The sequence below is a fragment of the Collinsella sp. AF25-2LB genome, from assembly GCF_003458415.1.
Lineage (GTDB): Bacteria > Actinomycetota > Coriobacteriia > Coriobacteriales > Coriobacteriaceae > Collinsella.
The window spans coordinates 1-57,671 of the sequence record NZ_QRUF01000006.1 but is presented as its reverse complement, the minus strand read 5'-3'; the positions used below and the strand labels follow the sequence as shown (position 1 = coordinate 57,671).

The window sequence follows — 57,671 nt, the reverse complement described above, 5'->3', positions numbered from 1 at the left end:
ACTTTATGACGAGCGGTCCGGTCGTCAAGATGGTCGTTTCCGGTCTTTCCGCTGTCTCCAAGATGCGCACCCTTATGGGCGCTACCAACCCGCTTGATGCTGCCCCCGGCACCATCCGCGGCGACTTCGCTGTCGATGTCAACGCCAACGTGATTCACGGCTCCGACTGCCTGGAGAACGCCGAGATCGAGATTAAGCGTTTCTTTGGCTAAACCAGCTTTGACTCCTTAAAGCTGTTAGCGTGTGGCTTGGGCGCCGCGGAACTCCATCCGCGGCGCCTCTTTTATTCCAGTGGGTTTTTGGTAACCCTTAGAAATCTACTAAAGAGCCCCCGTCCGGATGTTTCTTCCGGGCGGGGGCTGGCGATAGCGTATGGCTTTGTAGGTCTTTAGGCCTCGTCAACGACCTTGAGGCCGCGCGTCTGGTCGATCTCGTTGAGGAGATTGACGCGACGCTCGTGGCGGCCGCCCTCAAACTCGGCGTCGAGCCACTCGTCGACAATCATCTTGGCGAGCTCGGAGCCCACGACACGGGCGCCAAAGGCCAGCACGTTGGTGTTGTTGTGCATGCGGGAGAGCTTGGCGCTGAAGGGCTCGGAGCACACGACGGCGCGTACGCCCTCGACCTTGTTGGCAGCCAGGCTGATGCCGACGCCGGTACCACAGATCAGGATACCCAGGTCGACGTCGCCGTTGGCAACTGCCTTGCCCACCTTGTAACCGGCGATGGGGTAGTCGAAGCTTTCGGAGGTGTCGGTGCCAAAGTTCACGACCTCGCAGCCGCGCTCCTTCAGGTGCTCGGAAATGATGTTCTTGAGCTCGACGGCGGCGTGGTCGTTACCGATACCGATCTTCATGAGTGGTTCCTCTCTGGTCCGTGCGGCGGAATTGCTAAAGGTTTTACCGCGTTCGACTGCATGATAGCGCGTCTTTTGCGTAAACGATCGAGCGTTTTTTGGTCAAACGCTTTATCAAGTAAGTACACCAGTTCATCACGAAATCTGCCGTCAGTTTGACGCTCGTAACCGTCTGCCGGAACCTGGGTTGCGGTTTTTGGGACCTTGGTATCAAATAAAGAAGTTGACTATGTATAAGAAATAAGTCGTTGTGTATACAGGAGGCACTAATGCCCACCGATTCCATTCGCGATGCTGCATTCTGTGACGTTTTGAACCGCGAGCTTGTCTGTGCGCTCGGCTGCACCGAGCCTATTGCCGTTGCCTATGCAGCGGCGCTGGCGAGCCAGACGCTCGGTTGCGAACCCGATCATATGGATGTCGCCTGCTCGGGCAACATCATCAAGAACGTTAAGAGCGTGACCGTGCCCAACTCGGGCGGTATGCACGGTATTGAAGCGGCGGCCGTGCTGGGTGCCGTGGGCGGCGACGCCAAGAGCGCGCTCGAGGTGCTCGAGAGCGTTAACGACGAGGACCGTGCTCGCGTGGCCGAGCTCCTCGCCGATGCCGGTTACTGCGATGTGTCGCTTGTCGAGGGTGTGCCCAACCTCTACATCAAGGTGACTGCCACAGCCGGGGGCCATACCGCAGTCGTCGAGATTACCGACCACCACACCAATGTCACGTGCCATACGCTCGACGGTATTCCGGTATGCGGCAAGTCGGCGGGGGAGTGTGCCGCCTGCGCCGAGCGCGTCGTGGCCGAGCGTGCGGCGGATAGTGCCGATACGCCCATGTCGATCGAGTCTATCGTTGACTTTATCGAGGACGGCGACATTGAGGGCGCCCGCGCTGCCGTTGAGCGTCAGATTGAGTTGAACGGCGCTATTAGCGCCGAGGGTTTGGCGCACGCTTGGGGCGCCGAGGTGGGCCGTACGCTGCTGGGCGCACGTGCCGATGACGTCGCCTGCCGCGCCCGTGCCCGTGCAGCCGCCGGGTCCGACGCCCGCATGAACGGCTGTGCGCTGCCGGTCGCCATTGTGTGCGGCTCGGGCAATCAGGGCATTACCTGCGCGCTGCCCGTTATGGAGTATGCCGAGTACCTGCGCTGCGACCACGAGCGCCTGGTGCGCGCCGTGATGCTATCCGATCTTATCGCCGTGCATATCAAGAGCTATATTGGTGCCCTCTCGGCGTTTTGCGGTGCTATTTGCGCTGCGTGCGGTGCTGGTGCTGCCATTACCTGGCTGTGCGGCGGCACGCGCGAGCAGATTGGCGCGACGGTCTCAAACACGCTTGGCAACGTGGGCGGCATCGTGTGCGATGGCGCCAAGGCGAGTTGCGCGGCTAAGATTTCGGCAGCCGTGGACGCTGCGATTCTGGGTCACGATATGGCTATGCAGGGCCGCGGCTTCCGCGCCGGCGAGGGCCTGATCCAAGATACCGTTGAGCAGACAATCGCCAGTATGGGCTACGTAGGCCGCGTGGGCATGAAGGACACCGACGTCGAGATCCTCAACATCATGATCGGCAAGACTCGAGTCTGTTAGGACAACTCTTCCGCTACTTGGTGTTCGTAGAAGGCTTCTACTACGGCGTTAAAGTCGCGGGCGAAGCCTTCCATGGTTCCGCGCCAGGTGACTCGGTTGGGCTTGCCCTGGCCTACATAGGCAGTCTGAATGCCGCAGGCGGGGCTAGGGAAGTCGCGTTTGGGATCGTTGCCCACCATAAGGACCTCGTGCGGTTCGAGCCCCATCACCTGAAGCTGCTCTAGATAGTAGGTGGCATCAGGCTTGCAGCGGGTGGCGTTTCCCATGTGCGTGACGAGCTCAAAGGGGGCGTCGGCCAGGTCGCCCCAACCCATGCGGCACTCGATGGCCCCCTGCGGAAAGCTGGGGTTGGTAAAGAGCGCGCAGCGCAGCCCTGCGTCCTGTACGGCCTGGAGCGCGGCGTGTGCGCCCGGCATGGCATGGGCGTTGATGAGTTCGTCATTCTTGTACGGCAGGACTTCGCGATCGTAGTAGGTAAACGCCTCGTAGATGAGTGGGTCCGAGAGGCAAATGCCGCACCGGCGCTCAACCTCTTCCTGGTAAAACTCAAGATTGGTGCGATTGTCCGTACTGTTGCGACGATTGGCGTTGAGGTCGACCAGGATGGTGCCGAGGCGTGCCATCGTGCCCCCGCGGCTGCGACGTCCGATATCCGCGAGCATCGATGAGACATCCTTAAAATAGCGAAGGATGAACGCGTTGAGGTTGATGCTAAGAAGCGTCTCGTCCATATCGAAAACGACTGCTTTGAGCACGCGGGCACCTTTCTCGAAAAATCGTTCCAGAATCGTTGGCTCCGAATACTTTACCCCAAAGCCGTATGCCTAACTGCCTATCGTCAACTTATGGAGACGGTCGTCAACAAGATTGCGAAAAAGTCTCCATACGAGTAAAAAATCGCAGTTCACGCTTGAAATCGAAATGATTTCCCCGTAACCTATACGAACGTGATTGCATAAGCGTCACATTAGTATCTGTCGGCTCCCGAGTGTTCCTAAACGTTGTGTGCTTGTCGCACCCTTCTGTAGGTCCTAGCAATCGGGGCCCCGTAGTTCGAAAGGGGTCCACCTTTGAGTGAGATTCAGAACTCGTCCATTTTCTCTCTTGACGATGTCAACGAGGAGGAGATGAACAACCTCATCGACGGTACGATTACCGACTTTGATGAGGGCGATCTCGTTAACGGCACTGTCGTTAAGATCGAGCATGACGAGGTGCTCGTTGACATCGGATTCAAGTCCGAGGGCGTTATCCCGGTCCGCGAGCTGTCCATCCGCAAGGACGCTAACCCTGCAGACATCGTTGCACTCGGTGATCCCATCGAGGCCCTGGTTCTCCAGAAGGAGGACAAGGACGGTCGTCTGGTCCTGTCCAAGAAGCGTGCCGAGTACGAGCGTGCTTGGAACCGCATCGAGGAGAAGTTCAACTCCGGCGAGAACGTCGAGGGCGAGGTTATCGAGGTTGTCAAGGGCGGTCTGATCCTCGACATCGGCCTGCGTGGCTTCCTGCCCGCTTCCCTCGTCGACCTCCGTCGCGTCAAGGACCTCACCTCCTACATGGGCACCCGCATCGAGGCCCGCGTCATCGAGATGGACCGCAACCGCAACAACGTCGTCCTCTCCCGTCGCGTCGTGCTCGAGGAGTCCCGTAAGGCCGAGCGCTCCGAGATCCTGTCCAAGCTCAAGTCTGGCATGCGTCTCCAGGGCACCGTTTCCTCCATCGTCGACTTCGGCGCCTTCGTCGACCTCGGCGGTATCGACGGCCTCATCCACATCTCCGAGCTCTCCTGGAACCACGTCAACCATCCTTCCGAGGTTGTCAAGGTCGGCCAGGAGGTCGAGGTCGAGGTTCTCGACGTCGATCTCAACCGCGAGCGCATTTCCCTGGGTCTCAAGCAGACCACCGAGGATCCGTGGCGCGCACTGGTCAAGAAGTACCCCGTCGGCGCTATCGTCGAGGGCACTGTGACCAAGCTTGTCCCGTTCGGCGCTTTCGTTGACCTGGGCGAGGGCATCGAGGGCCTGGTGCACATCTCCGAGATGGCCAACAAGCACGTCGACCAGCCTTCTCAGGTCACCCACGTGGGCGACAAGGTTCAGGTCAAGGTCATGGAGATTGACCTCGACCGTCGTCGTATCTCCCTGTCCATGAAGTCCGCTGCTGAGACTCTGGGCGTCGAGATCGAGGTTACCCCGCTGCCTTCCGAGAAGAAGGACGAGGAGACCGACGCCGAGTAAATCGGTTTGACGATCACTTGTTTGAAGGGATCCGTCCGTAATGGACGGGTCCCTTTTTGCATTTGGCGCAGAGACGCACGATGTTTCCTGTGCTGTCCGCACGTTATTTGGTTGTCGGTGCATGAAAAAATGCCGACATCCCGCCTCGGGGAGGAGGCGGGAACGCACCGAGTAGACGGAGGGGTGCGGAGCGCAGTCGCGTCTCGACTGGCGACGTTGCCCATCGACGGGACTATTGTAACGCATGGGTGGTTCTTGGTTTATCGTGTCGAACGCTTGCGTTGTGCCATTGCGTGTGCTGGCGGTGTGCTACACTCTTTCACTGCTGAGTGGGCCAGACGGTCGCGCGATGTGCTGCTTGCAGCACGCGTGAGGAAAGTCCGGGCTCCAGAGGGCGGGATGCCGGCTAACGGCCGGGCGGAGTGATCCGACGGAAAGCGCCGCAGAAAAGAAGACTCCCACCTGCGCCGCAAGGCGTAAAGGGAAAAGCTGAAACGGTGGTGTAAGAGACCACCAGCGTCGTGGTAACACGGCGGCTTGGCAAGCCCCATCCGGAGCAAGCGCGAATAGGAACGCTATGGGCCGGCCCGGTCCGCGTTCGGGTAGCGTGCGTGGAGCTGCACGGTAACGTGCAGACAAGATAAATGACCGTTCACGACAGAACCCGGCTTACAAGCCCACTCGGCACTTTGTTGACGCTGCGAACCCGTCAGCGCGGCAATCTGCCTTTCAAGCCTTCGGGCATGACCATAAGGTCAATGCCCTCGGCTTTCAAGGCACCTTGCTCGCGCTGACGGGTTCTCGCTTTCGTTGACGGATTCATCGGCGCCGTCATCCTTGACGTCTCGCTGTCTTTGCCTGGTCATTGGCGTTGCCGTTCTATTTACTGGGGTTATCGGTACGGCCTTTGCCGTATTATTGAAGCTGTTTGTTGCTGCGCTTTATTCTATTGAGGGGCTTTGTTGGACAGCTATTTTACTCTGCAATCGAATATTGAGGCTTCGGGCGAGTTTGTGGACCGCAAGAGCCGGTTTATTGCCCAGCTGGTCCATATTGAGTCCGAGAACGAGGCGAATGCCTTTATTGAGATGGTTCGCAAGCGCCATTACGACGCTCGACACAATGTTCCCGCGTGGATTTTGGTCGATGGGCGCGAGCGCCAGAGCGATGACGGTGAGCCGAGCCGCACGAGCGGCATGCCGACGCTCGAGGTGCTGCGCGGTGCGGGGCTCAAAAATGTTTGTTGCGTAGTAACGCGCTATTTTGGTGGCACGCTGTTGGGGCCTGGTGGCTTGGTGCGCGCCTATACCGCGGCGACGCAGGCGGCGGTGGCCGCGGCTCAGGAGGCCGGGCAGATCGTCGAGATGACGAGTGTCGTGCCGGTTGACGTGCATGTTGCCTATCCGCAGTATGAACAGGTGCTTCGTTTGGCGCAGGATTCGGGTGCCAAGGTTTCGGATACCGATTACGCGGATACCGTGACGATTCACTTGGTGTTTAAAGCGGGGGAGCAGGAGCCGTTTTGCGCTAAGATGCGCGAGCTTATGGCGGGGCGCGAGGAGATCGAGGTCGGCGCTCCCGAATTTGCGGAGTTCTAACGACGACGGCCGGCGTGCTTTTGGAAGAATCCCAAGAGCGCCGGCCGTCGTTTTTATGTTGCTGCCGTTTACTCGGCGAGCTGTTTTAGCACATCGCAGGCGATCTCGACGGCATCGTCGATGCAGCCGGGGCAGCTGCGGAGCGGACCCTTGTCCGATCCGATGCCCTTGAGCGTGCCGCAGACGGTCGTCGTGTTCTTCTTGCCAAAACGCTTGGCGATTTCGCGCGACAGCTTGTAGGTCTGGCCCTTGGTCTTGGGGTTTTCCATGCCGTCGCTCATCACGAAGCCCATGATGGCCACGGCGCCCGAGATGGCGCCGCAGGTTTCGGTCATGCCGCCCATGCCGGCACCAAAGCCCTCGGTGAGGGTAAAGGCGATCTGGGGGTCGAGTCCGACGGCAGGCGCGAGGGTGCAGGCGACGGCCTGGGCGCAGTTAAAGCCGCGGGCGTGGTATTCGGCAGCCTGAGCCTGACAGGCGTTGATGTCGAGCTGGGCCGTATCGATTTGCTTCATCGTTGTCTCCTTGGTTACGGTGTACTCGCCTATGGTACCCGTGACGGTGCATGTAATCATCGAGAGCTTCATGTATGCCTCATTTTTCTCTGTCGAGCAAATTCCCAAGGCTTGAGATAAATGCCCCGGATCAATTTGTCCCATAACCTACCTTGGGGATGGGTTGAGAGGGGTGCAGGGTAGCGGTATCGTGAACCGAATAAAACGTAACCCAGGCAAGGGAGCTAGATATGAACGAGCAGACCATCGGTACTACATGTGTTCAGGGCGGCTATCACCCGGGAGATGCCGAGCCGCGCCAGGTGCCCATCTACCAGTCCACCACGTGGAAGTACGACACGTCGGAGCACATGGGCAAGCTGTTTGACCTAGAGGAGTCGGGCTATTTCTACAGCCGTCTGCAGAACCCTACGTGCGATTTGGTTGCCGCCAAGATCTGCGAGATGGAGGGCGGCACTGCCGCGATGCTCACGAGCTCGGGCATGGCGGCGAATTTCCTCGCGATCTTTAACGTGGCCGGTGCCGGCGATCACGTGGTCGCGAGCTCTGCCATCTACGGCGGTACCTACAACCTGCTCGCCCATACTATGGAGCGCATGGGTCTGACCTGCACGTTTGTTGCTCCCGACTGCACCGACGAGGAGCTCGAGGCAGCCTTTGAACCCAATACTAAGCTCGTCTTTGGCGAGACGATCGCCAACCCCGCCCTTGCCGTGCTCGATATTGAGCGCTTTGCCAAGGCCGCGCACGACCACGGCGTACCGCTGATGGTCGACAACACCTTCCCGACGCCCGTGATGTGCCGTCCCTTTGAGTGGGGCGCCGACATCGTCACGCACTCCACCACTAAGTACATGGATGGCCATGCGGCCTACCTGGGTGGCGTGATCGTCGATCGTGGCCAGTTTGACTGGATGGCCCATGCGGACAAGTTCCCGGGTCTCACCACGCCCGACGAGAGCTATCACGGCGTGACCTATGCCGAGAAGTTCGGTCGCGAGGGCGCCTTTATTACCAAGGCCACCGCGCAGCTTATGCGTGACCTCGGCCCCATGCAGAACCCTCAGGCGGCCTTCTTCCTGAACAGCTCGCTCGAGAGCCTGCATGTGCGCATGCCGCGTCATTGCGAGAACGGCCTGGCCGTTGCCAAATTCCTGCAGAGCCATCCCAAGGTGCGCTTTGTGAGCTATCCGGGTTTGGAGGGCGACAAGTACTATGACATGGCTCAGAAGTACATGCCCAACGGTACCTGCGGCGTTGTGAGCTTTGGCTTTAACGGTGGTCGCGCGGCGGCCGAGACCTTTATGAAGAGCCTCAAGCTCGCCCAGATCGCCACGCACGTGGCCGACGCCCGCACTTGCTGCCTGCATCCCGCTAATGCCACGCATCGTCAGATGAACGATGAGGAGCTCATCGCCTGTGGCATCTCCGCCGACATGGTGCGCCTGTCGTGCGGTCTCGAGGACACGGCCGACCTGATTGCCGACCTTGAGCAGGCGCTCGAGCAGTGCTAGGCTAGCGTTCGTGCAAGGCGCCGATGCTGGCAGAAAGCTTCGGCGACCTTTCGTTCCGATTCCGTAGGCGGGACCCCAATCGCGGCTGTTTGCAGGCGATTGGGGCCCCGTTTTTTTGCGTTGGGCCACTCGAAAGGATGGATATGGAGAAAACCGCAGAGCAGCTGCGCCGCGAGCACATTGCCCTAGAGGGCGATACCCATGGCAAGAACAAGTGGGCGATTCTGTTTACCGTGCTCATCATGACGTTTATGGTGTGTCTGGATTCGACCGTCGTGACCGTGGCGCTGCCCGTGATGCAAAAGGAGCTGGGCGTGGGCCTCGATCGCATCCAGCTGGTGAGCTCGGTGTATCTGCTTGCGACTTGCGTGGCTATGTTGCCGTTTGGCCGTCTGGGCGACGTGCGCGGCAAGGTGAATGTGTTCCAGCTGGGCGTCATCGTTTTTTCGGTCGGTTCGCTGCTGTGCGGCCTTTCGGCCTCGCTCGAGGTTCTTATTCTGGCACGCATTGTTCAGGGTATCGGTTGCGCGGCGGCCATGGCTAACAACATGGGTATCATCACCGAGTCGTTTCCGGCGCGCGAACGAGGCCGTGCCATGGGTATTCTCGCGACTTTCGTGGCCCTCGGCATGATGTGTGGCCCCGTGCTCGGCGGTATGCTGGTGGCAAGCTTTCCTTGGGAGAGCATCTTCCTCATCAACCTGCCCATTGGCGTCATCTCGTTTATCGTGGGGCTTTACACACTGCCGCATGTTAAGCCGGAGGCCGGCGAGCGCCCCATGTCGTTGGCGGAGGCCGCGCGTCGCTGCTTTGCTAATTCGGCCTTCACCATCAACCTTGCCTGTATGCTCATCGTGTTCGTTGGCATTGGCGCATCCGAGTTTATTTTGCCGTTCTATTTTCAGGACGCCCACGGCTTTGGTTCTGACATTTCCGGACTGCTCTTTTTGGCGCTGCCGATGGTGAATGCCTTTATCGGCCCGCTTTCGGGAACGGTTTCGGACCGTGTTGGCTGCGAGGGTCCCACGGCGGTCGGCCTGGGCGTGTATGTGTGCGGTCTCTTTGCAGTAAGCACGCTCGACGAGCACTCTTCTATCCCTGTGATCGTGTGCTGCGTCGCGTTTATGTCGTGCGGTACGTCGATTTTCCAGAGCCCCAACAACTCGCTGTACATGGGCTCGGCTCCGCGCGAGGCACTTGGCTTTGCAGGTAGCTTGGGCAGCTTGGCGCGCTATGCGGGCATGGCGCTGGGTATTACGGCAGGTTCGCATACCCTCTATGGGCAGATGAGCGTGGCGATGGGCGAGGCCGTGACCAGTTTTGTTGCAGGCCGTCCGGATGTATTCCTATTCGGCTTTCGCTCGGTGTTCTATGTGTTGATGGCCGTGGCCGCTGTGGGCTTTGCGCTTGCCATGGTGCGTTTGGTGAAGATACGCGCCCGTCATTAGCGTGTTGGGAGGCTGTCTGCCACGAATCGCGCCGTCCCAAAAAGACTGGTTTGTGGTGCGATGCGGCTTGTGGGGCGGGCGGGGGTCGGTCCGTGGTAGACTATCGAACAACGTTTATTAATCGCGCGGTATCGTTGCCGCGAGAAGGGGTTGCGCCATGCAGGAGCTTGAGGATCGTATTCGCCATGACGGCATCGTAAAGGCCGGTAACGTCCTTAAGGTTGATGCCTTCCTCAACCACCAGTGCGACGTTGAGCTGTTCGACCACATGGGCGCCGAGTGGGCCCGTCTGTTCAAGGATGTCGAGATCAACAAGATCCTGACGATTGAGGCTTCGGGCATTGGTATGGCTTGCATTGCAGCCCAGCACTTTGGCGGCGTGCCAGTGGTCTTTGCCAAGAAGGCACAGTCCATCAACCTCGACGGCGAGCAGTATGCCACGACCATTTACTCCTTTACCAAACAGAAGGAGTACCCGGTCATCGTTGGCAAGCGCTTCCTGTCCGAGGGCGACAAGGTCCTGATTATCGACGACTTCCTGGCCAACGGCTGCGCACTCGAGGGTCTTATCAAGATCTGCGAGGCTGCGGGTGCCGAGGTTGCCGGCATTGGCATCGCGGTGGAGAAGGGCTTCCAAGGCGGTGGCGATAAGCTCCGCGAGCGCGGCTTCCGCGTTGAGAGCCTGGCCCGTATCGCCGATATGGACTGCGATACCGACGAGATTACCTTCGCCTAAGCGCGCAACACAAGCGATTGGTATGCGATGTGACAAAGGGACTGTCCCTTTGTCACATTTTTTTGTATGAGGGGAGGTATTGATATGGATGAGAACAAGATGGGATGGTGCGAGTATGCGCGCTATGCCGCGATGGCGGCCGAAGAGTTGGCGCGCGATTGCGAGGTACAGGTGTTTCGCGCGACGGGTCCGGGCGGACAAGGCGTGAACACGACGGACTCGGCGGTGCGCATGAAGCACGTGCCCACAGGGATTACCGTGACGGCGCGCGAGAGCCGCAGCCAGTTCCAAAATCGCGCGAGCTGCCTGCGCAAGCTGCACGCCGAGCTCGAGCGACGCGGACGTCCACCGCGTCGACGTGTAAAGACCAAGGTGCCCCAGCGCTCTCGTCAGCGCAGACTCAATGACAAGCACTTCAATGCCATTAAAAAGGCCAACCGACGCAAGCCGGGCAGCGACGAGTAGTCGTTTGTTCCACTGGCCTTGCTAGCGGGTGGGGTGCCAGACTTGGAGGGCGCCGGGTAGGATGTCGACTTCGATGCGCGAGGCGACGATGGGCTCGCCGTCGGCCTGAATGGGGTAGTCGGGCTCCTCAAAGGTGAACTCGGCATGGCGGCAGCGGCGCATGCGTACCGGCGGCAGCTTGGTGTGGTGACCGTCCTTGGCCGAAAGGAACATGGGTAGGGCGACCGCACGGGGGACGGGGCCGCAGGCGTAGCAGACGTCGAGTATGCCGTCGCAGGGGTCGGCATCGGGGCAGATGCGATAGCCCGAGCCATACGTGGGGCCCAGCTGTATCGCCATGATGATCGCCCTCACGCGCTCTGTGGGCGCGCCGTCAAAGCTGACTGTCATAGGATAGTTGCGATAGCGTAGGCCAAACTGCTCAAGTCCCGAGAGGGTGTAGAGCGGCGCGCCCGTCAAGCCGGTCTTTTTGCGCAGCTCGGTGGTGCTAAGGCCGATGGCAGCATCGATGCCGACCGAGAGCGTCTGGTCGTAGTACTCAACGGTAGCCTCGCCGCTGCCGCTCGCAGGGCTCCACGAGCGAATGCGCCCGATATCCTGACGCTGCAGCTCGCAGGTGAGCAGCGCGCCAAAATCCTTGCCGGAGAAATCGTCGATGCCGAGCGTCTGGGCAAAATCGTTGCCGGAGCCCACGGGCAGGACGGCAAGAGCGGGGCGGGCGTTCTCCTTTTGCGTCATAAGCCCGTTGACGACCTCGTGAATCACGCCGTCGCCGCCGAGTGCGATAACGGTGCGATAGCCCTGTGCCTGTGCGGCCAGCTCCTTGGCGTGTCCCATGCGCTCGGTCAACACCAGGTCAAACTGGGATGCGCGTGCAGTCATGTCCAAAAAGCGTTGCAGGCGCTCGGCAACTTCGCGTGCCGCACCCGACTGAGCGGCTGGGTTGGCGATGATGAGCGTGCGACCAAAATCAGTTGCGTGCATGGGGCGACTCCCGGCGTATGACGTGACGGTGCGGTCGCGCTCGGGTCGAATTGCTCCCGATTGTGGCTGCACGGCGAATACTAACGTCTACTCTATCAGGTCGTTGTGGCGCTCGATAGCCTCTGCCACCGTGCCGCCCTCGTCCACAATAAGCGAACGGCGTTTAGGCGAGACAATGCGCTGTGCGGGATATACGCCTCGGTGTCCGCCGGCGAGATAGCTGATAAACGCCACGATCACGAAGAAGCCGGCGGCCGTGCCGTGGAACAGGTCGATGGCCATCATGCAGGTGGTGATGGGCACGTTGAGGCCGGCGCAGAACACGCCGAGCATGCCCAGCGCCGCTAGAAAGCTGGGGTCGATTCCGACGAGGCAGCCGATCCAGCCGCCGAGCGCCGCACCGATGCCAAACAGAGGCGTGACCTCGCCGCCTTGGAAGCCGGCGCCCAGGGTAAGCGCTGTGACGACCAACTTGATGGCTGCGTCCGCCAGGGTGGTGTTGCCTGCAAACCCGGCGCCGGAAAGCCACGTGGAAAGGCCGGCGTAGTCCCAGGCGTCGAGGAGGGCGTAGGCGGCCAAAACCACGAGTGCGCCTATGAGTGCGCGAACGAGGTAATTGGTGATAAAGCGGCCGTACAGGCTCTTGACGGTACGAACCGACCAGGCAAAGAGACGTGCGGTGAGACCAAAGATGATGGCGCTGATGACTACGATGACAACCGTCCGTGGTGTCATGTTGGGAACGCTGGCGATGACATTCGCCTCGTACTCGGTTCCCAAGGCAAGCGACGTAAAGTAGCCGGTAAACGAGGCGACCAGGCAGTAGATGCCCGCGGTGTAGTCGATCTTGCCGATAAAGCACATCTCCATGCCAAAGAAAGCTCCAGCAAGGGGTGAACCGAATACGGCGCCAAAGGCCGACGAGATGCCGGCGAGCATGAGGTCGTGGTGGTCATGCTTTTTGAGGTGGGCGAGGCTCGAGATGTTGCTGGCGATGGTGCCGCCAATCTGCACCGCAGCTCCCTCGCGACCGGCCGACCCGCCCGTTAGGTGCGTGAGCGTGGAGCAGACGAAGGTGAGAACGGCCATGCGCATATGGATGAGGCGTGTGCCCAGAGCGGAGTCGATGACCAGGTTGTTACCGCGTTTGGCGGCAAGGCCGTGGTTTTTGTACACCCATGCGGTGGCAATGCCCACAACGGGAAGCAATGCGTAGACCCACGCGTGGTGCTCGCGATAGTCGGTCGCGATATTCAGCGAGGCCAAAAACGCCCAAGCGGCAACGCCCATGGCGAGCGAGACGATGACGACGAGCGCGAGCAACTTGGCGCTCGCGAGTAGGTTGCGGGCGTTGCGGCGCGTGTCGGCAGCCAAGAGATGCTCGGAGCGGGTGAGCTGTTGCCTGCCTGCCATGATGACGTCATTAAGGGAGAAAAAGCCGCCGTCGTCGAGCGACTGGGAATGATCCTGCGCCTCGTTTGCGCTTTCGGGTTTGTCGGTAAAAGCCATACGTTCCTCTTTTGGGTTGCAACACGAGCATTATAGAACGTGCCATACGTGACAAACCGGCAGGTTGGTTTTGGTATTGTTTCGCGGCTTGCGGCCGACAGATGTATTCGCGGCCGCGGGCCAGGTCTTGAGCAGGCGGCGAGGGATTATACTGAGATAAACATAAAGAATCGGCGCTTTTGTTGCGCGCCGCAGCATGCTAGAGGTGCATATGGCTGAGAAACTCATTCCGTTGGAGGACGCACAGGCGATCGTCTTGTCGCACGTGAATCGCACCGAAGTCGTCGAGATTCCCGTGTGGCAGGCCGTCGGTCTTCCCTTGGCCGAGGATGCGGTGGCCGATATCGACATCTCGCCGTTTGCCAACAGCGCTATGGACGGATATGCCGTGCGCTCGTCGGACTTGGCGCGGGCATCTGGCGAGGCGCCGGTGACGCTCGACGTTATCGGACACGAGGCCGCGGGCCGTGTGTTTGAGGGCGCAATCGGCGCGGGTGAGACGGTCCGCATCATGACGGGCGCGCCGGTACCCGAAGGTGCCGATGCCGTGGTGAAGTACGAGATCGTCGATGTGCTCGATGGCGACGGCAACGAGGGCTCGCGTGTGAGGTTCTCGGCGCCTGCCAAGGTGGGGGAGAACGTTCGCTCTGCCGCCGAGGAGGCGCATGCCGGCGATATTGTGATGCGTGTCGGCGAGGTTGTGGCACCGGCGGGCGCCGGCTTGCTGGCGAGCGCCGGGTATGCGAGCGTGAAGGTGCATGCCGCTCCGCGCGTGGGCATTATCTCGCTGGGGACGGAACTGGTCACACCGAGTAAGGTACCGGCGCGCGGTCAGATTCGCGATTCCAACTCGTCGGCGTTGATGGCCGAGGCGCTCGATGCAGGAGCCGAGCCCGTGTTCTACGGCATTGCGCCCGATGATGAGCAGGCGATTGCCGAGCTGGTGCATCGTGCCGTGCAGGAGTGCGATTTTGTCATTACGAGCGGTGGCGCCTCGGCGGGCGATTACGATTTCGTGACGGCGCTCGTCCGGCGCGAGGGCGAGGTGCTGTTTGACCGCATCTCGATGCGTCCGGGCAAGGCCATCACGTTTGGATTGCTCGGCGGCAAGCCGTATCTGGGGCTTTCGGGCAATCCCGCGGCGGCGTATGTGGGCTTTGAGATGCTCGCGCGCCCGGCGATTCGCAAGATGCGCGGTTTTGCCGAGGGGGCGCGTCCCGTGCAGCAGGCGACGCTCACGCACGGCGTGAAAAAGCGACAGCATCGCCGCTTCTTCGATCGCGCCACGGTTTTGCGCGACTCCGAGACCGGTGAGCTGTTGGTGACCGAGGCCAAGACGCAGAATTCGGCGTTGCTCGGCACGATGCAGCGGGCCAACTGCCTGTTGCGTATTGACGAAGGTCCGTGCGAGCTCAAGGCGGGCGACGTCGTGGATGTCGTGCGTGTCGACCTGCCTGAGGGCGCCGTGTTGTAGGAGGAATGCTATGGAGCTGAAGATATCGATCGTGACGTGTTCGGATACGCGGGGCCTTGCCCAGGACGAGGCCGGTGCCGCACTCGAGGAGCTTATCGAGGCGCAGGGATGGACGGTCGCCTCGCATGTGGTCGCGCGCGATGACGTCAGCGAGATTGGTGATGCTATTGTGGAAGCCGCCGATGAGTGCCACGCCAATGTCGTGCTCACCTGCGGCGGCACGGGGCTTTCGATGCGCGATGTGACGCCCGAGGCGACGCGTGCCGTCTGCGATCGCGAGGTGCCGGGTATTGCCGAGGCGATCCGTGCGTACTCGATGACCAAGACGCGCCGCGCCATGCTCTCGCGCGCTATTTGCATGCAACGAGGTCATACACTTGTCGTAAACTTTCCCGGTTCTACGAAGGCCGCTCGCGAAAGCTGGGAGGCCATAGCGGACCAGCTGGAGCATGCGGCTCAGATGACAGCGGGCGGCGGACATACCAACTAAGCGATTTACCTGCGGCGGAGCGACCTGAACGGCTGCTCCGCTTTTTATTTGCGCCCAAGGGGACGGCATTCTGTAGGCATGCCTGAAGCTATATTCTCATAAGAGAATAATTTCTCATAATCATTATTCGCACCGAAGTATAATTTAATTACAGAATAAAGCCCGCGGTGGGGTACCCGGGCACAAGGTCCGAAAGGGTTGAACATGTTCGATATGGTTTCTCGCCGCGGATTCGTCTCGCTCTCTACTGTCGCCGCTGCCGGCCTTGGGCTTGCCGGCTGCTCCGGCAACAAGGAGCCTGAGGCGACCGGCTCCGATGCCGGCTCCGCCAAGGCCTCTTCCAAGAAGGAAACCGTCGAGCTGCAGGTCTTTGCTGCCAACTCGCTCGAGAAGGCTTTGCCCGAGGTTCAGAAGCTCTACACCGAGCAGACCGGTACCACCTTTGCCGACACGCAGTTTAAGGCGTCCGGCGACCTCGTTGAGCAGATGCGTGCCGGTGCCACGGTCGACGTGCTCATCACCGCTTCCAAGGGCACCATGGATGACGCTGAGACCGTCGAGCTCGTCGATGCCGACACGCGTGAGGATATGTTCGTCAACGACCTCGTGATCATTCGTGCCGAGGGCTCCGACACCAAGGTCGAGGCCATCGCCGACGTCGCGAATCTGGACGGCAAGATCGCCATCGGCGACGCCAAGACCGTCCCCGCCGGCAAGTACGCCAACCAGGCGTTGGCTTCCGTGGGCCTCTACACCGGCACCGAAGGCGACGACGGCGAGTATGCTCCCGAGATCGCCGACAAGGTCGCACTGGCCGACAAAGTTGGTACCGCTGCCGCCTATGTGTCCACAGGCGACTGCGTGGCCGGTTTTGTCTACAGCTCCGATATCTTCCGCTACGACGGCATCGAGGAGGCGTTCGTGTGTCCCGAGGACTCGCACAAGCCCATCGTGTATCCGGGCGCCGTTGCCGAGAGCTCCGAACATGCCGACGAGGCTAAGGCGTTCATCGACTTTTGCCTGTCCAACAAGAAGGCTCAGAAGATTTGGGCTAAGTACGGCTTTGAGCTTTCCGCGTAGTGCGGCTTGGCGCGATAATTCCATCGTTTTGTGTTTCACTCCGTCCTTGTATTCGCTTGGAGCTTTTCGTGCTTAATAGATTCCGCATGCTTGTCGCCTGTGCTTTGACCTTCGCGCTTTGCTGGGTGCCGGGATTTGCGTTTGCTGGGGACGCTGAGGACGGGGCCCAGGTTGCTGCGACCGCTCATGGGCTTTCCTATGGGATCGAGGGTTTTGAGCGGTTGGCCAAGGGGACCGCTCGTGCCATGGAGGGCCAGCCTGAGGGCTTCCGGTTTCCCGTTGACGAGGACGTGGACCTTGTAGTGGCGCCTGCTGCCGATCGCGTTGTGGTGTGGATATCGCCCAAGGCGGTCGAGAAGTTTGGATTGGATCCGCAGGACAACGAGTGCGTATCGGGTCTCAAGGCCCTCGTCTGCGAGCTCGACAGCGCAAACTCCATGGGAGGTGCGCAGCTAGGGGACGTTGATCTTCCTTGGTATGTTACGGCGGAAACAACGTTTGATGCCGGCGGTTATACCTATGGCTTTGACGAGCGCGGTGCGGATGGGGACCGCTATGTGGTGATTGCATCGGCCTCGGGTGATGCCAAGGGCGGCGCGCGTTGGCTTGATAGCGCTCAAATGGTAGAGGCATCGTCTGTCGTGTTGCGGGATGAGCAGGGGCCCTTGACCTCTCTGGCCTCCTTTTTAGGCGGCATCGACTACCGCCCGTTTTGGGTGTCTATCAAAACGAGCGGCCTTGCCCTGCTGATCTCCTTTGCGCTGGGCTTGTTTGCCGCGTGGAAGACTATGGGTACCTCGAGTCGCATCAAGGGCCTGCTCGATTCGGTCTTTACGATTCCTATGGTGCTGCCGCCCACAGTCTGCGGCTTTCTGCTCCTCATGCTGTTTGGCCGCTCGACCGGGGTGGGCCAGTGGCTGATCGCGCGCGGCATCTCGATCGTCTTTACCTGGCCCGCGGCGGTTATTTCGGCCGTCGTTGTGTCGTTTCCGCTGGTCTACCGCACAGCGCTCGGAGCCTTCGAGAGCCTCGACACGCAGATGCTCGACGCCGCACGAACCCTGGGATGGTCCGAGCTTCGCATCTTCACCAAGCTTATGATGCCGCTCGGCTGGCCCTCAATCGCGGCGGGCACGGTGCTCGCCTTCGCTCGCGCGATGGGCGAGTTTGGCTGCACGCTGTTCTTTGCGGGCAACTACGCCGGCATTACGCAGACCATTCCCATTGCGATTTACTTTGAGTGGATGGGCGGCAATACGTCGGTGGCTCTCTTTTGGGTCGTGGTCGTAATAGCGTTCAGCTTCCTGGTCATCCTATTCATCAACATGTACACGGCGCATTCTCAAAAGTATCGCGAGCGGGGCTTTTCCCGTGCGGAGCGCAAGCAGGCCAAAGAGCTCGCCGGACAGGGCGATTCGCTTGACCCGGTGGGCGGTGATGCCTTGCGTATCGATCGCGAGGCGCTGGCCGAGCTTATGCGCGATGGCGCGGTCGCAAAGGGAGGTCGATAAGCCATGTCGCTCGTTCTGGATATCAAAAAGCGCTATCCGGGCTTTACCCTCGACATTCAGCTCGATGCCGGCGAGGAGCGTGTGGCGCTGCTGGGCGCCTCGGGTTGCGGCAAGAGCTGCACGTTGCGCTGCATTGCCGGCGTGGAGACACCCGACGAGGGCAAGATCGTCGTCAACGGCGTGACCTTTTTTGACTCGGCGGCGGGTATCAACCTGTCGCCCCAGGAGCGAAAATGCGCCCTACTGTTCCAAAACTATCAGCTGTTTCCCAACATGACGGTGGCCGATAACGTTTGCGCCGGTGTTAAGGATGCGGGTGACGCCGCCGCGCGCAAAAAGCTCGCCGAGCGTTATCTGGGCATTTTCGGTCTGGCCGATTTTGTCGACCGCTACCCCGTGCGCCTCTCGGGCGGTCAGCAGCAACGCGTGGCGCTTGCGCGCATGGTGGCGGCGCATCCGGGCATCTTTATGTTCGATGAGCCCATGAGCGCGCTCGACGCGTATCTCAAGAGCGCGCTCGAACAGAACATGCTCGACCTGTTCGATGTGTGCAACCGTACCGTGCTCTACGTGAGCCACGACATCGACGAAGCGTGCCGCCTGTGCCGGCGCATTTGTGTGATGCACGACGGGCATATGGAGGAGATCGGCTCCGTCGAGGACGTGGTCCGCCGGCCGCAAACCTTGGCTGCGCTGCGCCTGACGGGCTGCAAGAATACGAGCCGCGCGCGCAAGATCGGCGACGAAGAAGTTGAGGCCCTCGACTGGGGCATGACCTTCAACGTGGGCCGTGAGGTTCCCGATAACGTGGCGTACCTGGGTATTCGTGCGAGCTACTTCCATGTGGACAACCGTGCTGAGCGGGGTCGCAACAGCTACGACCTGCATGTGGCCCGCGTGAGCGATTCACGTTTTGAGCGCCTGGTGCTGCTGGACGTGCCGCGCGCCGACGCGCCGACGCGCCTGCAGTGGAAGGTCAACAAAGTGCGCATGCCTGTCGACGAGCTGCCGCAAGCAGGCGAGACGCTGCGCATGCATTTTGATGCCAGCAGGATCCATTTGGTTTGTCGATAGCGCCGGGTAATGCCGTCGGGGAATATAAGCCTCGGCGGCTTTGTTTTTGCCGTTCGCCGAATGAGGAATGACAAACTCTTATCAATCAAGATAATTATTTATTAAACGAAGGCACACGACGCTGTCGTACGAATGTCAACGGTGTTCGCATGGTCGATGACCGTTGGTATAGTTGACCTCAACTTGTAAAGGAAGGTGCGCACATGCCGCAGACGACATACATTCGCCGCGTTGCCGCGCGTGCCCTATATATGGCTCGGAGCCGCATATGAGCAGGTATGTTCACGGCTCCGGGAGAGACGACGCACAACTAAATAATCGACCGCAAAGCAGGTTCCCTAAAATTCCGGGTTTGAGCACGGTCGGGCAATCGCCGTCCGTCGTGCATCGATACCGCTGTTATCCGTTTTTGGTTCGAGAGGGGAACCGTTATGGCTGAAGAAATTGATTTCCATCCGATGTGGGAGAGCCTCGGCATGAATCTTGCCGACCACGACATGCTGCTGGGCGCCGTGGGCCAGATGTACGGCGATATGTTCCTGACGCAGAACAATCGCCCCAAGTCCACGTCCTACCTGGATTTTGTCGCCACCAACATCCACAGCGGCCGTATTAAGGAGATGCTCGACAAGAAGGAGGCCGGCGAGGCCACCAAGATCGTGGGCAGCTTCTGCGTCTACGTGCCCGAGGAGATTGTGCTCGCCTGCGACGGTATCCCCGTGGGTCTGTGCTCGGGTGCCGATTGGGCGACCGACAAGGTCGAGGAGCACTTGCCGCGCAACACTTGTCCGCTCATCAAGAGCTTTGCCGGCTTTAAGCTGGGCGAGGTCTGCCCCTACATTGAGTCGAGTGACTTGGTGGTAGGCGAGAACACCTGCGATGGCAAGAAGAAGGCCTACGAGTTCTTTGCCACGCAAAAGAACATGTACGTCATGGATATTCCCAACGTACACGACGAGTCGACGCTCGTGACCTGGAAGGCCGAGGTCAAGAAGCTCGCAGCCAAGATCGAGGAAGAGTGTGGCGTCAAGATTACGCCTGAGCGTCTGAAGGCCGCCATCCGCGCCGTCAATGAGAAGCGTCGCGCCCTGCAGCGCCTCGCTGCCACGCGCGCTGCCGACCCAGCGCCCATCAGCGGTCTCGACAGTCTGCTGACCGTTCAGGCCGCCTTTATGGACGACACGCCGCGTCTGACCGGGGCCATCAACGATATGGCGGCTGAGTGCGAGCAGCGTGTCGAGGCCGGCGAGGGCGTGGCGCCCAAGGGGACCAAGCGCATCCTGTACACCGGCACGCCCATGGCCGTGCCCAACTGGAAGCTGTTCAACCTCATCGAGAAGGCCGGCGGCGTTGTGGTAGGCGAGGAGTCCTGCACGGGTTCGCGCTATTACAAGGACCTGGTCGACGAGTCCGGTGAGACGGTTGACAAGATGCTCGATGCCATCGCCGAGCGCTACTTTAAGATCAACTGCGCCGTCTTTACGCCCAACGACCAGCGTATGAAGGACATTGTCCAGATGGCCAAGGACCTGCACGCCGACGGCATCGTCGACGTGGCCCTGCAGTTCTGCACGCTCTACGAGATGGAGTCGTTTGCCGTGGAGAAGGCCGCCGAGGAAGCCGGCATTCCGTTTATGCACATCACGACCGACTACGCCGGTGAGGATGCAGGCCAACTGCAAACCAGGATCGAGGCCTTCTTGGAAACCATTTAGGGCTATCCGTCCCGGCGGCTTCCCTAGGCACCCGATCTTGCCGTTCAAACCGTCGCTTGCGTGCCAAAGTACGCGGCGCGCCTCTTTCACGGCAACCTCGGGCACCTGGGAAAGCCGTTTCCTTGGTTGGTTAAAAGGTTTAGGAGTTATATGTCGGAAAATATTGAGCAGTCGTTGCCCAGCACGTTTGAGGAGTTCAACGAGCAACGCAAGGCGGCGTTCATTCGCGTCAAGGATTATAAACAGGCGGGTAATCGTCTGGTCGGCTTTTTGTGCAGCTATACGCCGCTCGAGATTATCGATGCCGCGGGGGCTGCGAGCGTGGCTCTGTGCGGTACGTCCGATGAGGTGATTCCCGAGGCCGAGAAGGTGCTGCCGGCAAATCTGTGTCCGCTCATCAAATCGACGTACGGCTTTGCCTACTCGCAAAAGTGCCCGTTTACGTACTTTAGCGACATGATCATCGGCGAGACCACCTGCGACGGCAAAAAGAAAATGTACGAGTTGCTCAACGAGCTCAAGCGCACGCACATCCTGCATCTTCCGCAGGGCCGCGATCGCGCTTATGAGCGTGAGGGCTGGTACGAGGAGTGCCGCCTGCTCAAGGAGGAGCTCGAGAACTTCTACGGCATCACGATCACCGACGATGACCTGCGCGCCGCCGTGCGTCGTCGCAACCGCCTGCGTGCCGCCCAGCTCGAGATGTTTGCGTTGCAGGCCAACCAGCCGGCGGCCATGAGCGGCGTCGACCTGATGAGCACCATGTTTGCCGGTACGTTCAGCTTTGATATCGTGGCCTATACGGAGCAGCTGGAGCAAAAGGTCGCCAAGCTGCGCGAGGCCTACGAGGCCGGCGAGCGCCCGGTTGCGGCGGATGCCAAGCGCATTCTGATCACCGGCTGCCCGGTGGGAGGCGTGATCAACAAGATAGGCCGTACTATCGAGTCCAACGGCGGTGTGGTCGCGTGCATGGACGACTGCTCGGGCGAGCGCACGGCCGCCATGATGATCGACCCGGAGGCTCCCGATATCCTGCGCGCCATCGCCGACCGCTACCTTGACATCAACTGCTCGGTCATGACGCCCAACGACGGTCGTATGGAAAACACGCTGGCCATGTGCGAGAAGTATCATGTCGATGGCGTGGTGGAGAGCGTGCTGCAGGCCTGCCACACCTTTAACGTGGAGAGTGCGCGCATGCAGGAGGCTGTCGAGGGTGCGGGTATTCCGTATATGAAGATCGAGACCGACTACAGCAACGGTGACATGGGCCAGATTGAGACGCGTATCGCCGCCTTTATCGAAACCCTCTGACGTCTGAGGCACCCGACCTTCCGGCTCCAACCCTCCTCGCGTACCTTGAGTACGCTTCGTCGGGCTTGTCGCTCGGAATCTCGGGCACCTCAGACGCCAGAGGGCCGTTGTTGCAGCAGTGTCTGATCGTTTGATTTTCTTGCTGATTAGGAGAGAGCCATGATAGGGATCGGGATTGATATCGGGTCTACGGCGGCTAAGGCTGCTGTGGTCGACGGGGAGGGTTCATTGGCGTGGACGTGCGTGCAGCCAACCGGGTTCTCCTCGGTCGATGCTTCCGAGCGGCTGCGCGAGGCACTGGCAGCGGCCGGCTATGGCGTGACAGCCGACGACGTGCGCGTGATCGCGACCGGCTACGGTCGTGTCGCCGTGCCCTATGCGCACAAGGTCGTGACCGAGATCACCTGCCACGGTACCGGTGCCGTGCGTCTGTTTGGTGACCATGGCACCGTGATCGATGTGGGCGGCCAGGATACCAAGGTCATTCAGCTTAAAAGTGGCCGCGTGGCCAAGTTTGCCATGAACGACAAGTGCGCCGCCGGCACGGGGCGCTTTTTGGAGATCATGGCCGACCGCCTGGGCATTTCCCAGCAGCAGATGGCCGACCTGGCGCGTTCCGGCGAGCCTACCAAGATCAGCAGCATGTGCACGGTGTTTGCCGAAAGCGAGGTCATCAGCCTGATCGGTCGCGGTGAGCCGCGCGAGAACATCGCCCGTGGTGTGATCGACAGCGTGGTCTCGCGCGTGGCGACCATGGCCGGGCAGGCGGCGGGTGCTCCGTACTACCTGACGGGAGGCCTGTGCGAGAACGCCTACGTTGTGGAGCGGTTGGGCGAGCTACTGGGGTCGCCGGTGACCACCTCGCCCCAGGCTCGCTTTGCCGGTGCCATCGGCGCGGCGATTCGCGCACAGGCGCTCAATTAATGCATCCGCCTTGGGCTCGCATTCATGCGTATACTGAGAGAAAATGATTGACCGATGAGGGGAGGTATCGATGCCTGACGATCAGATTAAGCTCACGTCTATGACTGCCGCGAGCGGTTGAGCCGCTAAGTTGGCTCCTGGAGCCCTCGCCCAGGTCCTGGGCGACTTACCCAATGTGCATAACGACAACCTGCTCGTGGGGTTCGATACCTCCGACGATGCGAGCGTCTTCCGCGTAGGGGAGAACCTGGGGCTCGTGCAGTCCATCGACTTCTTCCCGCCGATGGTCGACGACCCGTTCCTGTTTGGCCAGATCGCCGCGGCCAACTCGCTGTCGGACATCTACGCCATGGGCGGGCGGCCGAGCCATGCCATGAACTTGCTGTGCATCCCGAGCTGCCTGGGCGTTGAGGTTGCCGGCAAGATTTTGGCAGGCGGTGCCGATAAGTGCGTCGAGGCCGGTTGCTCTATCGCGGGCGGCCATACCATCAACGACGACGAGCCCAAGTACGGCCTGTCCGTGAGCGGCTTTGTCTCGCTCGACCGCATGCTCGCCAACAGCGGCGCGCGCGCTGGCGATGTCCTGTTGCTGACCAAGGCGATCGGCTCTGGCATCATCACCACGGCCATTAAGGGCGAGCTCATCGAGCAGGACGAGGCCGCAGCCATGTTTGACTCGATGCGCACCCTCAACGAGGCGCCGATTCGTCTGGCCGAGGGACTTGAGCTTCACGGCTGCACCGATGTCACGGGCTTTGGCCTGATCGGGCACGCGTGCGAGATGGCCGAGGGCTCGGGCGTGCAGGTTGAGCTTGCGTCGGGGGCGGTGCCGCTCTTTGATCAGGTGCTCGACATGGCACGTCTGGGCATTATCCCAGCGGGCTCCTACCGCAACCAGGACTTTTTTGGCCCGCGTGTGGCTGCCGACGAGGACCTGGAGCCGGGCATGCTCGACGCGCTGTACGATCCGCAGACGTCTGGTGGCCTGCTTATCGCGGCGCCCGCGGCGGATGTGGATGAGCTTGCGCGTCGCCTGGATGCCGAGGGGTGCATCGCCGCCGTTATCGGGCGCGTGTGCGAGGCGATGCCGAGCGGTCCTGCTGTTCGCGTTGTGCATTAAAGAAAACCGTTTATGCGACCGCCTACTGTTCTGGGCGGTCCCTTTTGAAAGGATGTAGCTATGTCTATCAAGATTGAAGTCAATGCCATGGGCGATGCCTGCCCGCTGCCCGTCGTCAAGACGCTTAAGGCACTCAAACAGCTTGATGGCGAGGGTGCCGTGGTGACCTCGGTCGACAACGAGACCGCCGTCAAGAACATCTCCAAGATGGCGCAGGAGAAGGGCTGCACGGCTTCGGTCGAGAAGATCTCGAACGCCGAGTGGCACGTGAGTGTCGCGACCGCCGGTGCCGTGGCCGTTGCGGACCCCGAGCAGGACGGTGCCGCTTTCTGCGACGCCAGCGCCGGCAAGGGCAAGCTCGTCATTTCCGTCTACACCGACTGCATGGGCCGTGGCGACGACGTGCTGGGCCACAAGCTCATGAAGGCCTTCATCTTTGCCGTGACGCAGCAGGAGGAGCTGCCCGCGACTATGCTGTTCTACAACGGCGGTGCCAAGCTGACCGTCGAGGGATCTCCAGTGCTCGACGACCTGAAGGGCCTGGCCGAGCAGGGTGTCGAGATTCTCACCTGCGGTACCTGTCTCGACCACTATGGCATTAAAGACCAGCTTGCGGTGGGCGAGGTCACCAACATGTATGTGATCGTGGAGAAGATGGAGCAGGCCGTGCGCGTCGTGCGCCCGTAGCGTATTGGTTGGAGTTGCCATGAGGGAGAAGCGCCCGGCGCTTGTCATCACGTTTCCCACCACGGCGGCCGCCATGGGTTGCGAGTCCCTGTGCATCGAGCGCGGCCTTCCCGGGCGAACGATTCCCGTGCCCGGGGAGGTCGCTGCCGGCTGCGGTCTGGCGTGGAAGGCGTTGCCTGCCGATGAGGAGCTGCTGCGCAGCGAACTTGCCGCGGCGGGCGTTCCCACCGAGGGCTATACCGTGATTGATATGTGGGAGGTCGTGCGATGATCTACCTGGATAACGCGGCGACGACCATGCACAAGCCGCAGGCGGTCATCGATGCCGTGACGCAGGCGATGTGCTCGCTCGGCAATGCCGGGCGCGGCGCCACGTCGGGTGCCCTCGACGCGGCGCGTGCCATCCACGGCTGTCGCGCCAAGCTTGCGCGCTTGCTGGGCTGCCCGCGTGCTGACCATGTTTGTTTTACGCCCAACTCCACCACGGCGCTCAACACCGTCATCAATGGCGTGGTGCGCCCCGGCGACCGCGTGGTCACAACGGTGCTCGAGCACAACTCCGTGCTGCGTCCGCTCAACCGCCTGGCGGCAGAGCAGGGCGTGACCGTTGAGCACGCGGGCTGCGACGCGAACGGCGTGCTCGACTACGATGAGCTCGAGCGGTTGGTCACGCCGGGCACGCGTGCTGTGGTGGTGACGCACGCCTCCAATGTGACCGGCAACGCGGTCGACATTGCACGCGTGGCCGCTATGGCCCATGCTGCCGGTGCGCTGGTGATCGTCGATGCCTCGCAGTCTGCCGGCACGGCGCATATCGATATGCGGGCCATGGGGCTCGACGTGGTGTGCTTTACCGGCCACAAGGGGCTCATGGGACCTCAAGGCACGGGTGGCCTGGCCGTGGCGGAGGGCATTGACGTGGCTCCTTGGGCCATGGGCGGCACGGGCGTGCACAGCTTCGATGCGCTGCAGCCGCGGGAGTGGCCCACGCGCCTTGAGGCGGGCACGCTCAACGGTCACGGTATCGCCGGCCTTTCTGCCGGCCTCGACTTTATCGAGGCCCAGGGTGGGGTCGAGGCGATTGCTTCCCACGAGCGTGCGCTCGCTGATCGCTTCCTTGCCGGTGTACGCGAGATTCCAGGGATTAAGCTCTACGGTGCGTTTGACCTGCCCACACGCTCGGCGATCGTCTCGCTCAACGTGGGCGATATCGATTCTGCCGAGATTTCGGATGCGCTCATGCAAGGGTGGGGGATTGCGACGCGCCCCGGTGCTCACTGCGCTCCGCTCATGCACCGCGCGTTGGGGACCGAGCGCCAGGGTGTCGTTCGCTTCTCGTTTGGGTATTTCAACACGGACGAGGAAGTTGACGCCGCGATTGAAGCTTTGCGCGATTTAGCTTACTAAAGCGTATATACTTGCGGGATGGGCCTTTTGCCCGTCCCGTTTTTGTTTCGACCCGAAAGGTGGTCCCATGGCCTCATCCGCGCCGCGCGGCCTGCGCTCCGACCATGTCGTTACCGTCGGTATCGCCCTGTTCTCGATGCTCTTTGGCGCCGGCAACCTCATTATTCCGCCGCTGCTGGCGCTGCAGGCAGGTTCTGCCACGCCGGTCGCCATGCTTGGCTTTCTCATCGCCGCCATCGGCTTGCCCGTTATGGGCTTTATCGCCGTGGCACTTGCCGGAACGGCGCGCGAGCTTGCCGGCCGCGTGCACCCCAAATTTGGCGAGTTCTTTGTCGCGGCGGTGTATCTGGCTATCGGCCCGTGCCTGGCCATTCCGCGCACGAGCTCCACGGCCTTCGAGATGCTGGTGCCGCTGCTGCCCGAGGGCGTCTCGCTCGCCACGGCTCGCCTGGTGTTTGCCGTCGGGTTCTTTATCGTCGCATTTGCGCTCACGCTGCGTCCCGGCGTCATCACGCGCGTACTCGGCCGCATTACGGGCCCCGCGCTCATCGCCCTTATCGTATTGGTCGTGGGCGCTGCCGTGGTCTCGCCGCTGGGTCCCGCTGCCGCGCCACAGGCTCCCTATAATGCCGGTGCTGCCGTGCAGGGCTTTTTGACCGGCTATCAGACCATGGACCTGCTCGCGTCGCTCGCCTTTGGCATCATCATCGCCGAGACCATTCATGAGCTGGGTGTTACCGATGACAAGCGTGTGGCCTTCGAGATTTCGCGCTCTGGTGTTATCGCCGGCGTGCTCATGGTCATCATCTACTGCGGCTTGGGCCTTGCCGGTATGCAGCTCGGCACCGTGATGCCCGACGCTACCAACGGCGCCGCTATCCTTGCGCGTTCGGCCTCTATGCATTTTGGTCTTGCCGGCACGGTCGTGGTCTTTGCGATCTTTTTCCTCGCCTGCATGAACGTGTGCATCGGCCTTATCAGCTGCTGCTCGCGTTACTTCTGCGAGACGTATGTGGTCGAAGGGGGAGCGGAGGCTTCCGAGGAGGCCATGCGCCGTCCTTTTGCGGTTCTCGCCTTTGTGTTCGCCGCATTTTCGTGCGTGCTTTCCAACGTGGGCCTCGACGTGATCCTTATGTTCTCGGTGCCCATGCTCAACGCCTTGTATCCCGTTGCCATTGTGCTGGTGCTGATGGGCCTGGTGCACGGCTTTTGCGACGCACATCCGCAGGTTTGGGTCTGGGTCGGCGGCGTTGTCGCGGTGCAGAGCGTAATCACTTCGGTCCGCGATGCGTTCTTTGCGGGCGCGTGGCTACCGTTCGATGCGTTGCCGCTGGCAGATATCGGCGCTGCGTGGGCACCGGTTGCCGTGGTTGCCTTTGTGATCGGTCTGCTCCATAGCCGGTTTGTCGCACATTCGAGGAGCTAGGGTATCGTCGCTTGCACAGGCGGGGAGTCTCACCTATAATTTCCTTCGCTTTGGGACACGCAAGGTTTAGACCTTAGCTGCTCAACACCTTCGGGACGTGGCGCAGTTTGGTAGCGCGCCTGCTTTGGGAGCAGGATGTCGCAGGTTCAAATCCTGTCGTCCCGACCATATCTTGCGGGCGTAGTTCAATGGTAGAACCCCAGCCTTCCAAGCTGATGACGCGGGTTCGATTCCCGTCGCCCGCTCCACAAGATTGGTTAACGGCTTTGATTCTTTTTGGGATCAAGGCCGTTTTTGTGAGAGTACCGGGTGACGAACCCGTCGCTCCAAGTAATTTGCAGGTCAGAGGTACGTTTACTTCTGGCCTGTTTTGTTTTGACCATCCGGCGCGGGACATGTGCTTTGGCAATGCTTGTCCCACAACGTAAGAAAGAAGTGATCGACATGGCAGATTCCAAGGCAGAATATTCCACCCCCGATTGCCTGGCGCCCGCCGCGATCGAGGCCAAGACCGAGGCTGCCGGTGTTACCAAGGCCAATCTACCGACCTCGAAGGCCTTTATGCTTGCCATGTTCGCCGGCGCGTTCATCGCCTTTGGCGGCCTGTTCTTCACGGTCTTTTTGAGCGATCCCACGCTTGGCTGGGGCGCCCAGCGCTTTGTGGGTGGCCTTGCTTTTTGCCTGGGTCTGGTGCTCGTGCTCATTTGCGGCGCGGAGCTGTTTACCGGCAACTCGCTTATGGTCTGCGCGCTCAAGAGCAAAAAGATCACGCTCGCCCAGATGCTCAAGGCTTGGGTCGCTGTGTGGATCGGCAACTTTGCCGGCGCGCTGTTCGTCGTCTTTTTGGTTTACATGGCAGCTATTTACAAGCTCAACGGCGAGGCCGTCGCCAACACCATGGTGAGCGTCGCCGCCGGTAAGGTTTCGATTGACGCCGTCACCATCTTCTTCCGCGGCATTCTGTGCAACATCTTTGTGTGCCTGGCTGTATGGATCGGTACCGCTGGCAGGACCGTGATCGACAAGGTCGTGGGCATTCTGCTGCCCATTGCCGCGTTTGTGGCCTGCGGTTTTGAGCACTGCGTTGCCAACATGTACTTTTTGCCCATGGGTATTTTGATGCACTCCTGCGGCTATGGAGTTGATGTCGCCGGCGCCGACGCCCTCAACGCGGCGGGCCTGGCGCTCAATCTTTCCGTCGCCACGCTCGGCAATATCGTGGGCGGCGCCCTGATCGTTGCGCTGGGCTACTGGTTTATCTACGCCAACAGGGAGGCCTAAAGGCCCCATGGCATAACCGACCAAAGAGGGACAGGTTTATTTTGGCGGGTTTGGACGAGGCGCTGCGCCGTCTTGCCATGAGCTGCCATAATGGACCTGTCCCTTTTGCATGCGCGTCGCCATTTGGTGGCCGACGATGATCGTGGGGGACCTGCTTTTTATTGAATATGTCGAAAGGCTTTCCATGAGCGACTGCGAATCCATGCCCGCCGAGGTGCGCGACCGCCTGCGCTCCATTCCCGCTGTCCACGAGCTGCTGGCGGAGTGGCCGGTCATGAAGGCTGCCGGCGATGCGGGCGATACGATCGTGCGCGAGGCGATCGATGTTGAGCTCGATGCCGAGCGCGCGGCGATTCGCTCCGGCGTCCCCGCGAGGAACAAGCGCGAGCTCGCCTTGGCCATTGAGCGGCGGTGCCACCGTCTGTCGCTGCCGACCCTGCGTCCCGCCGTCAACGCGACAGGCGTTGTGATTCACACCAATCTGGGCCGTGCTCCGCTCGCTCCCGCAGCGGTGCAGGCGGTGACCGACGTCGCCCGCAGCTACAGCACGCTCGAGTACGACGTCGCGACCTGTGCTCGCGGGGGCCGCAAGGAGCATGCCGCGCGCCTGCTGCGCACACTCACGGGGGCGCAGGACGCCTTGGTTGTCAACAATAACGCCGCGGCGGTGCTGTTGGTGCTTGCCGCGCATGCATGCGGCAAAGAGGTAATCGTGAGCCGCGGCGAGCTTGTCGAGGTGGGAGGCAGTTTCCGTATCCCCGACATCATGGCGGCTTCGGGTGCCAAGCTTGTCGAGGTGGGCTCCACCAACCGCACGCATCTGGACGATTATCAAAGCGCCATTACGCCCAACACGGCGATGATCCTGAAAGTTCATCCTTCCAACTACCGTATCGAGGGCTTCCACGAGGAGGTTTCCGCGGCGGAGCTTTCTGCACTGGCGCACGAGCACGGGCTTTTGCTTTACGAGGACCAAGGCTCGGGCGCTTTGCTGGCAGACAGGGTGCTTGCCGATGCGGGGGAGAAGCCCACGTCCGCTTCGCTTTGCGCTGGCGTCGACGTTGTCTCGTGTTCGGGCGACAAGTTGCTTGGTGCTTCGCAGGCGGGCATTATCCTCGGCAGTACCCAGGTTATCGCTGCCTGCGCCTCTCATCCGCTTATGCGCGCGCTTCGCCCCGGCAAGCTCACGCTCGCGGCGCTCGAGGCTACCCTGCGTCTGTATGTGACCGGTCCCGATACAGCGCATCGGGAGATCCCGGTGCTCAACATGCTTTCCGGCGCGCCGGCTCCGCTCGAGCGTCAGGCCAAGCGCCTGCATGACCGCATGCTGCGCAAGCTTCGTGACTCTCAGTGCGAGGAGGCGGTGGAGCTGCAGGTTGTCGAAGGCGCTTCTGCCCCGGGCGGTGGCTCGCTGCCGACCGTCGAGCTCCCAACCTTTTGCGTTGCCGTCTGCCCCGTCGATGGGCGCCTGTCCGTCGATGGCCTGAAGCGCGCTATGGTTCAGGAGCCCGATACGCCGGTTGTGACGCGCGTACAGCACGACCAGGTGCTGTTTGACGTTCGCACGCTTGTGCACGATACCGACCTTGATTTGTGTGCGTCTGCGTTGGCCGACGCCGTGCGGGCGGGTTTGCGCCGATGACTGCGCGCGAGCTTGTCGAATGTCCCGTTGTCGTTGGAACGGCGGGGCACGTCGACCACGGAAAGTCAGCCCTTATCGAGGCGCTGACCGGAAAAAATCCCGACCGTCTGGAGGTCGAGCGGCGCCGCGGTATGACCACGGAGCTCGGTTTTGGCGAGCTGGTGCTGCCGAGCGGCAAGCTTGTCGGCCTGGTCGATGTACCCGGTCATGCGCACTACCTACGCGCCATGGTGCAGGGTGCTACCGGCGTGGATGTTGCGTTGCTGGTGGTTTCTGCCGTTGAGGGCGTGATGCCGCAGACCCGCGAGCATGTTCGCGTACTGGAGCTGTTGGGTGTGACGCACATGGTCGTTGCGCTTACGATGCGCGATCTGGCCGATGACGAGACGGCGGAGCTCGCCGAGCTCGACTTGATGGATTTCCTCGGCGATACCGTCTTTGCCAATGCGCCCGTGGTGCCCGTTTCCTCTCGCACGGGTGCGGGTATCGAGGACGTTCGCCTTGCCCTCGATACCGCTATCGACTCTTTCCTGGCCGATGCCGCATCCCGCCCGGTGCGCCCCTGTCTGGCCCCGCGCCTGCCCATCGACCGCTGCTTCACCATCAAGGGATCCGGGACGGTCGTCACGGGCACGCTTCACGATGCCCCCGTGGCGGTGTGCGATGAGCTCGTTTCGAGTCCCGCGGGCGTGCGCTGCCGCGTTCGCGCGATTCAGGTGCATGGCGATACTCCTCGGGCGTTGCCCGGACAGCGCGTGGCGCTCAACATCGTGGGCGACGGCGCGGGCGACCTTCCGCGCGGCGAGGTCCTCTGCGGGTCTGGTGCCGAGGGCTCGACGCTCAGGCTTATCGCGCGCTTCACCTATCTGGGGCGCGAGGGCGCCAAGCCCGTGCCCTTCGAGTCCGGCACGCGCGTCCACGTGATGGTGGGCACGGCAGAGGTCCTCGGCCGTATCATGCTCATGGAGGGCGCGGGGCCGATTGCCCCGGGCGAGACGCGTACCGTGCAAATCCGCCTGAAGGAGCGCCTTCCCGTGCGCTCGGGCGACGGTCTCATCGTGCTTGCGTTCTCCCCGGTGGTACTTATCGGCGGCGGTTGCGTTCTTCTTTCGCGGTGCCGCCGCTCGCGCGACCTCTCCGCGGAAGAGGTCTCGCTGCTCAGGGCTCTGGATGCCGGCGACCGCGCCGCCGCCATTGCCGCATGGCTGGGGCTGCAGCGCCTGCCCGTGCCGCCGGCCGTTGCCGCCCGTGCGCTCGACCTTTCCGGTGTCGAAGTCGCGAGGCTCCTGCACGCCGCGGTGGCGTCGGGCGATGCGGTCGCCCTCCATCCGGAGCGCTCGACCGAGGAGCTCTATGCCGCCCCCGCTGTGCTCGATGCCGCCCTTGCCGCCCTCGCCGACACGCTTGTCGCCATGCATAAGGCCGCGCCCAAGCAAACGGGCTTCACCCCGGGCGAGGTTGCGCATGTCGCCTGGCCGAAAGCGGGCGAAGACGTCGCGTCTGCGCTCATCCTCGAGGGCTGTGCGCGCGGCATCTGCGCCCAGGAGGGGTCTGAGGTCTACGACCCACATTCCGCCGCTGCGGCGATACGTGTGGTGCGCGAGGCAGGCCGGCGCATCGCGGCCCTGCTGGACGAGGCGGGCCTCGATGCACCGACGCTTCCCGAGGTGGGGCAGCAGTTGCAACTCGATCGCGACACCATGACGCGTGCCCTGCGCGAGCTTTCGCTCAACCGCTCGATCGTTAAGGTCGAGCGCGACGTTGCCTTGTCCGCCGCCGCCGAGGCTCAGGCGCGCGAGGTCGTTGCGGCGGCTATCGAGGCTGCCGGCGGCGCTGTCACCACGAGTGTGCTGCGCGAGGCCCTGGGCGTGTCGCGCAAGCGAGCCATTAGCATCTTGGAGCACCTGGATGCGGTGCGTTTTACGACGCTCGACAAAGGAGCCGGCGGCCTAAGATCGCTTCGTTAGGGGCTGCCGTATCGCTGTTCGCCACGACGCCCTGCTAGTTTGGTAAAATACCGCCACGTTTGGGAGCGGATGGGCTCCGGTGGGCCCCGCGGTCCTCAAAACCGTTGTGAGGCGTGCAAAACGTCTTGGATGTGTTCGATTCACATACGTTCCCGCCAACGCATCTCGCCAAAACCACCACATTGGGGACAGGCACCTTTGTGGTGGTTTCGAAACGTGCGGGAAACAGCTTCGAAACACGCGATTTGCTCGTCAGGCGGTCAAAAAGCTATCTACCTGCATCGTAATCAAAATGAAACATCCGCTCGTTGCCTTATTCGTAACTTTGTAGCAACAGTGCGATATTATCCATACTCGATAAAGCTCACGGCGCATGGGGCGCCGCGAACGACACCTTTCTTTTCCATCAATTGGAGGAAGCATGAGCTACACGCAGAAAGTTCTCGACGAGCTCAAGGCCCGCTATCCCGAGCAGCCTGAGTTCATCCAGGCCGCGACCGAGATCCTCGGCACCATCCAGCCGGCGCTCGACGCCCACCCCGAGTACGAGGAGGCCGCCCTACTGGAGCGCCTTGTCGAGCCCGAGCGCATCGTCATGTTCCGTGTTCCCTGGGTCGACGACCAGGGCAAGGTCCAGGTCAACCGCGGTTACCGCGTCGAGTTCAACTCTGCCATTGGACCCTACAAGGGCGGCCTGCGCTTTAACCCGACGGTCACCCTGGGCATGCTCAAGTTCCTGGGCCTGGAGCAGATCCTCAAGAACAGCCTGACCACCCTTCCCATGGGCGGCGGCAAGGGCGGTTCCGACTTTGACCCCAAGGGCAAGTCCAACAACGAGATCATGCACTTCTGCCAGTCCTTCATGACCGAGCTCTATCGTCACATCGGCCCCAACACCGACGTTCCCGCCGGCGACCTGGGCGTTGGCGGCCGCGAGGTTGCCTACATGTTCGGTCAGTACAAGCGCCTGACCAACGAGTGGACCGGCGTCCTCACCGGCAAGGGCCTCTCCTTTGGCGGCTCGCTCGCCCGCACCGAGGCCACTGGCTACGGCCTGGTCTACTTTGTGGACGAGTACCTCAAGAGCCGCGGCGACTCCTTCGAGGGCAAGAACGTCGTCGTTCACGGCTCCGGTAACGTTGCCATCTACGCCGTCCAGAAGGTTTCCCAGCTCGGCGGCAAGGTGCTGGCCTGCTCCGATACCCACGGCTGGGTCGAGGATCCCGACGGCATCGACTACTCCGTGCTCGAGCACGTCTACAACCAGAAGCGCTCTGGCCACGACAAGGGCGTCACGCTCGCCATGTACGTTGACGAGAAGCCCGGTGCCGTGTGGCACGAGGGCGACGGCCGCGGCGTTTGGCAGCTGCCCTGCGACATCGCGCTGCCCTGCGCTCGCGAGAACACGCTGCTGCTCGAGGACGCCCAGGCGCTCGTCGCCAACGGCTGCAAGGTGGTCGGCGAGGGCGCAAACATGCCCACGACCATCGAGGCCACGAACTACTTCCAGGAGAACGGCGTCGCCTTTATGCCCGGCAAGGCTGCCAACGCCGGCGGCGTGCTCGTGTCCGGCCTGGAGATGAGCCAGAACGCCGAGCACCTGTCCTGGACCTTTGAGGAGGTCGACGGCAAGCTCGAGCAGCTCATGCGCGGCATGTTCCACAATGTGGACGACACCGCCAAGGAGTATGGCCAGGAGGGCAACTTTGTCATGGGCGCCAACATCGCCGGCTTCCTGAAGGTCGCCGACGCCATGCTCGCCCAGGGCGTCTGCTAAGCCCAGCTCGACATAGCACCTGATGAGGCTCCCAGCATTTGTGCTGGGAGCCTTTTTCTATGGTGGTGAGGGCCGTGCACCCTCGTTTGGTACACTTAGGGGTACTGGACAAGTAAAGAGATGGGGGAGAACGTGCTCAAGTTCGGTACCTACGTCCGTGTTGGAAACGCGGCCGAAGCCTATGAGCTCTTACAGAAGAACCGCAACAACAAGATTGTGGGCGGCGGCATCTGGATGCGCCTGGGTTCGCGTCGCGTGGCGACGGCGATTGACCTTTCGGCCTGCGGACTCGATCAGATCGAGGAGACCGAGACCGAGTTTCGCATCGGTGCCATGTGCACCCTACGCCAGCTCGAGCGCCATGCCGAGCTCAACGCGCTCGTCAACAATGTCTTTGAGTTTGCCGTCCACGATATCGTGGGCGTGCAGCTGCGCAATACCGCCACGGTGGGCGGCAGCATCTACGGCCGCTTTGGCTTCTCGGACGTGCTTTCGGCTTTTTTGGCACTCGATTCATACGTTAAGCTGACAGGTGCCGGCCGCGTGCCGCTCGCCGAGTTTGTGAACATGGGCTACGTGCGCGACGTGATCGAGCATGTTGTGGTCGTTAAACACGACTACCGCGCAAGCTACGAGGCCGTGCGCAAGGCCGCGACCGACTTCCCCTCGCTGAACGTCACCGCCGCCTGGTGGGACGGCTCCTGGCACGTCACCGTGGGTGCCCGCCCGCTGCGCGCGACCCTGCTGCGGGGCGAGGCATGCGGCCTGGTGAACGAGCAGCCTTCCGAGGACGAGCTGTGCGCCCTTGCCGCATCCGTGCGTACCCTGAGCTACGGCACCAACCTGTGGGGCTCGGCCGACTACCGCCGCCGCATCTCGGCCCCGCTGGCGATTCAGGCCGTGCGCCGCGCCGCCGGCATTGAGCTTTCGGCCGCGCTTGCCCGCGAGCTCGAGGGCGTGCAGATTCCCAAGCACGCCACGGACGAGTATTCCTGCCGCCGCGTGCCCGGCGTCGATTCTAGCGAGGTGCGCTAATGGCTGCCAAACTCATCGATCTTTCTTTTACGCTCAACGGTCGCAAGGTCAAGGTTCAGATTGCCCCTGACACCATGCTCTTTGCGCTGCTGCGCGAGCAGGGCTGCGGGTCGGTACGCTGCGCCTGCGAAACCACCAACTGCGGCCTGTGCACGGTGTGGCTCGACGGCGACCCGGTGCTGAGCTGCTCGGTTCCCGCCGCGCGCGTCGAGGGCCGCTCCGTCACCACGCTCGAGGGCCTCAAGGCCGAGTCCGAGGCGCTCGCCCGCGCGATGGCTGCCGAAGGCGCCGAGCAGTGCGGTTTTTGCGCCCCCGGCCTCATCATGAACGTGCTGGCGCTCGCCCGCGCCGCCAAGGAGGACCCGAGCCTCGTCGCCACGCGCGAGGAGCTGTCGCGCCAGCTCGCCGGCAACCTCTGCCGTTGCAGCGGCTACGAGAGCCAGCTGCGCGCCATTGTCCGCTTCCTCAACGAGTCCGGCGTGCAGGTGGGCTTTGAGATGCCCGAGCTGCCGGTCAACGACACCAGCTGCGACGGTGTCTCGTACAAGCAGATCACCCATAAGCAGCCCAAGAAGGACTCGAAGGCGCTGCTCGAGGGCCGTCCCGTCTACACGGGCGATATGGTGCCCGCCGGCGCCCTGATCGTCAAACTCAAGCGCAGCCCCTATGCCCGCGCCAAGATCCGCTCCATCGATACGTCGCGTGCCCTGAAGGTGCCCGGCGTCGTGGGCGTTTACACTTACGAGGACGTGCCCAAGCGCCGCTTTACCATCGCCGGTCAGAGCTATCCGCAGCCGAGTCCCTACGACCGCCTGATCCTCGAGAACCTCGTGCGCTATCAAAACGAGGAGGTGGCGATTGTTGCCGCCGAAACCGAGGAGGCCGCCGACAAGGCGCTCAAGCTCATCAAGGTCGACTATGAGGTGCTCGAGCCCCTGCTCGACTTTACCCAGGCACTCGATAACGATATCGTGGTCCACCCCGAGGGCGACGTGACCTTTATGTTCCCGCAGGGCGGCGACGTTCCGCGCAACCTGGTGTGCAGCGGCACGAGCGACTTTGGTGACCTTGACGAGGCCTTCGCCCAGAGCGACATCGTCTTTGAGCGCACTTACACCAGCCAGGCCACGCAGACCGCGCCCATGGAGACCTTCCGTGCCTTCGCGACGACTGACGCATTCGGACGCATCTCGGTGACCACCTCTACGCAGGTGCCCTTCCACGTGCGCCGCATGGTCGCGCAGTCGCTCGACATTCCGCAGTCGCAGGTGCAGGTCATTAAGCCGCGCATCGGCGGTGGCTTTGGCTCCAAGCAGACGGGCTGCTGCGAGATCTTCGTTGCGTTTGTGACGCAGCAGACCGGCCGTTCGAGCTACTGCTGCTACACCCGCGAGGAGACCATCACCGCGGGCAACTCGCGCCACCAGATGCAGATGACCGTTAAGCTGGGCGCCATGAACGACGGCACCATCACGGTCATCGACCTGCATACGCTGTCCAACGCCGGCGCGTACGGTGAGCACGCTACCACGACGATCGGTCTCTCAGGCCACAAGAGCCTGCCCATCTACAACCATGTGAAGGCGAGCCGCTTTAGGTGGGATGCCGTCTACACCAACACCAACCGCGGCGGCGCGTATCGCGGCTATGGTGCCACCCAGGGCCAGTTTGCCGTGGAGAGCGCCGTCAACGAGCTCGCCGACATGCTGCACATGGACCCCGCCGACCTGCGCCTTAAGAACATCGTGCGCGAGGGCGAGATCATGCCGCAGTACTACAACGAGAAGCTCAACGCCTGCGCGCTCGACCGCTGTCTGCTGCGCGCGATGGACATGATCGGCTGGCGCGACAAGCCGCTGGCTGTGGACCTGGGCGACCGCGTGCGCGCCCTGGGCTGCGCGCTCACCATGCAGGGCTCGGGCATCTCCAACGTCGACATTGCCGGTATCGACATGCGCCTGGAAGAGGATGGCTTTATTACGATTTCGACCGGCGCCACCGACAACGGCATGGGCGTCGACACGATTCTGGCGCAGATTGCCGCTGAGGAGCTGGGCGTTGAAAGCTCGCTGATCGTGGTGCGCGGCGTGGACACCGACGTGTCTCCGTTCGATGCCGGCTCGTACGCGAGCTCGGGCACGTACGTGACGGGCCTGGCAGCCAAGAACGCCGCGACCGAGCTGCGCGAGAAGATCTGCGCCAAGGCCGCCCAGATGTGGGACGTGGACGCCGCCGCTGTGGTGTTCGATGGCCAGTACGTGCGCCTGTCCGACGAGCGTGCCGCACGCGAGCAGAACCGCTACCTCACGCTGCGCGACTTTGCCAACCTGTGCGTCAAGAACATCGCGGGTGGCGACGCGCTCACCTCGCACTCCTCTGCCTGCCTGCCCGTTTCGCCTCCACCGTTTATGGCCGGCATTGCCGAGGTCGAGGTCGACAAGGCCACCGGCAAGGTGACTGTGGTGGACTATGCGGCGGCCGTTGACTGCGGCACCGTGATCAACGAGGCGCTCGCGCGCGTCCAGGCCGAGGGCGGCATTGCCCAGGGCATTGGCCATGCGCTCTACGAGATTGTTGAGCACGACGACCGCGGCCGCCTGCGCACCGGCAACTTTATGAGCTACAAGCTGCCCACGCGCCTGGATATCGGCAGCATTCGCGTAGCCTTTGAGCCGAGCTACGAGCCGACGGGTCCGTTTGGCGCCAAGTCGATCGGCGAGGTCGTCATCAACACGCCGCTCGCCGCCGTGGCCTCGGCCGTGGCGCACGCCACCGGCCACCAGGTGCGCTCGCTGCCCATCACGTCCGAGAAGGCCCTTCTGGGGGAGTAGCGGGTCAGCGAACAAGTCGTAATTGGCGGGGTGGGGCAACTCGCCCCGCCAATTGCACTCGTGGTGAGGTCGTGAGCCTGTAAAAGGTGTGCGTGCGCTTGCCGCTCGTATCTGCTATCATTCCTAATCTGTGCGCTCATGCGGGCGTGGCGGAATTGGTAGACGCGCCAGATTTAGGTTCTGGTGGGATTCCCGTGAAGGTTCGAGTCCTTTCGCCCGCACCATCGCACCTGCGTCGGCTTCGGCCGTCGCGACTCTTTGTTGCATAAAGGTACCAGCACCTCAGATAAGCTGGGCAGTATGAGGAGGAACGTGTTGAACATCACCGCTTCTGACGTCAAGGACGCCAAGCTCACCGCTACGGTCACCATCCCGGCCGCCGACGTCGACGCCGCGATCAAGAAGGCCTACAAGGACACCGCCAAGAAGTACCGCTTCCCGGGCTTCCGTGCCGGTAAGGCTCCCCGTCCGGTCATCGACTCCGCACTTGGCGCCGAGGCTACCCTCGCTCAGGCCACCAACGACTTGATCGCCGCCAACGAGCCCGCCGTCCTCAACGAGCTGGACATCGTCCCCACCAAGAACGGTGACTACAAGGAGCTCGACCTCGCCAAGGATCACGAGGACTACACCTACACCGTCGAGTTCTCCCTGCGTCCTGCTGCCGAGCTCTCCTCCTTCGACGCTGTCGAGATCGAGATGCCCCCCGCGGAGGTCACCGAGTCCGAGATCAACAACCAGGTCGAGATGCTCCTCAACTACCGTGCCACCTTCGAGGACGTTGAGGGTCGCGCTGTCGAGGCTGACGACTATGTGACCGTCGACCTCAAGGCCGTCGAGAACGCCGACAACTTTGCCGCCGAGGGTCGCATGCTCATCGCCGGTAACGACAGCAACCCCAAGGAGTTCAACGAGGCCCTGATCGGTGCTAACGTTGACGACGTCAAGACCGTCACCTGGACCGACGAGGTCGAGGAGGGCGAGGAGGCCGAGACCCACACCGTCGAGGTCACCGTCAAGGGCATCAAGGTCCGCAACACCCCCGAGCTCACCGACGAGCTTGTCAAGTCCGACTTCGGCTTCGACAGCATCGACGCTATGCGCGACGCCATCAAGATCGAGATCGAGCAGGACAAGGCTTCCCGCCTCCCGGCCGAGAAGGAGAACCGTTGCGTCTCCGCTCTCGCCGAGCGCCTGCAGCTCGACGAGATGGACGCCGACTACGAGCAGTCCGTCTTTGAGGAGCTTGGCCAGAACTTCCTGTCCAACCTCGCTGCCCGCGGCATGACCCTGGACACCTGGCTGCCCGCTTCCGGTCTGACCATGGAGCAGTTCATCGGCGACCTGCATAAGCAGGCCAACGACGTTGCCCGTGAGTCCCTGGCTCTGGACGCCCTCGCCCGCGAGCTCAAGATCGAGGTCACCGAGGACGACATCAACGCCGAGTTCGAGAAGGCTGGCGTCAAGGACATCGAGGCTTCCAAGGCCGAGTTCATCGCCGATGGCCGCATGCCTGCCGTCCGCGAGTCCATCCGTCGCTCCAAGGCCGTCGACTACCTGGTCGAGAACGCCAAGGTGACCGAGGTCGACGAGACCGCCCAGGACGCCGAGTAATTCTCGCCACCTTTCCCACGAGCGCATGCACGCGTCCGTGATGGGGTAAAGTTATACACCGGTTATCCGGTTGCTTCGTACGGTGCCAGCCAATGCATAGCATGCGGGCACCGTACGTTTGTCTAGAACCAATATTGGTCCGTAAGAGAAATGGAGATGCGTATGATCGCCAAGTTCGATTCCGCCCTCGTGCCATACGTTATCGAGCAGACGCCGCGCGGCGAGCGCAGCTACGATATCTATTCGCGCCTGCTCAACGATCGCATCATCTTCTTGGGCGAGGAGATCAACTCCGTTAGCGCCAACCTGGTCGTTGCCCAGCTGCTGCATCTTGAGAGCCAGGATGCCGAGAAGGATATCTCGCTCTACATCAATTCGCCCGGCGGCGAGGTCTACTCCGGTCTGGCGATTCTGGACACCATGAACTTCATTAAGCCGCAGGTTTCCACCATTTGCGTCGGTATGGCCGCGTCTATGGCCGCCGTGCTGCTTTCGGCCGGCGCCAAGGGCAAGCGCTTTTGCCTGCCGCACTCTAAGGTCATGATTCACCAGCCCAGCGGCGGTGCCCAGGGTCAGCAGACCGAGATCGAGATCGTGGCCGAGGAGATCAAGAAGACCCGCCGCGAGCTCAACCAGATCCTGTCCGACGCCTCGGGCCAGCCTATCGAGAAGGTCCAGGCCGATACCGAGCGCGACAACTACCTGACCGCTGCCGAGGCCCTCGACTACGGCCTGATCGACCGTATCGTCACCTCGCGCGATCTCGCCGCGAAGGACGCCTAGGATGGCCGGTAACATGCAGGACAACTTCGACGAGAACGGCAACCCCATCCGCTGTTCCTTCTGCGGAAAAGAGCAGGGTCAGGTTCGCCGCCTTGTTAAGGGCCCGACCAACATCTTTATCTGTGACGAGTGCGTCGCCGCCTGCTCCGAAATCCTTGAGGAGTCGCTGGCTTCGGACTTTATGGACGCCGCCCGCAACGGCAAGCTGCCGGGTTTCCTCAACGATCACGGCCAGGCTGCGTCCCAGCCTGCCGTTGACCCCGAGGCCGAGGGCTTTGAGCTCGAGGACGACCGTCAGGTCATCACGCACGTGCCGACGCCGCACGAGATCTATGACGAGCTTTCGGCCTATGTCATGGGCCAGGAGGACGCCAAGCGCGCCATGTCGGTGGCCGTGTACAACCACTACCGTCGCGTGATCGAGGGCGGTGCCGCGGTGTCCGCCTTTGACGACGGCTTGGATTCGCAGCTCGGTGATGACATGGATGAGGTGGAGCTCGCCAAGTCCAACATTTTGCTGCTCGGTCCCACCGGTACCGGTAAGACGCTGCTGGCCCAGACGCTCGCGCGCATCCTCGAGGTGCCGTTTGCTATCGCCGACGCCACCGCGCTCACCGAGGCTGGTTACGTGGGCGAGGACGTGGAGAACATCCTGCTCAAGCTTATCAATGCTGCCGATGGCGACATTGAGCGCGCTCAGGTTGGCATTATCTACGTGGACGAGATCGACAAGATCGCCCGCAAGGCCGAGAACCTCTCCATCACGCGCGATGTCTCGGGCGAGGGCGTTCAGCAGGCATTGCTTAAGATTCTTGAGGGCACGGTGGCAAGCGTTCCGCCCACCGGCGGCCGCAAGCATCCCCAGCAGGAGCTGCTGCAGATCGACACGACCAACATCCTGTTCATCTGCGGCGGTGCCTTTGTGGGCCTGGATAAGATCATCGCCGACCGTGTTGGCAACAAGGGCGTGGGCTTTAACTCCGAGATCGCCGGCCCCACCTCGGTCGACGAGAACGACCTGCTGCTCCAGGTGCTCCCGCAGGACCTCAACGCCTTTGGCATGATCCCCGAGTTCGTGGGCCGTACGCCCGTCGTCACCCAGACGCAGGCGCTCGATGAGGACGACCTGGTGTCGATCCTGACCGAGCCCAAGAACGCCGTGGTGCGCCAGTACCGCAAGATGTTCCAGCTCGAGGATGTCGATCTTGAGTTTGAGGACGCGGCCCTGCACGAGATCGCCCGCATGGCGCTCGCCCGCAAGACCGGCGCCCGCGGCCTGCGCGCCATCTGCGAGGACGTGCTGCAGCAGACGATGTTCGACCTTCCCAGCGAGGAGGGCGTCACCAAGGTCATCGTGACCGAAGCCGCCGTAAAGGGCGAAGAACAGCCCCAGCGCATCTACGGGTAAATAGCTTGAATCCAGGTCCCGCGGCAACCACCGCGGGACCTGCCTTTTAGGGACAGGTTTATTTTGGTCGGTTTTTATATGGGCAAACGTCATTTTCCCTGATAAAACCTGCCAAAATAAACCTGTCCCTTTTTGGTAGGTATGCCTGTGCTATTCTGTGAGATTGTTTAGCTAGTACCTTCAGACTGAAGTAAACGATACCTAAGGCGTGTCCGCCTGCTTGGTTTTCGTAGATTCCGCACGAGCCGAAGAGCACTAAATGTGCTCTTCGTGCGAGTCAGGACTTGACCGAGCGAAAACCAAGCAGGCGGACACGCCGACGGGCAAGGGAGAGATATATGGAAGAGATGCCCAAGAACTACGATCCGTCGACCAACGAGCCGGCGATCCTGCAGAAGTGGCTTGACGGCGGCTACTACAAGCGCCGTGAGGGCGTGGGCGACTGCACCGTCACCATTCCGCCTCCCAACGTGACCGGCAAGCTCCACATGGGTCACGCCACCGACGACTCCATCCAGGACGCCATCATCCGCATGGCCCGCATGCGCGGCAAGTCCACGCGCTGGGTGCTGGGCACCGACCACGCCGGTATCGCCACGCAGACTAAGGTCGACAAGAAGCTCAAGAGCGAGGGCATCAGCCGGCTGGAGATCGGCCGCGATAAGTTTGTCGACGCCTGCTGGGATTGGACCCACGAGTACGGCGGCATCATCGTCGAGCAGATCAAGCGTATGGGCTGCTCCGTCGACTTCGACAACGAGCGCTTCACCATGGACGAGGACTATGCCCAGGCCGTGCGCAAGGTCTTCTGCGACTGGTACCACGACGGCCTGATCTACCGTGGCAAGCGCATCGTCAACTGGTGCCCCAACTGCACCACCGCCATCTCGGACGACGAGGCCGAGTACAAGGACGAGAAGGGCCACCTGTGGCACCTGCGCTACCCGCTGACCGAGCCGGTCAACGGCCAGGACTACATCGTCGTCGCCACTACGCGCCCCGAGACCATGCTCGGCGACACGGGCGTCGCTGTCTCCCCGAAGGACCCCGAGAAGGCTGCCTTTGTGGGTAAGACCGTCAAGCTCCCCATCGTCGACCGCGAGATCCCCATCTTTGAGGATTGGCATGTCGACGCCAACTTCGGTTCCGGTTTCGTTAAGGTCACCCCGGCCCACGACCCCAACGATTACGCTATGGGTCAGGCCCACGACCTGCCGCAGATCAACATCTTCGACGAGCACGCGGTGGTCGTCGAAGGCTACGGCGAGTTCACCGGCATGAACCGCGACGAGTGCCGCGAGGCCGTCATCAAGTGGTTCGAGGAGCACGACCTGCTCGATCACGTCGAGGACCTCGATCACTCCGTCATGCACTGCTACCGTTGCGACTCTGCGCTGGAGCCGTGGCTGTCCGAGCAGTGGTTCGTGGCCGTCGACAAGCTCAAGGGGCCGGCGCTCGACGCCGTCAACTCCGGCAAAGTCACCTTCCACCCCGCGCGCTGGACGCAGACCTACACCACCTGGATGGAGAACCTTAAGGACTGGTGCATCAGCCGCCAGCTGTGGTGGGGCCACCGCATCCCCGTGTTCTACTGCGAGGACTGCGGCTGGGAGGATGCCCTTACCGAGGACACCGACGTGTGCCCCAAGTGCGGTGGTCATCACGTGCATCAGGACGAGAACGTGCTGGACACCTGGTTCAGCTCGCAGCTGTGGACTTTCGCCACGCAGGGCTGGCCGCAGAAGCCGGAGCTGCTCGAGGGCCATCACCCCACGACGGCGCTGGTCACCGCGCGCGACATCATCGCGCTGTGGGTCGCCCGCATGGTCATGAGCTCGCTGTACTTCCTGGACGAGGTGCCGTTTAAGGACGTCGTCATCTACCCGACGATTCTTGCCAAGGACGGCAGCCGCATGTCCAAGTCTAAGGGCAACGGCGTTGACCCCATGGACCTCATTGGCATGTACGGCGCCGACGCCATGCGCTTCAACTTGCTTACGCTGTGCACCAACAACCAGGACGTCAAGTTCGACGCGAACATCGACAAGAAGACCAAGAAGCTCATCGACAGCCCGCGCACCGAGCAGGCCAAGTCGTTTGTGACCAAGATTTGGAACGCCAGCCGCTTCCTGCTCATGAACATGGAGGGCTACACGCCCGGCGAGCCCGTCGTTGAGACGCCGGCCGACGCCTGGATGTTCAGCCGCCTGGCAAAGGCCGTCAAGATGGTCACCGAGGGTATTGAGAATTACACCTTTGGCGATATGGCCCGCGGTGTGCAGCAGTTCTTCTGGAACGAGGTCTGCGACTGGTACGTCGAGGTCACCAAGGCCCGCCTGAAGGGCGAGGGCCGTCTGCAGGCTCAGCGCAACCTGATCTTTGTGCTCGACACCTCCATTCGCTTGATGCACCCGCTCATGCCGTTCGTCACCGAGGAGATCTGGGACAACATGCCGGCGAGCGTGCTCGACCTAGACGCCGAGGGCAACGTGAACCGCGCCGAGGCGCTTATGATCGCCAAGTGGCCCGAGCCCGCCGACTACGTCAAGTACGTCGACGAGGACGCCGAGCGCGCGTTTGAGCTGTGCCGCACCGTCGTGTCTGCCGCCCGCGCCACGCGTTCGCGTTATCGCTTGAGCCCCAAGGCCGAGCTCGACGTGGTCGTGCGTGCCGGTGCCGAGGACATCGAGAAGCTCGAGAGCCTGCGCTCCACGATTGAGCCGCTGGCCAACACCGCTTCGCTGGTTATGGGTACCGACGTTGAGAAGCCGGCCGCGAGCATCGCCGTGGTCGATAGCGGCGTCGAGGTCTTTGTGGTGCTCGAGGGCAAGGTCGACCTTTCGGCCGAGAAGGCACGCCTGGAGAAGGAGATTGCCGCAGCTCAGAAGGAGCTCGCCGGCTGCGAGAAGACGCTCGCCAACGAGGGCTTTGTGGCCAAGGCCGCTCCCGCGGTGGTCCAGAAGAAGAGGGACCGTGCAGCTGAGCTCAAGGAGATCCTGGCGGCGCTGACTGCTCAGGTTGCTGACTTCTCGTAGGCGTTACTGGGGGACGCGGTTTGGGGCATTGCTCGCTACTGCGGACAGTCCTGCTCGCACGAAGGCCACATTAAGTGGCCTTCGGCTCGTGCGGAACTTGTATCGAGCAAAGCCCCAAACCGCTTCCATGGCGGTTACGGAGGCGTCCGCTGCCTGGTGGGGCCACTTGGTTGTGGCCTTGAGGTCGCTGCAAAGCGGTGTTTGGCTGATATTTTGTATGGGAGGGGCTCGTTGTTGATTCGGGCCTCTTTTTATGTTGAGGGGACTTTGGGTTATGGCTAAGCGTTCTGGGTCTTATGTCGTTCCGTTCTCGTTTGAGTTGCTTTCGTTTGATGAGGCTGTTGGGCTGGCTGCTGATACGGGGCGGATTTCTGGGGATGCTGGTCCTCTGCTTGAGACGGTTGTCGATATGCTCGATGAGCTGGGACGTCCGGACGAGTATTTCGATTGCATTCAGGTTGCCGGTACCAATGGCAAGACATCGACCACGCGTTTTTCGGCTGCCATCCTTCGCGGCGAGGGGCTCAAGACTGCGCTGTATACGTCGCCGCAGCTTGTTCGCTATCCCGAGCGCATGGAGGTTGATGGGCGCGTCGTGAGCGATGAGGCGTTTGCCCGTGGCGTTTCTGCTGCTGTTGAGGCGGGGCGTCGCGTGAATGCGCACCGTGTGGCGGCGGGGGAGCGCGCCTATACCATCACGCCATTTGACTTGCTGACGGCTGCCGCACTGGTGGTGTTTGCCGAGGCTGCAGTGGACGTTACTGTGCTCGAGGTTGGCATGGGCGGTCGTTGGGACGCCACGAGTGCGACCGATCCCGTCGCCGTGGCCATTACGGGCATTGGGCTCGACCATACTCGTATTTTGGGCGACACGCTTGAGGCTATTGCGGGGGAGAAGGCTGCGGTTATTAAGCCCGGACGCCTGGTTGTACTGGGCGAGGGCACGCATGAGCCGAGCGTTCAGCGTGTGATGGATGCCCGTTGCCGCGAGTGTGATGTGGTGCCGCTGGTGGTCAGCCACGCCACGACCAAGGTGCCGGAGCACGTGGGCGACACAGTTGAGTTCAGCTGCACCACGCCGCGTGCGATCTATACGTCGAGCATGGTCAAGCCGGCCTATCAGCCGCAGAATGCCGCGTGCGCGATTATGCTGTGCGAGGGGTATCTGGGTCGCGAACTCGACCATGACAAGCTCGATGCGTCGCTTTTGGGCTGTCCCACGCCGGGTCGCTTTGATGTGCTGGGAACCGATCCGCTCAAGCTGATCGACGCCTGCCACAACCCCCAGAGCTGCGAGAACTTTGTGAGCGCACTGGACGAGATCGATCCGTGTGTAGAGAATCGCCCCACGCTGCTATGTGCCGCGCTGGCAGACAAGGACGTGGCGGGCATCGTCGACGTGCTTGTTCCGGCTTTCCCGCGCGTGGTCGTGACCCAGACCGATTCCGATCGCGCCCTGCCGGCAGAGGAACTCGCCGCCCTCGTTGATGCCGATAAGCTCGCGGGCGTATACCCGAGCGTGTCCGAGGCCCTCGCTGCCTTCGATGCCGCGGGCGAGTCCTTCGTAGCAGCCGGCACTATCACCCTAGCCGGCGAAGTAGCAGGCCTGCTGCGCTAACCCATCCCCTCATCAGTTGCGGTGAAATGCGGACTGTTTTACAAGCCAGAAGCCTCAAACAGTCCGTATATCACCGCAACTCAAAAGCAGCCAATTTGGGACGGGGCTTTTTTAGCTGCCCTGTGCCCCGAGTTGACTCGCTTGCCACGAAATGGGGCTATCTACTACGTTTTACCGACTACCCTCGACCACACGGAAAATCGTGAAATCAAAACCGCAGGTAGAGGGCTTGTCATTTTTCAAAAAAGACCCGCATGGTTGACCCATGCGGGTTAAACGTAGTGGATAGCCCGTTTTCGCGGCGCGACGTTAGCGGAATGTGTCAACGGGGCTGTCCCTTTGACACATTGTCTAGTCTAGGCGGACCGGATCGTGGGGGTAGGCGTTGAGAATCTCGATGCCGTTCTCGGTCACCAGGGCTAGGTCCTCGATGCGGACGCCGGTGCGGCCGGGGAGGTAGATGCCCGGTTCGATGGAGAACGTCATGCCCGGCTCTACGACCTGTTCGTTGGCGAGCGAGACGTCGCCCGGTTCGTGGTCCTGCAGGCCAATCGAGTGTCCCAGTCGATGCGTGAAGTACTGCCCATAGCCCGCGCCTTCAATTACGTCGCGCGCGGCGCGGTCCAGGTCGCACATGCGCACGCCTGGTGCTATGAGCGCCTCGGCGGCCTCGTTGGCGCGGCGCACGATGTCGTAGATGCGTGCCGTCTCCTCGTCCGGCTCGCCCCAAAAGAACGTGCGTGTCATGTCCGAGCAGTAGTTGCGGCGTCGCCCACCAATGTCGAACAGCACCACGTCGCCGCGCTTGAGTACCGTATCGTCGGGCTCGTGGTGCGGGTCGCCGGCGTTGGCGCCAAAGCTCACGATGGGCGGAAAGCTAAAGCCCTCGCAACCGTGCTTGCGATACAGACCGAGCATCTGGTCGGCAATTTCGCGCTCCGTCACGCCTTCATGGACGAGCTTGATGGCGTCGGCCATCACGGCGTCGTTAGCGGTCGAGGACGCGCGCATCAGCTCCTGCTCGGCTGCATCCTTGTAGGTGCGCGCGGCGGTGACGGCAAAGTCGCCCAGGAAAAACTCGCTGGCGGCGTGGCGCTCCATAAGCGGCATCAAAAAGCCGGAGCGCATGACGGTGTCGATGCCGAGCGGTTTGGTCGGATCGACCTCGCGAACGATGGCGTCGGCTACGACGTCGGTATCGGTGTGGTAGGCGACGCGGGCATTGTCATACTCGGGCAGCTGATGAAGGGCGTTGACTAGGATCACCGGCTCGGCACCGCGCGCGAGTAGTACGCCGCAAAAACGCTCGAACATATCGGCATAAAAGCCGGTCAGGTAATAGATCGACCACGGGTCGTTTACGAGCAGCTGCGCACCGGGGTGCTGAGCCTCGAGCGCATCGAGCACGCGCGCCACACGCTGGTCATCGACATGTGCCATGAAACATCCTTTCGCTAGGGTGCCACCATGGTATCCCCAATGCCAGGGTAGTCAATTTGGGACGGGCTATTTTAGCTGCGTCAAACATGCGGAATGATTTTTCTGGGACGGGGATTAAATAATCATTGGGTGCCGAATGATTATTTAATCCCCGTCCCAGAAAAATCATTTGAGCGAGCTGATAGGTAAAAGTAGTCAATATAGCCCGTCCCAAATGGGTTGGTTTCAAAAGTATGGCGGATTACGGGGCTGGACCTGTATTACTTGACCATGGGAAAAATCGCGAAAACAAAAGCGCAGGTAGACGGCTTATCAAAAATCGAAAAATGCCGGTATGGATGGGGGTCTCCGAATCAGCCCCGTAATCCGGCATAGTTTTGAAATGGCACTAAAGTAGGCATAGGCTAAATACCAATTCCAAGGATAGTTGCGGTGGAATAGTTCCTGGATGCCGGGGTCTTGGCGGAAATCAGGATCTATTTCACCGCAATTGAGGAGGGGCGGGTGGATGGCGGGGTAGCTAGAAGAGCCCTGCCCCTAATTAGCTTCTTGGGCTCGGTTGATGTCCATGCTGGCGATGAGGTTGATGCTGGTGCCGAGGAGGTCTTCCAGCATGATGTCGCCCATGCGGATGGGGGCGTTGACGACTAGGCCTCGGATGAGGTTCATGGCTTGGGCGTGGAGCGCCAGCGGGACGGCTTCGGCCGTGCGCACGGGCAGCAACGCCTCGTCGCCTCCGGATACGGCCACGGTGGTGGTGAGTACGCGCATGGGGCAGGTGAGTTCCTGATGTGCGAACCTATCACCGCGCGGGCAACTGTTGCCGGTCACGGAGCGCACCTCTGCCACGGCGCCGTCTGCGTCACGCTCTACCTCTACGGTCAGAAGGCATTCGGATGGGCAGGTCGTGCAGTTGAACTTGAGCGTCTCGATCGCGTTCGTGCTCATGGCTCTACGCCTCCTCAGCGGGGTCGACGGACAGGACAATCTCGCTGACACCCAGGTCGAGTATACGTTGAATCACCTTTGCCGGGAGTGGGAAGCTTTCCATAACGCTTGGCTTAAACGCGCGGACCTTGCCGGTGAACAGTTCCTCGCCGTCGGCCAAGATTCTCACGCGGGCGGCGTCGACGGGTCGGCGCACGCGGAAGTTCAGCTTGGTGAGTGCTACAGCCGTAATGCGTCCCGGCAGCGCGTAGCCCGCAATGCCGGCAGGGGAGACCGTGAGCTGGCAACCCGCGCCCGGAGCGCCCGCCTCGGCATCCGCGCCGCCGCCCAGCGCGTACGCCGCCGCAGCTGCGCCAGCTCTCTCGGACTCACACGTCACGTTGTCGGCCAAGTCGTGCACGTGCAGGACGTTGCCGCAGGCAAAGATGCCCGGCACGCCCGTCTGCAGACTCTGGTCCACCACGGCGCCGCGCGTGCGCGGGTCAAGCTCTACGCCCGCGGCAACCGAAAGCTCGTTCTCGGGTATCAGACCCACCGAAAGCAGCAGCGTGTCGCACGGAACAATGCGCTCGGTCCCCGGAATGGGCGCCAGGCGCTCGTCGACTTGGCTTACCTCGACGGCTTCCACGCGATCGTGCCCAATTACACGCGTCACGGTGGTGGACAGGTGCAGCGGAATGCCAAAGTCGTCCAGACAGTTCTTCACATTGCGGCGCAGCCCGTTAGCGTACGGCATGAGCTCGTACACGCCCTCGACCGAAATCCCCTCGAGCGTGCAGCGACGTGCCATGATCAGCCCGATATCGCCCGAGCCCAAAATGACGGCGCGCGAGCCGGGTTTGAGGTTCTCGATATTGATGTATCGCTGCGCCAAGCCGGCCGTAAACACGCCGGCGGGACGACTGCCGGGGATCTTGATCTCGCTGCGGGTGCGCTCACGGCACCCCATGGCAAGGACGACTGCGCGTCCGGTGAGCTGCAACATGCCGGCAGGGCTCATGAGCGTGACGGTATGGACCGCGGTGTCTTCCGTAGGCTCGCCTGAATCAATCCCAATCACCATGCTGTTCAGGAACAGCGCAATGTCGGTTGCGCGTACCTGGTCGATAAAGCGCTGCGCGTACTCGGGACCGGTGAGCTCCTGTTTAAAGTGCGACAGGCCAAAACCGGGGTGGATGCATTGGCGCAGAATGCCGCCCAGATGCTGTTCGCGCTCCACGATGGCCACGTGCGCGCCGGCCTTATGCGCGGCAAGCGCGGCCGCCATGCCGGCAGGTCCGCCGCCGATAACGACCACGTCGAAGGCCTGCGTTGCCACGCCCTCAATGATGCCGCTATCAATCGCGCTCGATTTGAATTCCGCCATCCTAGCGCACCCCCTTCAGCGGTCCCTCAACCAACCAAGATCCAGCATCCTCCAGCAGTACCTCGCTGGGGTCACAACCCAGCTCGCGGGCAAGAATCGCCACCACGCGACTCTGGCAAAAGCCACTTTGGCACCGACCCATGCCCGCACGACAGCGGCGCTTGACGCCCTCGACCGAAACCGCGCCCGGGCGGCGTCTGATCGCGGCCACAATCTCGGCCTCGGGCACCGTCTCGCAGCGGCAGACAATCTGGCCCCACGCGGGATCGGACTCGATCAGCTCCTCCTTGCGCGCCAGCGATGCGCGGTCAAAATCGTCCGGCGCGCGGCGAATTGGGTTCCAGTCCGTCCGCTCGTGCAGCTCCACGCCCGCCTCGCGCATCACAAGCTCCATGCGCTCGGCAATGGCCGGCGCGCTCGCCACACCCGGCGACTGAATGCCCGCCGCCTGGAACAGCCCCGGCACCACGGCTGACTGTCCAATAAAGAAGTCGTTCGTTTCCTGAATGACCGGACGCCCGCCGGCAAATGCGCGCACCACGCGGCGCGTATCCAGATCGGGCACCAGCTTGCGCGCGTCGGTCAGCAGCGCATTCACATCGCTCGCATAGGTCTGCGTGTCGCCCGGCTCGCGCACGGCAGCCGTGGCGGTGATCACGGTGTTGCCATGCACGGTGCCTGTCACGATAACGCCCTTCGACACTGGCGTCGGCACGGGGTAGAGCGGCATGAGCGTGCGCGGCTCCTTGTCCAGCACCACGATGTTGCCTTGACGCCAGACCATCTGGAACTCCTCGGCACCCGCCATATGCGAGATGTCGGCGGCGCCGTTGCCGGCGGCGTTGATCAGGTAGTGGCAGCGCACGTTGCCAGCGGGGGTCGCCAGCGTAAAGCGCGCGTCATCGCCCGAGCCCGCGACTTCAATCACTTCCACCGGCGCGGACCGCATAAACGTCACCCCGTTGGCCACGGCGTTCTCCAGCGCGGCGATGGCAACCTCAAACGGGTCGACAAAGCCAGTGGAGGGGCACCACAACGCGCACGTTGCATCGGCACTGGCGCGCGGCTCCAGTTCGTGGATGCGGTCGGGTCCGACGATCGACAGCTCGGGCACACCGTTGGCAAGGCCGTTGCACCGTAGCTTCTCCAGATGCGCGCGGTCCTCGTCGTTAAAGCCCAACACCATCGACCCAGTGCGGCAGAACAGAAAGCCCAGTTCCTGTGCCCATGTACCGTACAACTCGCAGCCACGGGCGTTGACCTGTGCCTTTACGGTTCCCGGCGCCGGATCGTAGCCGGCGTGCACCAGGCCGCCGTTGGCCTTCGACGCGCCCAGCGCAATATCGTTAGCCGCCTCGACCACGCAAATGGACAGGTCATAGCGCGCGAGCTGCCGCGCGATGGCGCATCCGGTGATGCCCGCGCCGACAATCGCGATATCAAACGTTTCTGTCACAGTGCCTCCCAGACGAGTTGACAGGCTGTCAATAAGACTATCCTACGGTCTGCACACCCCTAGCGCGGCGGCAATGCGGCGAACAGCCCCGCAACACCCGCCAACGGCAGGCGAGGGGAGACCCGGCAACGTCGATAACCTCGTCTGCCGACAGCTACGGCAACCTTTCGTCTCGATCTGTAACAGTTAGACGAGGATTTGGGTCCCAGATGTTACAGATTGAGACGTTAGTCTGGCGGGTCATCCGTTTATCTCGATCTTTAACATCTAGACCCGGATTCCGCTCCTAACTGTTACAGATTGAGATGTTTGTGTCCGCGCCAGCCCCGTCCCTAGCCGTGGTCCCATATAAACAAACCCCGTGGTAAACTTGTCCGGACTGTTAATATTCCGAAAGGTACCCGTAATGTCCAAGTACATCTCCGAGCTCATGTCTCCGCAGCTTATGGGCGTCGTCTATGCCTTTGTTGGCTTTATCATCGCCCTGTATGTGCTGTCGGTCGTCTATGTGTTCATCGACGCTCGCCGTCGCGGCGCCAGCGCCTACGTGGCATGGGGCATCATCGCCCTCATCCCGTTTGTGGGCCTCATTGCCTACCTGGTCCTGCGCCCGCACTCCTACGCGTCCGACCGCGAGGAGCAGGAGCTGGACATGGCCCTGCGCGAGCGCCAGCTTGCCCAGTACGGCACCTGCCCGCAGTGCGGCGCGCCCATCGAGAAGGACTTCGTCGTCTGCCCGGTGTGCGATACCCAGGTTCGCAACGTCTGCCCCAGCTGCCATCGCCCGCTCGATGCGCACTGGAAGGTCTGCCCCTACTGCCGAACTCGCATCCAGTAACGCATCCATCGCTGGGCCGGCCGCAAGCCACGGGCACACCGCAAGCCATGCGCGCCCCGCAGCCCCGCCCCACACGATGAAGCATGCGTAGAAAATCGCCCGCCGTGCCATTAAGGTGCGGCGGGCGCTTGTATACCAAGGCAACCTGCCTATAATGATGCAAGTTAAATCGCCGAGCGCATCGCACGCACTTGCATCAGGCATCCGAGAGGAGAAAACATACCCATGAAGGCACTCTACAATGACGGTTCGGTGGCCGAGCTCCCGCAGGACGAAGTCACGCACGTCATCCGCCACTCCGCCGCGCACATCATGGCGCAGGCCATCAAGCGCCTCTATCCCGAGGCTGACTTTGCCTACGGTCCCGCGACCGACAACGGCTTCTACTACGACGTCGACCTGCCCGAGGGCGTCAAGATCAGCGAGGACGACTTCCCCGCGATCGAGGCCGAGATGAAAAAGATCGTCAAGGAGAACCTCAAGTTCTCCGTGTACGAGAAGCCCCGCGCCGAGGCCATCGCCCTTATGGAAGAGCGCGGCGAGAAGTACAAGGTCGAGCACATCGGCGACCTGGACGACGACGCCCGTATCACCTTCTACCAGCAGGGCGACTACATCGACATGTGCGTCGGCCCCCACATCTGCTACACCAAGGCGCTGAAGGCCTTTAAGCTTACCGGCGTCTCGGGCGCTTACTGGAAGGGCGACAAGGACAACAAGATGCTCACCCGCATCAACGGCGTCGCCTTTGCCACCAAGGAAGAGCTCGACGAGCACATGCACATGCTGGAGGAGGCCAAGAAGCGCGACCACCGCAAGATCGGTCGCGAGATGGACCTCTTTATGATGCGTGACGAGGCCCCCGGCTTCCCATTCTTCCTGCCCAACGGCATGATCCTTAAGAACACGCTGCTGGACTACTGGCGTGAGATCCACCACAAGGCCGGCTACGTGGAGATCTCCACGCCGCTCATCATGAACAAGCAGCTGTGGAAGACCTCGGGCCACTGGGACCACTACAAGGACAACATGTACTCCACCGTCATCGACGACGAAGAGTACTGCATTAAGCCCATGAACTGCCCGGGCGGCGTGCTGGTGTACGCCTCCAAGCCGCACTCCTATCGCGAGCTGCCCATCCGCGCCGGCGAGATTGGCCTGGTGCACCGCCACGAGCTGCGCGGCGCCCTGCACGGCCTGTTCCGCGTGCGCTGCTTTAACCAGGACGACGCCCACCTGTTTGTGCGCCCCGACCAGCTGACCGACGAGATCGTGGGCGTGGTCAACCTCATCGACTCCGTGTACCAGAAGTTTGGCTTTAAGTACCACGTTGAGCTTTCCACCCGCCCCGAGGACTCCATGGGTTCTGACGAGGACTGGGCTCGCGCCGAGGAGGGCCTGCGCACCGCTCTGGAGAAGCTGGGCATGGACTACGAGGTCAACGAGGGCGACGGCGCCTTCTACGGCCCCAAGATCGACTTCCATCTAGAGGACTCGCTCGGCCGTACCTGGCAGTGCGGTACCGTCCAGCTCGACTTCCAGATGCCGCTCAACTTTGACCTGGAGTACGTTGACGCTGACGGCACCAAGAAGCGCCCCATCATGCTGCACCGCGTGTGCTTTGGCTCCATCGAGCGCTTCATCGGTATTCTGATTGAGCACTTTGCGGGCAAGTTCCCCACTTGGCTGGCTCCCGTGCAGGTCAAGGCGCTTCCCGTCTCCGAGAAGAGCCGCGACTACGCCCACGAGGTGTGCGCCAAACTGGAGGAGGCCGGCATTCGCGTGGTCTGCGACGACCGCGACGAGAAGATCGGCTACAAGATCCGCGAGGCCCGCAGCATCGACCGCGTGCCCTACATGCTCATTCTGGGTGAGAAGGAGGTCGAGGCCGGCAACATCTCCGTCCGCGATCGCTCCAACGAGACCGTTCAGATGAGCGTCGACGAGTTTGTTGCCAAGGTTCTCGAGGAGATCAAGACCCGCGCCTAAGGCAAGCTGCACAACAATTAACAAAGGCGACCGTCCGCAAAGGGCGGTCGCCTTTTTCTTAACAAAATAAGAAAAGCCGCTGGTTGAGCGGCTTTTTTTGTTGCACAAAAAGGTACAGGTTTTTGTAGAGGGGTATGGAGATTTATCTACCGGCAGGACATTTTGCGTAATCTGGGCAATCGTTGATTAATTGCTCGTATAATTGCCTATGTCGAAAGATACAAAAACCTGTACTTTTGCGACTGCGCCTAGCTGCGAGCGAGAAGCCTGTTCTAAACGCCCCTGCATTTGCGTACATCGCAAAGCCAAAAGAGGGGGCGAGAACATGGAACAGACGGCACGGCGCCAAGAGCAGCTGCCGGGCGCATTTAACGGCGCCACCACCAATAGCCAGCACGGCCGCGTCCGCTGGTATCTGGTTCACACCCCCAATGGAAAAGAGCGCGAGACCTGCGAAAAGGTCCGCCGTATTATCCCGAACAACCTTATGCAGGACGCTTTTGTGATGCAAAAGGAGTTCTGGTTTAAGCGGGATGGTGCCTGGTCGCTCCAAACCAAACCTATGTACAAGGAATACTTCTTCGTCGCTACGCGCGATGCTGCTGTGCTCGATAGGGCCCTGGCTCAGTTGAGCTTTGGGTGCCGTATCGCTGGCAGTAGGGAGCGGGCGTACATGCCCATGCCCGACGATGCGCAGGACTGGTACCGCAGCGTGTTGGATGACGACGGTGTGGTGCGCAACAGCGTGGCGCGCATAGAAGACGGCGTGTTGCACATAGAGCAGGGTCCCTTGGTGGGGCAAGAGGCCCGTGTAAAGAAGATCGATCGTCATAAGCGCTGGTGCCTGGTGGACGTGGGCGATGGTGGCTCCACATTTAGGGAGCTGCTACCGCTTGACGTGCCCAGCAAAACGTAAGGGAGACGTTGCACCGGCAAATTACTTGGTTTTTGGATTCATAGATGGGGGGGGGAGGTTCCTGGGGACAGGAACGTAAGTTTTATTGTGGCTGCTAAAGAAGTAACAGAGAGTTGTACATCAACGGTTGGTGCGCTGGCTTTCAATCAGATAAAGCCGAGCGGTACGCTTGGGTATCGCATCGTCAAGAGGCTGTTTGACCTTGTGTTTAGTCTTATGGCTATCGCTATTTTATTTATTCCAGTGGGCCTTGTGTGCGTCCTGATTTGTCTAGAGTCTCCGGGTAATCCCTTGTACACCCAAGAGCGAATTGGCAAAAATGGCAAGGTCATTAAGATCTTTAAGCTGCGCAGCATGGTTGCCGATGCGGGCAATGTTCAGAAGTATTTAAATTTTGAGCAGCTGCATCAGTGGGAAATTGAGCGCAAGGTCGATAACGATCCGCGCATCACTAAGGTCGGTCAGTTTATTCGTAAGTGCTCTATCGATGAGATGCCGCAGTTTCTTAATGTTTTAAATGGTGATTTATCCGTTATAGGTCCTCGTCCCATTACGCGTGATGAACTCGAAATGCATTTTTCTGATGAGGATAAGATCGTATTTCTTTCGGTTCAACCTGGAATTACCGGGTTATGGCAGGCAACGGATCGCAACGATGCGTCATTTGAAAGCGGTCTGCGCCAAAAAATCGAATTGCATTACGTACGGAACCGTTGTTTCCGAATGGATTGGAAGTGTTTTGCTGGCACTTTCGGCGCCATGTTTGGCAAGGAGAGGACGGGCCGATAGATGGAAATCTCCGTCATCATTCCGACTCTTAATGCTGAGCATGAAATCGATGGGCTTTTAATTGCCCTCGAACACCAGTCTATTCAGCCGGTTGATATCCTGATTGTTGATTCCGCTTCGGAAGATAAAACTATAGAGCTGGTCCGGCAGCACAAAAGAGTCCGCCTGCTGAAGATTGATCGCCAGGATTTCAACCACGGCACCACAAGAGACATGGCACTAAGGGAGTCGAGGGGTGACTTTGTATGCTTCCTTACCCAAGATGCTGTGCCTGTTTCTGATGATTACCTGGAGCGGCTTGTTGCTCCCATGGTTGATGATTCCGATATTGCTCTCGTAAGCGGCAGGCAGCTGCCTAAGGCGGATGCCCGACGTTTTGAACAGCTGGTGCGTGGTTTTAACTATCCCGACTGGCCATCCGTTCGTTCCAAATGTGATCTCGAGAAACTCGGTATTAAGACGTTCTTTGCATCTGATGCCTGTTCCGCCTATCGACGAACTGCATATCTCGAATGCGGCGGATTCGAGCACGTTAACACCAACGAGGACATGCTCATGGCGGCAAGGTTTATCGCCTCAGGGTTGAAGGTGGCTTACGAGCCGCGTGCGGAGGTCTATCACTCGCATAACTTGACGCCATTCCAACAGTTTGCCCGCAACCGCGCCGTCGGCTTCTTTCTCGAAACGCATGCGGACAATCTTATGCATGCAAGTGAGATCGGTGAAGGGGGCCGGCTCGTCAAAGCGGTCTCCTCCCAGCTCCTTCGGGAGGGCAATCTGGTCGAGTTCATCGCCTTCGGAGTCGACTGCTGCGCTCGCCTTCTCGGAAACCGCGCTGGTCGCAGGGCAGCAAGAAATGAAAGGTTATAGCCAATGAAAGGCATCATCCTCGCCGGCGGGTCCGGCACGCGCCTGTACCCGCTCACGCTCGTGACCTCCAAGCAGCTGCTGCCGGTCTACGACAAGCCCATGATCTACTACCCGCTCAGCACCCTCATGCTGGCGGGCATCCGGGACATCCTGGTCATCTCCACGCCGACCGACCTGCCCAACTTCGAGCGCCTGCTCGGGGACGGCTCGCGCTACGGCGTGAACCTGTCCTACGCCGAGCAGCCGAGCCCGGACGGCCTGGCGCAGGCCTTCACCATCGGCGAGGGGTTCATCGCCGGCGAGCCGTGCGCGCTCGTTCTCGGCGACAACATCTTCTACGGCAACGGCCTGTCGCGCCACCTGACGCGCGCCGTCCAGAACGCCGAGTCGGGCCG

The 57,671-nt window shown here is 61.4% G+C and carries 46 protein-coding genes, 4 tRNA genes, 1 other RNA gene and 2 pseudogenes (1 of these 53 running past the window's edge); 44 read left to right on the top strand and 9 right to left on the bottom strand.

Annotated elements, in window-relative coordinates; translation table 11 throughout:
* Positions 1 to 212, top strand: partial view of a nucleoside-diphosphate kinase gene (ndk, locus tag DWY51_RS04270; RefSeq protein WP_055251725.1) — the 3' portion only. It extends 193 nt beyond the left edge of the window; the window shows 212 of its 405 coding nt (coding positions 194–405); its start codon lies off the left edge, out of view; the stop codon is at positions 210 to 212.
* A 176-nt stretch (positions 213 to 388) separates the two neighbouring features.
* Here the strand turns inward: ndk and rpiB are convergent, their stop codons facing one another.
* Positions 389 to 856 (bottom strand): ribose 5-phosphate isomerase B, encoded by a 468-nt coding sequence (rpiB, locus tag DWY51_RS04265; protein WP_055251633.1) that lies wholly within the window; start codon positions 854 to 856, stop codon positions 389 to 391.
* A 269-nt stretch (positions 857 to 1,125) separates the two neighbouring features.
* Between rpiB and DWY51_RS04260 the strand changes: the two genes are divergently transcribed.
* Positions 1,126 to 2,445, top strand: coding sequence for a serine dehydratase subunit alpha family protein (locus DWY51_RS04260; protein WP_117769994.1), 1,320 nt, complete (start codon positions 1,126 to 1,128; stop codon positions 2,443 to 2,445).
* Here the strand turns inward: DWY51_RS04260 and DWY51_RS04255 are convergent.
* On the bottom strand, positions 2,442 to 3,200 hold the full coding sequence (locus DWY51_RS04255) for an HAD family hydrolase (protein WP_117655125.1): 759 nt from the start codon (positions 3,198 to 3,200) through the stop codon (positions 2,442 to 2,444). The two genes, DWY51_RS04260 and DWY51_RS04255, sit on opposite strands and share 4 nt — an antisense overlap.
* Before the next feature lie 315 nt (positions 3,201 to 3,515).
* Between DWY51_RS04255 and rpsA the strand changes: the two genes are divergently transcribed.
* The 3 genes from rpsA to DWY51_RS04240 all read left to right on the top strand — a co-directional run bounded on the left by rpsA (position 3,516) and on the right by DWY51_RS04240 (position 6,280).
* Positions 3,516 to 4,682 (top strand): 30S ribosomal protein S1, encoded by a 1,167-nt coding sequence (rpsA, locus tag DWY51_RS04250; RefSeq protein ID WP_022095232.1) that lies wholly within the window; start codon positions 3,516 to 3,518, stop codon positions 4,680 to 4,682.
* Positions 4,683 to 5,008: 326 nt separating this feature from the next.
* Positions 5,009 to 5,370, top strand: an RNA gene (rnpB, locus tag DWY51_RS04245) — RNase P RNA component class A.
* A gap of 271 nt (positions 5,371 to 5,641) precedes the next feature.
* Positions 5,642 to 6,280, top strand: a complete 639-nt coding sequence (locus DWY51_RS04240; RefSeq protein ID WP_199411369.1) for a YigZ family protein — start codon at positions 5,642 to 5,644, stop codon at positions 6,278 to 6,280.
* A 68-nt stretch (positions 6,281 to 6,348) separates the two neighbouring features.
* On the opposite strand, the gene DWY51_RS04235 is transcribed toward DWY51_RS04240, so the two are convergent.
* Positions 6,349 to 6,795, bottom strand: a complete 447-nt coding sequence (locus DWY51_RS04235) for a C-GCAxxG-C-C family protein (RefSeq protein WP_233504619.1) — start codon at positions 6,793 to 6,795, stop codon at positions 6,349 to 6,351.
* Between the two features lie 230 nt (positions 6,796 to 7,025).
* Between DWY51_RS04235 and DWY51_RS04230 the strand changes: the two genes are divergently transcribed.
* From DWY51_RS04230 to DWY51_RS04215, 4 genes and pseudogenes are all read left to right on the top strand, one after another.
* Entirely contained in the window at positions 7,026 to 8,309 is a 1,284-nt protein-coding gene (locus DWY51_RS04230) for an O-acetylhomoserine aminocarboxypropyltransferase/cysteine synthase family protein (RefSeq protein ID WP_117769991.1), read from the top strand.
* A 143-nt stretch (positions 8,310 to 8,452) separates the two neighbouring features.
* A complete protein-coding gene (locus tag DWY51_RS04225) occupies positions 8,453 to 9,757 on the top strand; it encodes an MFS transporter (RefSeq protein ID WP_117769990.1) in 1,305 nt (434 codons plus the stop codon).
* A 157-nt stretch (positions 9,758 to 9,914) separates the two neighbouring features.
* Positions 9,915 to 10,493: a xanthine phosphoribosyltransferase gene (locus DWY51_RS04220; RefSeq protein WP_117769989.1), complete on the top strand. Its 579-nt coding sequence runs from the start codon at positions 9,915 to 9,917 to the stop codon at positions 10,491 to 10,493.
* Positions 10,494 to 10,646: 153 nt separating this feature from the next.
* A pseudogene (locus DWY51_RS04215) lies at positions 10,647 to 10,958 on the top strand (peptide chain release factor-like protein); the annotation flags it as partial.
* Positions 10,959 to 10,979: 21 nt separating this feature from the next.
* Here the strand turns inward: DWY51_RS04215 and DWY51_RS04210 are convergent.
* Both DWY51_RS04210 and DWY51_RS04205 read right to left on the bottom strand, forming a co-directional pair.
* A complete protein-coding gene (locus DWY51_RS04210) occupies positions 10,980 to 11,942 on the bottom strand; it encodes a diacylglycerol kinase family protein (RefSeq protein ID WP_117769988.1) in 963 nt (320 codons plus the stop codon).
* Between the two features lie 87 nt (positions 11,943 to 12,029).
* Positions 12,030 to 13,451, bottom strand: coding sequence for a chloride channel protein (locus DWY51_RS04205; RefSeq protein ID WP_199411368.1), 1,422 nt, complete (start codon positions 13,449 to 13,451; stop codon positions 12,030 to 12,032).
* 211 nt (positions 13,452 to 13,662) lie between these two features.
* Between DWY51_RS04205 and glp the strand changes: the two genes are divergently transcribed.
* The 29 genes and pseudogenes from glp (at position 13,663) to DWY51_RS04070 (ending at position 46,664) form a co-directional block, all read left to right on the top strand.
* Entirely contained in the window at positions 13,663 to 14,925 is a 1,263-nt protein-coding gene (glp, locus tag DWY51_RS04200) for a gephyrin-like molybdotransferase Glp (protein ID WP_117770008.1), read from the top strand.
* A gap of 10 nt (positions 14,926 to 14,935) precedes the next feature.
* The gene (locus DWY51_RS04195; RefSeq protein WP_117769987.1) at positions 14,936 to 15,415 is read left to right on the top strand and encodes a molybdenum cofactor biosynthesis protein B; all 480 of its coding nucleotides are present in this window, start codon (positions 14,936 to 14,938) and stop codon (positions 15,413 to 15,415) included.
* 204 nt (positions 15,416 to 15,619) lie between these two features.
* Positions 15,620 to 16,495: a molybdate ABC transporter substrate-binding protein gene (gene modA, locus DWY51_RS04190; protein WP_117769986.1), complete on the top strand. Its 876-nt coding sequence runs from the start codon at positions 15,620 to 15,622 to the stop codon at positions 16,493 to 16,495.
* Positions 16,496 to 16,563: 68 nt separating this feature from the next.
* Positions 16,564 to 18,006 carry a molybdate ABC transporter permease subunit gene (gene modB, locus DWY51_RS04185; protein ID WP_233504618.1) on the top strand — a complete coding sequence of 481 codons (1,443 nt, stop codon included), beginning with the start codon at positions 16,564 to 16,566 and terminating at the stop codon, positions 18,004 to 18,006.
* Between the two features lie 3 nt (positions 18,007 to 18,009).
* A complete protein-coding gene (locus DWY51_RS04180; protein WP_117769984.1) occupies positions 18,010 to 19,080 on the top strand; it encodes a sulfate/molybdate ABC transporter ATP-binding protein in 1,071 nt (356 codons plus the stop codon).
* Between the two features lie 431 nt (positions 19,081 to 19,511).
* Complete coding sequence (locus DWY51_RS04175; protein WP_117769983.1) at positions 19,512 to 20,795, top strand: double-cubane-cluster-containing anaerobic reductase; 1,284 nt, start codon at positions 19,512 to 19,514, stop codon at positions 20,793 to 20,795.
* A gap of 150 nt (positions 20,796 to 20,945) precedes the next feature.
* The gene (locus DWY51_RS04170) at positions 20,946 to 22,109 is read left to right on the top strand and encodes a double-cubane-cluster-containing anaerobic reductase (RefSeq protein WP_117769982.1); all 1,164 of its coding nucleotides are present in this window, start codon (positions 20,946 to 20,948) and stop codon (positions 22,107 to 22,109) included.
* A gap of 159 nt (positions 22,110 to 22,268) precedes the next feature.
* Positions 22,269 to 23,033 (top strand): acyl-CoA dehydratase activase, encoded by a 765-nt coding sequence (locus DWY51_RS04165; RefSeq protein ID WP_117769981.1) that lies wholly within the window; start codon positions 22,269 to 22,271, stop codon positions 23,031 to 23,033.
* A 70-nt stretch (positions 23,034 to 23,103) separates the two neighbouring features.
* Entirely contained in the window at positions 23,104 to 24,153 is a 1,050-nt protein-coding gene (selD, locus tag DWY51_RS04160; RefSeq protein WP_117769980.1) for a selenide, water dikinase SelD, read from the top strand.
* 60 nt (positions 24,154 to 24,213) lie between these two features.
* The gene (gene yedF, locus DWY51_RS04155) at positions 24,214 to 24,840 is read left to right on the top strand and encodes a sulfurtransferase-like selenium metabolism protein YedF (RefSeq protein WP_117765839.1); all 627 of its coding nucleotides are present in this window, start codon (positions 24,214 to 24,216) and stop codon (positions 24,838 to 24,840) included.
* A 19-nt stretch (positions 24,841 to 24,859) separates the two neighbouring features.
* Positions 24,860 to 25,111, top strand: a complete 252-nt coding sequence (locus tag DWY51_RS04150) for a DUF3343 domain-containing protein (protein WP_117765837.1) — start codon at positions 24,860 to 24,862, stop codon at positions 25,109 to 25,111.
* On the top strand, positions 25,108 to 26,247 hold the full coding sequence (locus DWY51_RS04145; RefSeq protein WP_117765835.1) for an aminotransferase class V-fold PLP-dependent enzyme: 1,140 nt from the start codon (positions 25,108 to 25,110) through the stop codon (positions 26,245 to 26,247). The genes DWY51_RS04150 and DWY51_RS04145 overlap by 4 nt, the downstream gene beginning before the upstream one ends.
* Positions 26,248 to 26,314: 67 nt before the next feature.
* Positions 26,315 to 27,673 carry a branched-chain amino acid transport system II carrier protein gene (brnQ, locus tag DWY51_RS04140; RefSeq protein ID WP_117769979.1) on the top strand — a complete coding sequence of 453 codons (1,359 nt, stop codon included), beginning with the start codon at positions 26,315 to 26,317 and terminating at the stop codon, positions 27,671 to 27,673.
* A 91-nt stretch (positions 27,674 to 27,764) separates the two neighbouring features.
* Positions 27,765 to 27,841: transfer RNA gene (locus tag DWY51_RS04135), tRNA-Pro, on the top strand.
* A 6-nt stretch (positions 27,842 to 27,847) separates the two neighbouring features.
* A tRNA-Gly gene (locus tag DWY51_RS04130) sits at positions 27,848 to 27,921 on the top strand.
* A 196-nt stretch (positions 27,922 to 28,117) separates the two neighbouring features.
* Complete coding sequence (locus tag DWY51_RS04125; RefSeq protein WP_117769978.1) at positions 28,118 to 28,954, top strand: formate/nitrite transporter family protein; 837 nt, start codon at positions 28,118 to 28,120, stop codon at positions 28,952 to 28,954.
* Between the two features lie 184 nt (positions 28,955 to 29,138).
* Positions 29,139 to 30,596 (top strand): L-seryl-tRNA(Sec) selenium transferase, encoded by a 1,458-nt coding sequence (gene selA, locus DWY51_RS04120; protein ID WP_158556903.1) that lies wholly within the window; start codon positions 29,139 to 29,141, stop codon positions 30,594 to 30,596.
* On the top strand, positions 30,593 to 32,563 hold the full coding sequence (selB, locus tag DWY51_RS04115) for a selenocysteine-specific translation elongation factor (protein ID WP_117769976.1): 1,971 nt from the start codon (positions 30,593 to 30,595) through the stop codon (positions 32,561 to 32,563). Before selA ends, selB begins: the two co-directional genes overlap by 4 nt.
* Positions 32,564 to 32,624: 61 nt before the next feature.
* Positions 32,625 to 32,721 (top strand) — tRNA-Sec (locus DWY51_RS09490).
* A 263-nt stretch (positions 32,722 to 32,984) separates the two neighbouring features.
* Positions 32,985 to 34,340, top strand: coding sequence for an NADP-specific glutamate dehydrogenase (gene gdhA, locus DWY51_RS04110; protein WP_117769975.1), 1,356 nt, complete (start codon positions 32,985 to 32,987; stop codon positions 34,338 to 34,340).
* A 132-nt stretch (positions 34,341 to 34,472) separates the two neighbouring features.
* On the top strand, positions 34,473 to 35,375 hold the full coding sequence (locus DWY51_RS04105) for a xanthine dehydrogenase family protein subunit M (protein WP_199411366.1): 903 nt from the start codon (positions 34,473 to 34,475) through the stop codon (positions 35,373 to 35,375).
* Positions 35,375 to 35,818 (top strand): annotated as a pseudogene (locus DWY51_RS09760) ((2Fe-2S)-binding protein); the annotation flags it as partial. The gene DWY51_RS04105 and the pseudogene DWY51_RS09760, both read left to right, overlap by 1 nt.
* A gap of 177 nt (positions 35,819 to 35,995) precedes the next feature.
* Positions 35,996 to 38,206: a xanthine dehydrogenase family protein molybdopterin-binding subunit gene (locus DWY51_RS04100; protein ID WP_369832589.1), complete on the top strand. Its 2,211-nt coding sequence runs from the start codon at positions 35,996 to 35,998 to the stop codon at positions 38,204 to 38,206.
* Positions 38,207 to 38,346: 140 nt separating this feature from the next.
* Positions 38,347 to 38,430: transfer RNA gene (locus DWY51_RS04095), tRNA-Leu, on the top strand.
* Positions 38,431 to 38,518: 88 nt separating this feature from the next.
* Positions 38,519 to 39,820 carry a trigger factor gene (gene tig / locus DWY51_RS04090; protein WP_233504617.1) on the top strand — a complete coding sequence of 434 codons (1,302 nt, stop codon included), beginning with the start codon at positions 38,519 to 38,521 and terminating at the stop codon, positions 39,818 to 39,820.
* A gap of 162 nt (positions 39,821 to 39,982) precedes the next feature.
* Positions 39,983 to 40,603 (top strand): ATP-dependent Clp protease proteolytic subunit, encoded by a 621-nt coding sequence (locus tag DWY51_RS04085; RefSeq protein WP_022095182.1) that lies wholly within the window; start codon positions 39,983 to 39,985, stop codon positions 40,601 to 40,603.
* Between the two features lies 1 nt (position 40,604).
* Positions 40,605 to 42,011 (top strand): ATP-dependent Clp protease ATP-binding subunit ClpX, encoded by a 1,407-nt coding sequence (gene clpX, locus DWY51_RS04080; RefSeq protein WP_117769971.1) that lies wholly within the window; start codon positions 40,605 to 40,607, stop codon positions 42,009 to 42,011.
* 338 nt (positions 42,012 to 42,349) lie between these two features.
* Positions 42,350 to 45,046, top strand: a complete 2,697-nt coding sequence (locus DWY51_RS04075; RefSeq protein WP_117769970.1) for a valine--tRNA ligase — start codon at positions 42,350 to 42,352, stop codon at positions 45,044 to 45,046.
* Between the two features lie 274 nt (positions 45,047 to 45,320).
* On the top strand, positions 45,321 to 46,664 hold the full coding sequence (locus DWY51_RS04070; RefSeq protein ID WP_117769969.1) for a folylpolyglutamate synthase/dihydrofolate synthase family protein: 1,344 nt from the start codon (positions 45,321 to 45,323) through the stop codon (positions 46,662 to 46,664).
* A gap of 351 nt (positions 46,665 to 47,015) precedes the next feature.
* On the opposite strand, the gene DWY51_RS04065 is transcribed toward DWY51_RS04070, so the two are convergent.
* From DWY51_RS04065 to DWY51_RS04050, 4 genes are all read right to left on the bottom strand, one after another.
* Complete coding sequence (locus tag DWY51_RS04065) at positions 47,016 to 48,104, bottom strand: Xaa-Pro peptidase family protein (RefSeq protein ID WP_117769968.1); 1,089 nt, start codon at positions 48,102 to 48,104, stop codon at positions 47,016 to 47,018.
* 537 nt (positions 48,105 to 48,641) lie between these two features.
* Positions 48,642 to 49,052: a DUF1667 domain-containing protein gene (locus DWY51_RS04060; protein ID WP_117769967.1), complete on the bottom strand. Its 411-nt coding sequence runs from the start codon at positions 49,050 to 49,052 to the stop codon at positions 48,642 to 48,644.
* 4 nt (positions 49,053 to 49,056) lie between these two features.
* Positions 49,057 to 50,418, bottom strand: a complete 1,362-nt coding sequence (locus tag DWY51_RS04055; RefSeq protein ID WP_117769966.1) for an NAD(P)/FAD-dependent oxidoreductase — start codon at positions 50,416 to 50,418, stop codon at positions 49,057 to 49,059.
* Position 50,419: 1 nt separating this feature from the next.
* Positions 50,420 to 51,874 carry an NAD(P)/FAD-dependent oxidoreductase gene (locus tag DWY51_RS04050; protein WP_117769965.1) on the bottom strand — a complete coding sequence of 485 codons (1,455 nt, stop codon included), beginning with the start codon at positions 51,872 to 51,874 and terminating at the stop codon, positions 50,420 to 50,422.
* A 406-nt stretch (positions 51,875 to 52,280) separates the two neighbouring features.
* Between DWY51_RS04050 and DWY51_RS04045 the strand changes: the two genes are divergently transcribed.
* The 6 genes from DWY51_RS04045 to DWY51_RS04020 all read left to right on the top strand — a co-directional run.
* Entirely contained in the window at positions 52,281 to 52,712 is a 432-nt protein-coding gene (locus DWY51_RS04045) for a zinc ribbon domain-containing protein (protein WP_055251579.1), read from the top strand.
* 225 nt (positions 52,713 to 52,937) lie between these two features.
* The gene (gene thrS, locus DWY51_RS04040) at positions 52,938 to 54,701 is read left to right on the top strand and encodes a threonine--tRNA ligase (protein WP_117584100.1); all 1,764 of its coding nucleotides are present in this window, start codon (positions 52,938 to 52,940) and stop codon (positions 54,699 to 54,701) included.
* Between the two features lie 325 nt (positions 54,702 to 55,026).
* Positions 55,027 to 55,617 (top strand): hypothetical protein, encoded by a 591-nt coding sequence (locus DWY51_RS04035; RefSeq protein WP_117769964.1) that lies wholly within the window; start codon positions 55,027 to 55,029, stop codon positions 55,615 to 55,617.
* Positions 55,618 to 55,704: 87 nt separating this feature from the next.
* Positions 55,705 to 56,406: a sugar transferase gene (locus tag DWY51_RS04030; RefSeq protein ID WP_117769963.1), complete on the top strand. Its 702-nt coding sequence runs from the start codon at positions 55,705 to 55,707 to the stop codon at positions 56,404 to 56,406.
* Positions 56,407 to 57,276: a glycosyltransferase family 2 protein gene (locus DWY51_RS04025; RefSeq protein ID WP_117769962.1), complete on the top strand. Its 870-nt coding sequence runs from the start codon at positions 56,407 to 56,409 to the stop codon at positions 57,274 to 57,276.
* Positions 57,277 to 57,279: 3 nt separating this feature from the next.
* On the top strand, positions 57,280 to 57,671 hold a 392-nt coding region (locus DWY51_RS04020), incomplete at its 3' end, for a sugar nucleotidyltransferase (RefSeq protein ID WP_158556902.1).

Excerpts from the sequence above, each read along its gene's own strand:
- rpiB (WP_055251633.1), bottom strand. The coding sequence starts at position 856 with ATGAAGATCGGTATCGGTAACGACCACGCCGCCGTCGAGCTCAAGAAC.
- DWY51_RS04260 (WP_117769994.1), top strand. The coding sequence starts at position 1,126 with ATGCCCACCGATTCCATTCGCGATGCTGCATTCTGTGACGTTTTGAAC.
- DWY51_RS04235 (WP_233504619.1), bottom strand. The coding sequence starts at position 6,795 with ATGAAGCAAATCGATACGGCCCAGCTCGACATCAACGCCTGTCAGGCT.
- DWY51_RS04230 (WP_117769991.1), top strand. The coding sequence starts at position 7,026 with ATGAACGAGCAGACCATCGGTACTACATGTGTTCAGGGCGGCTATCAC.
- DWY51_RS04225 (WP_117769990.1), top strand. The coding sequence starts at position 8,453 with ATGGAGAAAACCGCAGAGCAGCTGCGCCGCGAGCACATTGCCCTAGAG.
- DWY51_RS04220 (WP_117769989.1), top strand. The coding sequence starts at position 9,915 with ATGCAGGAGCTTGAGGATCGTATTCGCCATGACGGCATCGTAAAGGCC.
- DWY51_RS04210 (WP_117769988.1), bottom strand. The coding sequence starts at position 11,942 with ATGCACGCAACTGATTTTGGTCGCACGCTCATCATCGCCAACCCAGCC.
- DWY51_RS04205 (WP_199411368.1), bottom strand. The coding sequence starts at position 13,451 with ATGGCTTTTACCGACAAACCCGAAAGCGCAAACGAGGCGCAGGATCAT.
- glp (WP_117770008.1), top strand. The coding sequence starts at position 13,663 with ATGGCTGAGAAACTCATTCCGTTGGAGGACGCACAGGCGATCGTCTTG.
- DWY51_RS04195 (WP_117769987.1), top strand. The coding sequence starts at position 14,936 with ATGGAGCTGAAGATATCGATCGTGACGTGTTCGGATACGCGGGGCCTT.
- modA (WP_117769986.1), top strand. The coding sequence starts at position 15,620 with ATGTTCGATATGGTTTCTCGCCGCGGATTCGTCTCGCTCTCTACTGTC.
- DWY51_RS04180 (WP_117769984.1), top strand. The coding sequence starts at position 18,010 with ATGTCGCTCGTTCTGGATATCAAAAAGCGCTATCCGGGCTTTACCCTC.
- DWY51_RS04175 (WP_117769983.1), top strand. The coding sequence starts at position 19,512 with ATGGCTGAAGAAATTGATTTCCATCCGATGTGGGAGAGCCTCGGCATG.
- DWY51_RS04170 (WP_117769982.1), top strand. The coding sequence starts at position 20,946 with ATGTCGGAAAATATTGAGCAGTCGTTGCCCAGCACGTTTGAGGAGTTC.
- DWY51_RS04165 (WP_117769981.1), top strand. The coding sequence starts at position 22,269 with ATGATAGGGATCGGGATTGATATCGGGTCTACGGCGGCTAAGGCTGCT.
- yedF (WP_117765839.1), top strand. The coding sequence starts at position 24,214 with ATGTCTATCAAGATTGAAGTCAATGCCATGGGCGATGCCTGCCCGCTG.
- DWY51_RS04150 (WP_117765837.1), top strand. The coding sequence starts at position 24,860 with ATGAGGGAGAAGCGCCCGGCGCTTGTCATCACGTTTCCCACCACGGCG.
- DWY51_RS04145 (WP_117765835.1), top strand. The coding sequence starts at position 25,108 with ATGATCTACCTGGATAACGCGGCGACGACCATGCACAAGCCGCAGGCG.
- brnQ (WP_117769979.1), top strand. The coding sequence starts at position 26,315 with ATGGCCTCATCCGCGCCGCGCGGCCTGCGCTCCGACCATGTCGTTACC.
- DWY51_RS04125 (WP_117769978.1), top strand. The coding sequence starts at position 28,118 with ATGGCAGATTCCAAGGCAGAATATTCCACCCCCGATTGCCTGGCGCCC.
- selA (WP_158556903.1), top strand. The coding sequence starts at position 29,139 with ATGAGCGACTGCGAATCCATGCCCGCCGAGGTGCGCGACCGCCTGCGC.
- selB (WP_117769976.1), top strand. The coding sequence starts at position 30,593 with ATGACTGCGCGCGAGCTTGTCGAATGTCCCGTTGTCGTTGGAACGGCG.
- gdhA (WP_117769975.1), top strand. The coding sequence starts at position 32,985 with ATGAGCTACACGCAGAAAGTTCTCGACGAGCTCAAGGCCCGCTATCCC.
- DWY51_RS04100 (WP_369832589.1), top strand. The coding sequence starts at position 35,996 with ATGGTGCCCGCCGGCGCCCTGATCGTCAAACTCAAGCGCAGCCCCTAT.
- DWY51_RS04085 (WP_022095182.1), top strand. The coding sequence starts at position 39,983 with ATGATCGCCAAGTTCGATTCCGCCCTCGTGCCATACGTTATCGAGCAG.
- clpX (WP_117769971.1), top strand. The coding sequence starts at position 40,605 with ATGGCCGGTAACATGCAGGACAACTTCGACGAGAACGGCAACCCCATC.
- DWY51_RS04075 (WP_117769970.1), top strand. The coding sequence starts at position 42,350 with ATGGAAGAGATGCCCAAGAACTACGATCCGTCGACCAACGAGCCGGCG.
- DWY51_RS04070 (WP_117769969.1), top strand. The coding sequence starts at position 45,321 with ATGGCTAAGCGTTCTGGGTCTTATGTCGTTCCGTTCTCGTTTGAGTTG.
- DWY51_RS04065 (WP_117769968.1), bottom strand. The coding sequence starts at position 48,104 with ATGGCACATGTCGATGACCAGCGTGTGGCGCGCGTGCTCGATGCGCTC.
- DWY51_RS04060 (WP_117769967.1), bottom strand. The coding sequence starts at position 49,052 with ATGAGCACGAACGCGATCGAGACGCTCAAGTTCAACTGCACGACCTGC.
- DWY51_RS04055 (WP_117769966.1), bottom strand. The coding sequence starts at position 50,418 with ATGGCGGAATTCAAATCGAGCGCGATTGATAGCGGCATCATTGAGGGC.
- DWY51_RS04045 (WP_055251579.1), top strand. The coding sequence starts at position 52,281 with ATGTCCAAGTACATCTCCGAGCTCATGTCTCCGCAGCTTATGGGCGTC.
- thrS (WP_117584100.1), top strand. The coding sequence starts at position 52,938 with ATGAAGGCACTCTACAATGACGGTTCGGTGGCCGAGCTCCCGCAGGAC.
- DWY51_RS04035 (WP_117769964.1), top strand. The coding sequence starts at position 55,027 with ATGGAACAGACGGCACGGCGCCAAGAGCAGCTGCCGGGCGCATTTAAC.
- DWY51_RS04025 (WP_117769962.1), top strand. The coding sequence starts at position 56,407 with ATGGAAATCTCCGTCATCATTCCGACTCTTAATGCTGAGCATGAAATC.